The sequence below is a fragment of the Shewanella oneidensis MR-1 genome (assembly GCF_000146165.2).
Classification (GTDB): Bacteria; Pseudomonadota; Gammaproteobacteria; order Enterobacterales; family Shewanellaceae; genus Shewanella; species Shewanella oneidensis.
Genome location: NC_004347.2, coordinates 1 through 57,671, shown reverse-complemented (window position 1 = coordinate 57,671; position 57,671 = coordinate 1). Strand labels below are relative to the sequence as shown.

At 46.6% G+C, this 57,671-nt stretch carries 49 protein-coding genes, 1 tRNA gene and 3 rRNA genes (1 of these 53 running past the window's edge); 26 read left to right on the top strand and 27 right to left on the bottom strand.

Features of this window, described 5'->3' with window-relative positions; all coding sequences use genetic code 11:
• Positions 1 to 263 carry the 5' portion of a rhodanese-like domain-containing protein gene (locus SO_RS00265; protein WP_011070465.1) on the bottom strand. The gene continues 172 nt to the left of window position 1, outside the view, so the window shows 263 of its 435 coding nt (coding positions 1–263); it begins with the start codon at positions 261 to 263; the stop codon falls past the left edge of the window.
• A gap of 264 nt (positions 264 to 527) precedes the next feature.
• Here SO_RS00265 and gpmM point away from each other — a divergent pair, with 264 nt between their 5' ends.
• From gpmM to SO_RS00245, 4 genes are read left to right on the top strand one after another with little or no spacing between them, the layout of a single operon-like run.
• Positions 528 to 2,072, top strand: coding sequence for a 2,3-bisphosphoglycerate-independent phosphoglycerate mutase (gene gpmM, locus SO_RS00260; RefSeq protein WP_011070464.1), 1,545 nt, complete (start codon positions 528 to 530; stop codon positions 2,070 to 2,072).
• A 10-nt stretch (positions 2,073 to 2,082) separates the two neighbouring features.
• Entirely contained in the window at positions 2,083 to 3,216 is a 1,134-nt protein-coding gene (locus tag SO_RS00255) for a murein hydrolase activator EnvC family protein (RefSeq protein ID WP_011070463.1), read from the top strand.
• Positions 3,217 to 3,264: 48 nt separating this feature from the next.
• Positions 3,265 to 4,473: a S41 family peptidase gene (locus SO_RS00250; RefSeq protein WP_011070462.1), complete on the top strand. Its 1,209-nt coding sequence runs from the start codon at positions 3,265 to 3,267 to the stop codon at positions 4,471 to 4,473.
• A gap of 9 nt (positions 4,474 to 4,482) precedes the next feature.
• Entirely contained in the window at positions 4,483 to 5,238 is a 756-nt protein-coding gene (locus tag SO_RS00245) for a divergent polysaccharide deacetylase family protein (RefSeq protein ID WP_011070461.1), read from the top strand.
• On the opposite strand, the gene SO_RS00240 is transcribed toward SO_RS00245, so the two are convergent.
• The 6 genes from SO_RS00240 to SO_RS00215 all read right to left on the bottom strand — a co-directional run bounded on the left by SO_RS00240 (position 5,213) and on the right by SO_RS00215 (position 11,565).
• The gene (locus SO_RS00240; protein WP_011070460.1) at positions 5,213 to 5,668 is read right to left on the bottom strand and encodes an Rrf2 family transcriptional regulator; all 456 of its coding nucleotides are present in this window, start codon (positions 5,666 to 5,668) and stop codon (positions 5,213 to 5,215) included. The two genes, SO_RS00245 and SO_RS00240, sit on opposite strands and share 26 nt — an antisense overlap.
• Before the next feature lie 24 nt (positions 5,669 to 5,692).
• Entirely contained in the window at positions 5,693 to 5,944 is a 252-nt protein-coding gene (locus SO_RS00235) for a YkgJ family cysteine cluster protein (RefSeq protein WP_011070459.1), read from the bottom strand.
• A 440-nt stretch (positions 5,945 to 6,384) separates the two neighbouring features.
• Positions 6,385 to 6,461, bottom strand: a tRNA-Asp gene (locus tag SO_RS00230).
• A gap of 36 nt (positions 6,462 to 6,497) precedes the next feature.
• Positions 6,498 to 6,613: ribosomal RNA gene (gene rrf / locus SO_RS00225) — 5S ribosomal RNA — on the bottom strand.
• A gap of 205 nt (positions 6,614 to 6,818) precedes the next feature.
• A 23S ribosomal RNA gene (locus tag SO_RS00220) occupies positions 6,819 to 9,711 on the bottom strand.
• Positions 9,712 to 10,022: 311 nt separating this feature from the next.
• Positions 10,023 to 11,565: ribosomal RNA gene (locus tag SO_RS00215) — 16S ribosomal RNA — on the bottom strand.
• Together the 16S, 23S and 5S rRNA genes with 1 tRNA gene alongside form the textbook arrangement of a ribosomal RNA operon.
• A gap of 585 nt (positions 11,566 to 12,150) precedes the next feature.
• Here SO_RS00215 and SO_RS00210 point away from each other — a divergent pair.
• Positions 12,151 to 12,699 (top strand): gamma carbonic anhydrase family protein, encoded by a 549-nt coding sequence (locus SO_RS00210; RefSeq protein WP_011070458.1) that lies wholly within the window; start codon positions 12,151 to 12,153, stop codon positions 12,697 to 12,699.
• Positions 12,700 to 12,790: 91 nt separating this feature from the next.
• On the opposite strand, the gene SO_RS00205 is transcribed toward SO_RS00210, so the two are convergent.
• Both SO_RS00205 and aroE read right to left on the bottom strand, forming a co-directional pair.
• On the bottom strand, positions 12,791 to 13,066 hold the full coding sequence (locus SO_RS00205; RefSeq protein WP_011070457.1) for a DUF1488 family protein: 276 nt from the start codon (positions 13,064 to 13,066) through the stop codon (positions 12,791 to 12,793).
• 25 nt (positions 13,067 to 13,091) lie between these two features.
• On the bottom strand, positions 13,092 to 13,955 hold the full coding sequence (gene aroE / locus SO_RS00200; RefSeq protein ID WP_011070456.1) for a shikimate dehydrogenase: 864 nt from the start codon (positions 13,953 to 13,955) through the stop codon (positions 13,092 to 13,094).
• Positions 13,956 to 14,144: 189 nt separating this feature from the next.
• Here aroE and SO_RS00195 point away from each other — a divergent pair, with 189 nt between their 5' ends.
• Positions 14,145 to 14,582 (top strand): group II truncated hemoglobin, encoded by a 438-nt coding sequence (locus tag SO_RS00195; protein WP_011070455.1) that lies wholly within the window; start codon positions 14,145 to 14,147, stop codon positions 14,580 to 14,582.
• A gap of 29 nt (positions 14,583 to 14,611) precedes the next feature.
• Here the strand turns inward: SO_RS00195 and hemF are convergent, their stop codons facing one another.
• The 6 genes from hemF to SO_RS00165 form a co-directional block, all read right to left on the bottom strand.
• The gene (gene hemF, locus SO_RS00190) at positions 14,612 to 15,520 is read right to left on the bottom strand and encodes an oxygen-dependent coproporphyrinogen oxidase (protein ID WP_011070454.1); all 909 of its coding nucleotides are present in this window, start codon (positions 15,518 to 15,520) and stop codon (positions 14,612 to 14,614) included.
• Between the two features lie 28 nt (positions 15,521 to 15,548).
• Positions 15,549 to 16,115, bottom strand: coding sequence for an L-threonylcarbamoyladenylate synthase type 1 TsaC (gene tsaC, locus SO_RS00185; protein ID WP_011070453.1), 567 nt, complete (start codon positions 16,113 to 16,115; stop codon positions 15,549 to 15,551).
• Between the two features lie 138 nt (positions 16,116 to 16,253).
• Positions 16,254 to 16,817, bottom strand: a complete 564-nt coding sequence (locus tag SO_RS00180; RefSeq protein WP_011070452.1) for a DNA topoisomerase family protein — start codon at positions 16,815 to 16,817, stop codon at positions 16,254 to 16,256.
• A 115-nt stretch (positions 16,818 to 16,932) separates the two neighbouring features.
• Positions 16,933 to 17,409, bottom strand: a complete 477-nt coding sequence (locus tag SO_RS00175; protein WP_011070451.1) for a DUF494 family protein — start codon at positions 17,407 to 17,409, stop codon at positions 16,933 to 16,935.
• Between the two features lie 2 nt (positions 17,410 to 17,411).
• The gene (gene dprA / locus SO_RS00170) at positions 17,412 to 18,374 is read right to left on the bottom strand and encodes a DNA-processing protein DprA (protein WP_455567180.1); all 963 of its coding nucleotides are present in this window, start codon (positions 18,372 to 18,374) and stop codon (positions 17,412 to 17,414) included.
• 137 nt (positions 18,375 to 18,511) lie between these two features.
• Positions 18,512 to 19,648 carry a LysM peptidoglycan-binding domain-containing protein gene (locus tag SO_RS00165; RefSeq protein ID WP_011070449.1) on the bottom strand — a complete coding sequence of 379 codons (1,137 nt, stop codon included), beginning with the start codon at positions 19,646 to 19,648 and terminating at the stop codon, positions 18,512 to 18,514.
• 125 nt (positions 19,649 to 19,773) lie between these two features.
• On the opposite strand from SO_RS00165, the gene def reads away from it, so the two are divergent.
• The 5 genes from def to SO_RS00140 are packed head-to-tail and all read left to right on the top strand — an operon-like array spanning position 19,774 to position 25,420.
• A complete protein-coding gene (def, locus tag SO_RS00160) occupies positions 19,774 to 20,280 on the top strand; it encodes a peptide deformylase (protein ID WP_011070448.1) in 507 nt (168 codons plus the stop codon).
• A gap of 15 nt (positions 20,281 to 20,295) precedes the next feature.
• Positions 20,296 to 21,252, top strand: a complete 957-nt coding sequence (gene fmt, locus SO_RS00155) for a methionyl-tRNA formyltransferase (protein ID WP_011070447.1) — start codon at positions 20,296 to 20,298, stop codon at positions 21,250 to 21,252.
• Positions 21,253 to 21,254: 2 nt separating this feature from the next.
• Complete coding sequence (gene rsmB, locus SO_RS00150; RefSeq protein ID WP_011070446.1) at positions 21,255 to 22,541, top strand: 16S rRNA (cytosine(967)-C(5))-methyltransferase RsmB; 1,287 nt, start codon at positions 21,255 to 21,257, stop codon at positions 22,539 to 22,541.
• A 15-nt stretch (positions 22,542 to 22,556) separates the two neighbouring features.
• Positions 22,557 to 23,966, top strand: coding sequence for a Trk system potassium transporter TrkA (trkA, locus tag SO_RS00145; protein WP_011070445.1), 1,410 nt, complete (start codon positions 22,557 to 22,559; stop codon positions 23,964 to 23,966).
• An 11-nt stretch (positions 23,967 to 23,977) separates the two neighbouring features.
• Positions 23,978 to 25,420: a TrkH family potassium uptake protein gene (locus tag SO_RS00140; RefSeq protein WP_011070444.1), complete on the top strand. Its 1,443-nt coding sequence runs from the start codon at positions 23,978 to 23,980 to the stop codon at positions 25,418 to 25,420.
• A 41-nt stretch (positions 25,421 to 25,461) separates the two neighbouring features.
• On the opposite strand, the gene hemG (SO_RS00135) is transcribed toward SO_RS00140, so the two are convergent.
• On the bottom strand, positions 25,462 to 26,016 hold the full coding sequence (hemG, locus tag SO_RS00135; RefSeq protein WP_011070443.1) for a menaquinone-dependent protoporphyrinogen IX dehydrogenase: 555 nt from the start codon (positions 26,014 to 26,016) through the stop codon (positions 25,462 to 25,464).
• A gap of 200 nt (positions 26,017 to 26,216) precedes the next feature.
• Between hemG (SO_RS00135) and SO_RS00130 the strand changes: the two genes are divergently transcribed.
• Positions 26,217 to 26,525 (top strand): ArsR/SmtB family transcription factor, encoded by a 309-nt coding sequence (locus SO_RS00130; RefSeq protein WP_011070442.1) that lies wholly within the window; start codon positions 26,217 to 26,219, stop codon positions 26,523 to 26,525.
• A 64-nt stretch (positions 26,526 to 26,589) separates the two neighbouring features.
• On the opposite strand, the gene hemG (SO_RS00125) is transcribed toward SO_RS00130, so the two are convergent.
• From hemG (SO_RS00125) to pepQ, 4 genes are all read right to left on the bottom strand, one after another.
• The gene (gene hemG / locus SO_RS00125; RefSeq protein WP_011070441.1) at positions 26,590 to 27,114 is read right to left on the bottom strand and encodes a menaquinone-dependent protoporphyrinogen IX dehydrogenase; all 525 of its coding nucleotides are present in this window, start codon (positions 27,112 to 27,114) and stop codon (positions 26,590 to 26,592) included.
• 1 nt (position 27,115) lies between these two features.
• On the bottom strand, positions 27,116 to 28,576 hold the full coding sequence (locus SO_RS00120) for a TrkH family potassium uptake protein (RefSeq protein WP_011070440.1): 1,461 nt from the start codon (positions 28,574 to 28,576) through the stop codon (positions 27,116 to 27,118).
• A 77-nt stretch (positions 28,577 to 28,653) separates the two neighbouring features.
• Positions 28,654 to 29,268: a YigZ family protein gene (locus tag SO_RS00115; protein WP_011070439.1), complete on the bottom strand. Its 615-nt coding sequence runs from the start codon at positions 29,266 to 29,268 to the stop codon at positions 28,654 to 28,656.
• Between the two features lie 15 nt (positions 29,269 to 29,283).
• Positions 29,284 to 30,603: a Xaa-Pro dipeptidase gene (gene pepQ, locus SO_RS00110; protein WP_011070438.1), complete on the bottom strand. Its 1,320-nt coding sequence runs from the start codon at positions 30,601 to 30,603 to the stop codon at positions 29,284 to 29,286.
• A gap of 425 nt (positions 30,604 to 31,028) precedes the next feature.
• Here pepQ and fadB point away from each other — a divergent pair, with 425 nt between their 5' ends.
• From fadB to SO_RS00085, 5 genes are all read left to right on the top strand, one after another.
• Positions 31,029 to 33,179: a fatty acid oxidation complex subunit alpha FadB gene (gene fadB, locus SO_RS00105; protein WP_011070437.1), complete on the top strand. Its 2,151-nt coding sequence runs from the start codon at positions 31,029 to 31,031 to the stop codon at positions 33,177 to 33,179.
• Positions 33,180 to 33,201: 22 nt separating this feature from the next.
• On the top strand, positions 33,202 to 34,365 hold the full coding sequence (fadA, locus tag SO_RS00100; protein WP_011070436.1) for an acetyl-CoA C-acyltransferase FadA: 1,164 nt from the start codon (positions 33,202 to 33,204) through the stop codon (positions 34,363 to 34,365).
• Between the two features lie 246 nt (positions 34,366 to 34,611).
• On the top strand, positions 34,612 to 34,857 hold the full coding sequence (gene tusA / locus SO_RS00095) for a sulfurtransferase TusA (protein WP_011070435.1): 246 nt from the start codon (positions 34,612 to 34,614) through the stop codon (positions 34,855 to 34,857).
• Between the two features lie 47 nt (positions 34,858 to 34,904).
• On the top strand, positions 34,905 to 35,342 hold the full coding sequence (locus SO_RS00090; RefSeq protein WP_011070434.1) for an MOSC domain-containing protein: 438 nt from the start codon (positions 34,905 to 34,907) through the stop codon (positions 35,340 to 35,342).
• Between the two features lie 200 nt (positions 35,343 to 35,542).
• A complete protein-coding gene (locus SO_RS00085) occupies positions 35,543 to 38,731 on the top strand; it encodes an amidohydrolase family protein (RefSeq protein WP_011070433.1) in 3,189 nt (1,062 codons plus the stop codon).
• Between the two features lie 86 nt (positions 38,732 to 38,817).
• Here SO_RS00085 and SO_RS00080 read toward each other — a convergent pair whose 3' ends face one another.
• Positions 38,818 to 39,393 (bottom strand): DNA-3-methyladenine glycosylase I, encoded by a 576-nt coding sequence (locus SO_RS00080; RefSeq protein ID WP_011070432.1) that lies wholly within the window; start codon positions 39,391 to 39,393, stop codon positions 38,818 to 38,820.
• 117 nt (positions 39,394 to 39,510) lie between these two features.
• On the opposite strand from SO_RS00080, the gene glyQ reads away from it, so the two are divergent.
• Together glyQ and glyS are read left to right on the top strand one after the other, a co-directional pair.
• Complete coding sequence (gene glyQ, locus SO_RS00075) at positions 39,511 to 40,416, top strand: glycine--tRNA ligase subunit alpha (protein WP_011070431.1); 906 nt, start codon at positions 39,511 to 39,513, stop codon at positions 40,414 to 40,416.
• Between the two features lie 9 nt (positions 40,417 to 40,425).
• A complete protein-coding gene (gene glyS / locus SO_RS00070; RefSeq protein WP_011070430.1) occupies positions 40,426 to 42,492 on the top strand; it encodes a glycine--tRNA ligase subunit beta in 2,067 nt (688 codons plus the stop codon).
• A gap of 68 nt (positions 42,493 to 42,560) precedes the next feature.
• On the opposite strand, the gene SO_RS00065 is transcribed toward glyS, so the two are convergent.
• Positions 42,561 to 43,604, bottom strand: a complete 1,044-nt coding sequence (locus tag SO_RS00065) for an HDOD domain-containing protein (protein WP_011070429.1) — start codon at positions 43,602 to 43,604, stop codon at positions 42,561 to 42,563.
• A 276-nt stretch (positions 43,605 to 43,880) separates the two neighbouring features.
• Here SO_RS00065 and SO_RS00060 point away from each other — a divergent pair, with 276 nt between their 5' ends.
• Complete coding sequence (locus SO_RS00060; RefSeq protein ID WP_011070428.1) at positions 43,881 to 44,543, top strand: glutathione S-transferase family protein; 663 nt, start codon at positions 43,881 to 43,883, stop codon at positions 44,541 to 44,543.
• 73 nt (positions 44,544 to 44,616) lie between these two features.
• On the opposite strand, the gene gyrB is transcribed toward SO_RS00060, so the two are convergent.
• From gyrB to dnaA, 4 genes are all read right to left on the bottom strand, one after another.
• Positions 44,617 to 47,034, bottom strand: a complete 2,418-nt coding sequence (gyrB, locus tag SO_RS00055; RefSeq protein ID WP_011070427.1) for a DNA topoisomerase (ATP-hydrolyzing) subunit B — start codon at positions 47,032 to 47,034, stop codon at positions 44,617 to 44,619.
• A gap of 16 nt (positions 47,035 to 47,050) precedes the next feature.
• Positions 47,051 to 48,133 carry a DNA replication/repair protein RecF gene (gene recF, locus SO_RS00050; protein ID WP_011070426.1) on the bottom strand — a complete coding sequence of 361 codons (1,083 nt, stop codon included), beginning with the start codon at positions 48,131 to 48,133 and terminating at the stop codon, positions 47,051 to 47,053.
• Positions 48,134 to 48,295: 162 nt separating this feature from the next.
• Entirely contained in the window at positions 48,296 to 49,396 is a 1,101-nt protein-coding gene (dnaN, locus tag SO_RS00045) for a DNA polymerase III subunit beta (RefSeq protein WP_011070425.1), read from the bottom strand.
• Between the two features lie 20 nt (positions 49,397 to 49,416).
• The gene (gene dnaA / locus SO_RS00040; protein WP_011070424.1) at positions 49,417 to 50,799 is read right to left on the bottom strand and encodes a chromosomal replication initiator protein DnaA; all 1,383 of its coding nucleotides are present in this window, start codon (positions 50,797 to 50,799) and stop codon (positions 49,417 to 49,419) included.
• Positions 50,800 to 51,253: 454 nt separating this feature from the next.
• Between dnaA and rpmH the strand changes: the two genes are divergently transcribed.
• The 5 genes from rpmH to mnmE all read left to right on the top strand — a co-directional run bounded on the left by rpmH (position 51,254) and on the right by mnmE (position 55,083).
• On the top strand, positions 51,254 to 51,391 hold the full coding sequence (gene rpmH / locus SO_RS00035; RefSeq protein WP_011070423.1) for a 50S ribosomal protein L34: 138 nt from the start codon (positions 51,254 to 51,256) through the stop codon (positions 51,389 to 51,391).
• 16 nt (positions 51,392 to 51,407) lie between these two features.
• Complete coding sequence (gene rnpA, locus SO_RS00030) at positions 51,408 to 51,764, top strand: ribonuclease P protein component (RefSeq protein ID WP_011070422.1); 357 nt, start codon at positions 51,408 to 51,410, stop codon at positions 51,762 to 51,764.
• On the top strand, positions 51,731 to 51,985 hold the full coding sequence (gene yidD, locus SO_RS00025) for a membrane protein insertion efficiency factor YidD (RefSeq protein WP_011070421.1): 255 nt from the start codon (positions 51,731 to 51,733) through the stop codon (positions 51,983 to 51,985). The genes rnpA and yidD overlap by 34 nt, the downstream gene beginning before the upstream one ends.
• 3 nt (positions 51,986 to 51,988) lie before the next feature.
• Complete coding sequence (gene yidC / locus SO_RS00020) at positions 51,989 to 53,614, top strand: membrane protein insertase YidC (protein WP_011070420.1); 1,626 nt, start codon at positions 51,989 to 51,991, stop codon at positions 53,612 to 53,614.
• Positions 53,615 to 53,721: 107 nt separating this feature from the next.
• The gene (gene mnmE / locus SO_RS00015) at positions 53,722 to 55,083 is read left to right on the top strand and encodes a tRNA uridine-5-carboxymethylaminomethyl(34) synthesis GTPase MnmE (protein ID WP_011070419.1); all 1,362 of its coding nucleotides are present in this window, start codon (positions 53,722 to 53,724) and stop codon (positions 55,081 to 55,083) included.
• Positions 55,084 to 55,167: 84 nt separating this feature from the next.
• On the opposite strand, the gene SO_RS00010 is transcribed toward mnmE, so the two are convergent.
• Positions 55,168 to 56,718 carry a POT family MFS transporter gene (locus SO_RS00010; protein ID WP_011070418.1) on the bottom strand — a complete coding sequence of 517 codons (1,551 nt, stop codon included), beginning with the start codon at positions 56,716 to 56,718 and terminating at the stop codon, positions 55,168 to 55,170.
• 179 nt (positions 56,719 to 56,897) lie between these two features.
• Between SO_RS00010 and mioC the strand changes: the two genes are divergently transcribed.
• Positions 56,898 to 57,338, top strand: a complete 441-nt coding sequence (gene mioC / locus SO_RS00005; protein WP_011070417.1) for an FMN-binding protein MioC — start codon at positions 56,898 to 56,900, stop codon at positions 57,336 to 57,338.
• Positions 57,339 to 57,671: the final 333 nt, after the last annotated feature.

The window sequence follows — 57,671 nt, the reverse complement described above, 5'->3', positions numbered from 1 at the left end:
GCTGAAACCTGATTATTTTTAATATCCGCGAGCGTAACGTTAACTGCACCAACAATATGGCCCTTACGGAAATCATCATTAGAACGCACATCCACGACTTTGGCGTCTTGTCTGTTCACCATAATAGTGAGTTCTTGATGAGTGACATTTTTGATTTTAGAGAAGCTCGATTTGATCACACTGACCACAAGCATTACAAACAAACCCACCCAAGCCAGACTTAGCAGAGTGTGAGCCTTAAAAAATTCGATATATTCTTGCATGGTTACAGCCCGTATAAATGGGGAAAATTCGATAAGGGCTCAGAGTATACCCATTGCCATGGCAGATTGCAGCAGTTTAGTCACAGTTCTAGAACACAGCCCAGCCCTTGCGCCATCAGGATTATCCCAAGGCTCACAGAATCCGCTGAAATAGCCATTCGATGACCTTAATCTAGGTAAAGCGCTTTTTCGTACCCCGCTTACGTAGTAATATTTAACCAATTTCAGATTTCTTTAGCTTCCTTAAACTTTAAAGGTATCACCATGACGACAACTAAACGTCCAATCGCGTTGTTGATCCTCGATGGCTGGGGTTACCGTGAAAATACGCATATGAATGCGGTTTACCACGCGAATACGCCAGTACTCGACCGTCTCAACGCCCAATATGCCCATGGTTTAATTTCTGGCTCCGGCTTAGATGTAGGCTTGCCCGATGGACAGATGGGGAACTCTGAAGTAGGCCATATCAACTTAGGTTCTGGCCGAATCGTTTACCAAGAGTTGACCCGCATCAGTAAAGCCATTGCGGATCATGAGTTTGAACAAAATCCCGCCCTATGCGATGCCGTAGACGCAGCAGTTAAAACCGGCGGTGCGGTGCACATTATGGGCTTGCTCTCACCCGGTGGCGTACACAGCCATGAAGAGCATATCGAAGCCATGTGCCGGATGGCGGTTGCTCGCGGTGCCACTAAAGTGTATTTACATGCCTTTTTAGACGGTCGTGACACGCCACCGCGTAGCGCCAAAAGTAGCCTAAGTCATTTTGATGATCTGTTTACTACATTAGGCCATGGCCGAATCGCCTCGATCATCGGCCGTTACTTTGCCATGGATCGCGATAACCGCTGGGACCGCGTCTCACAAGCCTACGATTTAATCACCCAAGGCAAGTCAAAATTCCAATACGACAACGCTGTTACTGCATTAGAAGCCGCCTACAGCCGCGATGAGAACGATGAGTTTGTGTCTTCATCGGCAATTACCGATGCCAACGGCCAAGTTGCGACCTTGCAAGATGGTGATGCACTGATATTTATGAACTTCCGTGCCGACCGTGCCCGCCAAATCACCCGCAGCTTTATCAATCCAGAGTTTGACGGCTTTGCACGTGCGGTAACGCCAAAGGTTAACTTTGTCACCCTGACGGAATACGCCGCCGATATCAAAGCGCCGATTGCCTACCCGTCTGACAACCTAGTTAATACCTTAGGTGAAGTGCTACAAAATCGCGGCCGTACTCAGTTACGTATCTCCGAAACTGAAAAATACGCCCATGTAACCTTCTTCTTCAACGGCGGTAAGGAAGAGCCATTTAACGGGGAGGATCGCATTCTGATCAACTCCCCTAAAGTGGCGACCTACGATCTGCAACCTGAGATGAGCTCAACCGAGCTGACCGACAAGTTAGTTGCGGCGATTGAGTCAACTAAATACGATGTGATTATCTGTAACTACCCGAATGGTGATATGGTTGGCCACACAGGCAACTTTGACGCCGCGGTTAAAGCCTGTGAAGCCGTTGATGCCTGTATCGGCCGAGTGGTTGAAGCGCTGGCAAAAGTGGGCGGTGAATGTATTATTACCGCAGACCATGGCAACGCCGAGCAAATGACCGACGAAACCACGGGTCAAGCCCATACAGCGCACACCAGTGAACTTGTGCCCTTTGTGTTTGTTGGCCGCGATGCCACCATTGATAAAGGCGGTAAACTGAGCGATGTCGCCCCAACAATTCTGCACCTAATGGGTGAATCCATTCCAGCAGAGATGACGGGCAAGCCCTTAATCCACGTTAAAGAGTAGTTGTTACCTAGTGAGCACTCGACTCCCCGTTAAAGCCAGCATTATTGCTGGCTTTATGATGTTATCTTTCTCGGTCTACGCTTCTAATTTGGAGAAGCGCCAGTCCGAGTTGAAATCCATCCAAGCGCAAATCAACCAACAACAAAGCGCGCTTAAAAACACCAGTAAACAGCGGGAAAAGTTACTCGCATTGCTACGTAGCGATGAAGAAGCGATTGCAGCCGCCGCCAAAAAGGTCAATAGCACCAAAACCAGTTTGGCGCAGATTGATAATACGCTTGCCGAACTCAAACAACGCCAAGAAGAGTTAGAAAGTCTTAAGGTTAGCCAGCAAAATACGCTTTCAAAACAACTTTCGAGCGCCTATCTAGCCGGTAACCACGATTACACTAAGATGATGCTGAACCAGCAGAGTCCCGCCACCATTGAGCGGATGTTGGCCTATTACCAATATCTCAACAAAGCGCGGATGAAATCGATTAACGAGTTAAAACAAACAATCACTGAGCTTGATGAGATTAAAGTAACCCAAACCAGCAAGCAAAAACAATTGACTACCTTGATGGCCGAGCAACAAGTGCAATCTAAGCGCTTGAATCAAGAACAAGATCAACGTCAGTTAACCCTCAATGAATTACAGCGAACCTTAAACACTAAAGGTGCTGAACTCGAACAACTGCAAATCGAGGAAGCCAGCTTAAAACGGGTTGTTGAACAAGCACTAAAGGCGATGCGTGACAATCCTTCGATGGAAGGCTTTGATAAACAAGGCGGCAAACTTAAATGGCCGACCAAAGGCCGCGTTAGTGCCAGCTTTGGTAGCCCCAGATCCGGCCAAGTGGTGTGGAAAGGCACCATGTTATCCGCGCCCGAAGGGCAAAATATCCGCGCGGTTTCCGGTGGTAAAGTGATCTATGCCGACTGGCTAAAAGGCTTTGGTATGGTGATGGTGATCGACCATGGCAAAGGCTACATGAGCCTCTATGGCCATGCGCAGACCCTGTTAAAAAGCCCCGGAGAAATGGTAAAAACCGGTGAAGCGATAGCTTTAGTCGGACGTTCGGGTGGACAGACTGAGCCTGGCCTATACTTTGAAATAAGATATAAGGGGCAAGCCGTCGATCCAGCCAAGTACTGTCGCTAATAAGTACTGTCGCTAAAATGGCCGTCCCCATCATCACAGGGGACGGCTATGAAACATCTACTCCGCAATATCGCCAGTCTTGGACTCGGCCTAAGCTTAGGCCTGTCTATTAGCCTATCCAGTCAAGAGAATACCAAGTCGTATCGAAGTGACTTTGATTACCCGCTATTGCAGGATGTGCTCGAAACGGTCGAAACCTATTACGTTAAAACTGTGACTAAGGATGAGCTTGTTCAAGCGGCAATTAAAGGCATCTTTGAGCATTTAGATCCCTATTCAAGCTTTCTAAATCACCAAGAATTACTCGATCTAAAAGATTCAAATCGGGGTGAGTACTTCGGCTTTGGCTTTGAAGTCGCCAGCGAAAAAGACCATATCAGCATCATTGCCCCCTTTGCGAACTCCCCAGCCGAACAGGCTGGGATTCAAGCCGGTGACATCATTATCAAGCTGAATAACACCCCCACGACAGAAACTAACCTTGCGGATATTCTTAACCAAATCAAGCAACACAGTTTGAGTCATCAAAGTATTCGCCTCACGCTAAAACACCGTAATGACGAAGCAGAATTTGAGGTGATGTTAAAACCTAGCACAATCACAATTCAGTCGGTCGCGAGCAAATTATTGGATGGGAACATTGGCTACGTAAGGCTCAGCAGCTTTCAAGAAGACTCTACCGAAGATATGGTACGCACCCTGAGCCAATGGCAAGGCACTCAGTTAACGGGCTTGATATTGGACCTACGCAATAATCCCGGCGGCCTGCTCGATCAGGCAATTAATATTGCCGACCTCTTTTTGGCAAAAGGGCGAATCGTCTCCACCTCTGGCCGTTTTTTTGATGCCAATTCAGACTATTACGCCTCACCGCAAACCATGCTCGCCAACGTACCCATGCTAGTGCTAATCAATAAAGGCTCCGCATCAGCATCAGAAGTACTGGCCGCCGCATTGCAAGAAAATGGCCGGGCAAAACTCCTAGGCGAAACCAGCTTTGGTAAAGGAACAGTGCAAAGCCTTATTCCTATTCTTAACAACGGCAATGCGGTCAAACTGACCATAGCCCAGTACAACACGCCTAAAGGGGAGAATATCCACGACATAGGGATTAAGCCCGACATCAAAGTAGTCTCCGAAACTGGCTCCAATCAAAAGAATATGCCTATAATCGACGCTATCTCTGCACGAACCGATGTCAGCCAAGACACGATTGTCACTTCAGCTATCACTTGGATGCAACATCATGACGAATAAGAAGAAACGGTGCGTCTACTTTACATTTTGGCTCTTTGGACTATCAGTGTTGCCCCGAGCAATGCGGCTCAAATTGCCCTGATCATCGATGACATTGGCTATCGTCATACCGACGAAGCCGTACTTTCGTTGCCGAGTTCTGTCACGCTGTCGGTATTACCGCACACGCCACTGAGCAGCAAACTGGCCAAAGCCGCACACGCAAATGGTCACGAAATTATGCTGCATTTACCCATGCAGGCGCTAAATGGCAAAGCCTTAGGCGTTGGTGGATTAACCAATAATATGAACGAAGCACAAATTCGTAGCAGCGTACTTGCCGCCATGGCCAGTGTACCCTTCGCTAAAGGTGCCAACAATCATATGGGCAGCTTACTCACGCAGCTTGATGACCCCATGCTCTGGGTGATGGAAACGCTCAAACAGAAGCAGTTCTATTTTGTCGACAGCATGACGACTAAATTTACCAAGGCGGGAGATAGGGCAGATCAACTCGGTGTGCCACTACTTCGACGTCAGCTATTTCTCGACAATGATGTCAGCACTCAAGCACTAGAAAGACAATTTAACTTGATGATAAGTCAGGCTCACGCACAAGGCAGTTTAGTGGCCATCGCGCATCCTTACCCCGAAACCATTCACTTCTTAAAAGCCAACTTAGCACGCCTGAAGGCGGAAGGGATTGAGCTAGTACCGACATCACGCTTGTTGCCCATCAAACTAGCCCATGAAAAAGGGGCTAATCTAACTGTAAGACAGAAATAGACATATCCGGCAACAATGCCAGCAACTCATTACGATTGCTTACAATATCTAGTAAGCTGTACTGATCAAGCACATTTAAATATGCCTCAACCGCTTGGGCTAATACACCTTTCAACTGACAAGCAGGAGTGAATCGACAGTAAGGTTTGCTGCAATCGATCGGCGCCAGCGAATTTTCTAAGGAGCGAATGAGTTGCCCTAAATTAATCTCGCCCGCCGGTTTGCCTAAACGAAATCCGCCCATTTTACCGCGTATGGTTTCTAAGTAACCTAACTTGCCTAGGTGGTGTACTATTTTCGAAACATGATTTGGTGACAAATCAAAGACTTCAGTAATTTCTGAAATCCTAAAAAGCGTAGTTCTATCGGGCTGAACCGCCAGATACATTAGCGTGCGAACACCAAAATCGGTATAGCGTGTTAACTGCATAATTCACCTGTCAGCAATAAACTATTAAGATGTTTGAGATTCTAGGTTTGTGATCAACCAGAGCGCCTCTTCATTCGAATGCCCACATACATCCAAAGACGCTTCAAAATCACAACAAACCGCGGGGCGTTCAGGCGAGCCGAAAATCAAACATAAATTATCATCACTGAGCTGCACACAACGCTCACCTGCGGCCTTACCATTTGGCATTCCAGGGATCACACTGCTGATTGACGGCGCAATACAACAAGCACCGCAGCCTAGACGACAATTCATTTTATTACTCGTAATAATGGATAAACATTATATCGTTTAATTTATGTGAAGGCAGAAACACAGTTCAATACTGCCAAGTGGCGCACAACCCCAATTCCATAAATGAAAAATAAGCCAGTCTATCCATAAAACCCGTAGTCTAGCATAAACAAACCGCTAAGCTCTTTTAATCAAAGCCAAAAAATAGCATAAACACCCACGAAGAATGAGGCGGACGTGGGAATATAGAGCATCAAGTTATCCGTAATGGCAAATCAAAAAAGCCTCAGCATTACCGCAGAGGCTTTCATCTTAAATAGTGGCAGGAGTCTATCGCACAGCGATGCGCTTATGAACGCGTAGCGTTACGAAGCTGATTCGGACGAGAGCCTTGCAAAAGATGCAGCGACGCAAATACGAAAAAAGCCTCTACATTGCTGTAGAGGCTTTCATCTTTATGTTGGCGGAGCGGACGGGACTCGAACCCGCGACCCCCGGCGTGACAGGCCGGTATTCTAACCAACTGAACTACCGCTCCTTTAACTTAACGTTTGCACATTAAGCTAAATTAGGCGCTTGGCGATGACCTACTCTCACATGGGGAGACCCCACACTACCATCGGCGCGATTGCGTTTCACTTCTGAGTTCGGGATGGGATCAGGTGGGACCACAATGCTATTGTCACCAAGCAAATTCGGTATAAACAAGACTCGAGAGCGCACTGCGTGCTGCTAGGTCCTAGAACCTACTCTTGTCTTATTTATTAATTTAGAAAGCTGTATTGAGTATCACTTCTTAAGTGTTTGTATTCGTCTAAGTACTGTACGACCTCCAGGGAAGGAGGAAGTACTGGAAAATGTCTGGAACATTTTCAGTAAAACCCATCTGGGTTGTATGGTTAAGCCTCTCGAGTCATTAGTATCAGTTAGCTCAACGCCTCACAACGCTTACACACCTGACCTATCAACGTCCTAGTCTCGAACGGCTCTTTAGTGGACTTAAAGTCCAAGGGATGACTCATCTTGGGGCTCGCTTCCCGCTTAGATGCTTTCAGCGGTTATCGATTCCGAACATAGCTACCGGGCAATGCCATTGGCATGACAACCCGAACACCAGCGGTTCGTTCACTCCGGTCCTCTCGTACTAGGAGCAACTCCCCTCAATCATCCAACGCCCACGGCAGATAGGGACCGAACTGTCTCACGACGTTCTGAACCCAGCTCGCGTACCACTTTAAATGGCGAACAGCCATACCCTTGGGACCGACTTCAGCCCCAGGATGTGATGAGCCGACATCGAGGTGCCAAACACCGCCGTCGATATGAACTCTTGGGCGGTATCAGCCTGTTATCCCCGGAGTACCTTTTATCCGTTGAGCGATGGCCCTTCCATTCAGAACCACCGGATCACTATGACCTACTTTCGTACCTGCTCGACGTGTCTGTCTCGCAGTTAAGCTGGCTTATGCCATTGCACTAACCGTACGATGTCCGACCGTACTTAGCCAACCTTCGTGCTCCTCCGTTACTCTTTGGGAGGAGACCGCCCCAGTCAAACTACCCACCAGGCACTGTCCTTACCCCAGATAATGGGGCCAAGTTAGAACATCAACACTACAAGGGTGGTATTTCAAGGACGACTCCATCAGAACTAGCGTTCCAACTTCAAAGTCTCCCACCTATCCTACACATGTAGGGTCAATGTTCAGTGCCAAGCTATAGTAAAGGTTCACGGGGTCTTTCCGTCTAGCCGCGGGTATACGGCATCTTCACCGCAATTTCAACTTCACTGAGTCTCGGCTGGAGACAGCGTGGCCATCATTACGCCATTCGTGCAGGTCGGAACTTACCCGACAAGGAATTTCGCTACCTTAGGACCGTTATAGTTACGGCCGCCGTTTACCGGGGCTTCGATCATGAGCTTCTCTTGCGATAACCCAATCAATTAACCTTCCGGCACCGGGCAGGCGTCACACCGTATACTTCCTCTTGCGAGTTTGCACAGTGCTGTGTTTTTGATAAACAGTTGCAGCCACCTGGTATCTGCGACTCCCGTCAGCTTAGAGAGCAAGTCTCATCACCAACAGGAGCGTACCTTCTCCCGAAGTTACGGTACCATTTTGCCTAGTTCCTTCAGCCGAGTTCTCTCAAGCGCCTTGGTATTCTCTACCCGACCACCTGTGTCGGTTTGGGGTACGATTCCTACTAACCTGAAGCTTAGAAGATTTTCCTGGAAGCATGGCATCAACTACTTCATCCCCTTGGGGACTCGTCATCAGCTCTCAGTGTATAGTGACCCGGATTTGCCTAAGTCACCCACCTACCACCTTAAACGCGGACTACCAACGCCGCGCTAGCCTAGCCTTCTCCGTCTCTCCATCGCAGTTAGCAAAAGTACAGAAATATTAATCTGTTTCCCATCGATTACGCCTTTCGGCCTCACCTTAGGGGTCGACTCACCCTGCCCCGATTAACGTTGGACAGGAACCCTTGGTCTTTCGGCGAGGGGGTTTTTCACCCCCTTTATCGTTACTCATGTCAGCATTCGCACTTCTGATACCTCCAGTGTGGGTTACCCCTTCACCTTCTACGGCTTACAGAACGCTCCTCTACCGCGCAACCCTAATGGATTGCACCCGTAGCTTCGGTGGTATGTTTAGCCCCGTTACATCTTCCGCGCAGGCCGACTCGACTAGTGAGCTATTACGCTTTCTTTAAATGATGGCTGCTTCTAAGCCAACATCCTAGCTGTCTAAGCCTTCCCACATCGTTTCCCACTTAACATACACTTTGGGACCTTAGCTGACGGTCTGGGTTGTTTCCCTTTTGACGACGGACGTTAGCACCCGCCGTCTGTCTCCCGAGTAGTACTCATTGGTATTCGGAGTTTGCAAAGGGTTGGTAAGTCGGGATGACCCCCTAGCCTTAACAGTGCTCTACCCCCAATGGTATTCGCTCGAGGCGCTACCTAAATAGCTTTCGAGGAGAACCAGATATCTCCCGGTTTGATTGGCCTTTCACCCCCAGCCACAAGTCATCCGCTAATTTTTCAACATTAGTCGGTTCGGTCCTCCAGTTGATGTTACTCAACCTTCAACCTGCCCATGGCTAGATCACCGGGTTTCGGGTCTACGCCTTGCAACTAAACGCGCAGTTAACACTCGGTTTCCCTACGGCTCCGCTATTCGCTTAACCTCGCTACAAAACGTAAGTCGCTGACCCATTATACAAAAGGTACGCAGTCACGGTCTCAAGGACCGCTCCCACTGCTTGTACGTATACGGTTTCAGGTTCTATTTCACTCCCCTCACAGGGGTTCTTTTCGCCTTTCCCTCACGGTACTGGTTCACTATCGGTCAGTCAGGAGTATTTAGCCTTGGAGGATGGTCCCCCCATATTCAAACAGGATATCACGTGTCCCGCCTTACTCGTTTTCATCAAAGGTTAGTTTTCGTGTACGGGGCTATCACCCTGTGCCGCTGGACTTTCCAGACCATTCCACTAACACCCCTCTGACTTAAGGGCTAATCCCCGTTCGCTCGCCGCTACTAGGGGAATCTCGGTTGATTTCTTTTCCTAAGGGTACTTAGATGTTTCAGTTCCCCTCGTTTGCCTCATAACGCTATGTATTCACGTTATGATGACCGCTTATGCGGCCGGGTTCCCCCATTCGGACATCGTTAGCTCAAATGCTTGTTACTAGCTCGCCAACGCTTTTCGCAAGTTACTACGTCCTTCATCGCCTCTGACTGCCAAGGCATCCACCGTATACGCTTAGTCGCTTAACCATACAACCCAAATGAGTTTCACATCACTTGCGTCGTTGCGACCAGCTGGTTTTACTTGTCTCATCTTCGACCAAGAAGATGGACTCGCCTTAGACTTGAATATTCAAGACACTTAAAAAGTGTGTTAAGAACTCAATTTTTTTCGTATTAACACAACGACAGACATCATTGTGTTAATTACTATCAGCTTTCCAAATTGTTAAAGAACAATGCTTACCGGCTCGCGGTGCATGTCGCTCTCCCTTCCCTTACAGGAAGTTCAACAAGCCATCTGTGTGAACACTCAACAAACATCAAGTTAGTCGTATAGGTAAGGAGGTGATCCAGCCCCAGGTTCCCCTAGGGCTACCTTGTTACGACTTCACCCCAGTCATGAACCACAAAGTGGTGAGCGCCCCCCCGAAGGTTAAGCTACCCACTTCTTTTGCAGCCCACTCCCATGGTGTGACGGGCGGTGTGTACAAGGCCCGGGAACGTATTCACCGTGGCATTCTGATCCACGATTACTAGCGATTCCGACTTCATGGAGTCGAGTTGCAGACTCCAATCCGGACTACGACGAGCTTTGTGAGATTAGCTCCACCTCGCGGCTTTGCAACCCTCTGTACTCGCCATTGTAGCACGTGTGTAGCCCTACTCGTAAGGGCCATGATGACTTGACGTCGTCCCCACCTTCCTCCGGTTTATCACCGGCAGTCTCCCTAGAGTTCCCACCATTACGTGCTGGCAAATAAGGATAGGGGTTGCGCTCGTTGCGGGACTTAACCCAACATTTCACAACACGAGCTGACGACAGCCATGCAGCACCTGTCTCACGGTTCCCGAAGGCACAACCGCATCTCTGCAGTCTTCCGTGGATGTCAAGAGTAGGTAAGGTTCTTCGCGTTGCATCGAATTAAACCACATGCTCCACCGCTTGTGCGGGCCCCCGTCAATTCATTTGAGTTTTAACCTTGCGGCCGTACTCCCCAGGCGGTCTACTTAATGCGTTAGCTTGAGAGCCCAGTGTTCAAGACACCAAACTCCGAGTAGACATCGTTTACGGCGTGGACTACCAGGGTATCTAATCCTGTTTGCTCCCCACGCTTTCGTGCATGAGCGTCAGTCTTTGTCCAGGGGGCCGCCTTCGCCACCGGTATTCCTCCAGATCTCTACGCATTTCACCGCTACACCTGGAATTCTACCCCCCTCTACAAGACTCTAGTTGGTCAGTTCGAAATGCGATTCCTAGGTTGAGCCCAGGGCTTTCACATCTCGCTTAACAAACCGCCTGCGCACGCTTTACGCCCAGTAATTCCGATTAACGCTCGGACCCTCCGTATTACCGCGGCTGCTGGCACGGAGTTAGCCGGTCCTTCTTCTGTAGGTAACGTCACAGATAAGTCGTATTAGGACTTACCCTTTCCTCCCTACTGAAAGTGCTTTACAACCCGAAGGCCTTCTTCACACACGCGGCATGGCTGCATCAGGGTTTCCCCCATTGTGCAATATTCCCCACTGCTGCCTCCCGTAGGAGTCTGGGCCGTGTCTCAGTCCCAGTGTGGCTGATCATCCTCTCAGAACAGCTAGGGATCGTCGCCTTGGTGAGCCATTACCTCACCAACTAGCTAATCCCACCTAGGTTCATCCAATCGCGAGAGGCCCGAAAGTCCCCCTCTTTCCCCCGTAGGGCGTATGCGGTATTAGCAGTCGTTTCCAACTGTTATCCCCCTCGACTGGGCAGATCCCTAGGCATTACTCACCCGTCCGCCGCTCGCCACCTCATGAGTAAACTCACTTGTGCTGCCGCTCGACTTGCATGTGTTAGGCCTGCCGCCAGCGTTCAATCTGAGCCATGATCAAACTCTTCAATTAAAGTTTTGTTGTTTCCGAAGAAACGGCTCAATGAATTCTGTCATTTGTTTCCGCCATCTCTTCATAAAGAGAAGAAAGCGAAACCAAAATTATGTACATATTGCTATGAACACTCATCACCGAAGTGATTTGGAATCATTGATTTAATTCTTTGATTACTCGCCAAACGGCAGAGTAATTTCGATTAACTCAACACCTGTGAGTGTCCACACAGATTTCTTGTTTAGATTGTTAAAGAGCACCTCAGTCTCATCAGAGAACCTGAGCACCACACTGGTGCGATTAACGCTTCCAGTTGGCTAGGGCTGTGTATTCTACGCATTTCCCTTGTCGCGTCAAGGCGTTTTTACAAACTTCTTGGCGCTTTCGAATCAACTGCACATTTTGCATTCGATTCAACCTGAAACCGCGTTAGCTTTCGCTGCCTGCCGTGTCAGTGGATGCGCATTATAGGCAGCTGAACTTTTTGTGCAAGCCTTAATTTTAAGATAATTGACTTTTTTGCGATGTTCGTTGGATATTTAACCTGACCTGTCAGTTTTTAGCCTTTATAATGCTAAAAACCACTCAATTTAGGGACTTTTTATGGCAGGGCCACTCAGAACTTACCAAGGAATTCATCCACAACTCGGCGATAATGTGTATGTGGACGCAGCTTCAGTGCTCGTTGGTGATATTGCGTTAGATACAGACGCTAGCATTTGGCCCATGGTTGCAGCTCGTGGGGATGTTAATCATATTCGAATTGGTAAACGCTCGAATGTGCAGGATGGCAGTATATTGCATGTGACCCGTAAGTCAGCCTCTCGCCCTGAAGGTCACCCTCTGATTATTGGTGATGATGTGACTATTGGACATAAGGCAATGCTGCATGGCTGCAAGGTTGGTAATCGTGTTTTAGTGGGGATGGGGGCGATTATTCTTGACGGTGCGATTTTAGAAGATGATGTGATCTTAGGTGCAGGGTCGTTAGTGCCGCCGGGTAAAGTATTAGAAAGTGGCTATTTATATGTGGGAAGCCCCGCGAAACAGGCGAGACCTTTAACAGAAGCTGAATTGAAGTTTTTACCCGAATCAGCGGATAACTATGTACGTTTAAAAAATGAATACTTAGCAGAGCCTCAGCCGAACTAATTTGTATATAGCGACAAGTGAAAGGCAGGGTATCGACACCTGCCATTCACTTAATCTTTGCATGCCACTTTTTCTTAGCGAGCCCCTTGGCTTAGCCAAGATGTACGGCACCCAATTCATCAAACTCTTCGGCTTCAATTAAGTTTTCTGCCATTTCTTCGGCATCAAATCTCACCGCATCAAATAACGCTAGCATTGCAGCAGCTTCGTCGACGCTCGGCTGGCTGGTGAAATCATTCAGATCACGTAATTTAGCTGCGCTGATATAGCACTTAATATTCATTCCCTGTTGCTGAGCAATAAAGCAAATACGCTTTTTCGTGTCATCCCAATGCTGCAAATCGGGAAATAAAATGCTTTGGTTCATCTTACCTTCCTATGATAAATACCTATTAGATGTCCAACTGTAGTTTTTCCCTGAGCAGTTTAAGCACGACAGCGGTGTCAGGCTCGACAGTGCGCCAGAGCGCAAAGCTCTTAGCTGCTTGGCCGACAAGCATTCCAAGCCCATCAATCACCTTAGCAGCCCCCTGCTGTAATGCCCATTGGTTAAATGCCGTAGGCATTGCGCCATACATCATATCGTAGCAAACGGTAGTGCTACCGATAATTGATTGGGGCAAGGGTGGTAATTCACCTGCAAGACTGGCCGAGGTTGAGTTGATCACTAATTCAAACTCCCCCGTAAGCTCAGACATAGATAAAGCTTGAAGTTTATCTTTGTAAATCCCCTCTTCTAATTGGCTAAAAATATCCACTAAATCCTTAGCCTTAGTTTGGGTGCGATTTGTGATAACCAACTGGCCAACTCCGGCGTTGAGCAGAGGCAAGATACATCCACGCGCCGCGCCGCCTGCACCAACTAATAAGACTCGCTTATGCTGCAAACTGCCCAGGTGACTTATAAGGTCGGCAACTAACCCTAAACCATCGGTGTTATCGCCACGGATCGAACCATCAGCCAACAGGCTTAAGGTATTAACAGCACCTGCTAGTGCAGCCTCAGCACTTAAACTATCACATAGAGCAAAAGCTTGTTCTTTAAAGGGAACTGTCACATTGGCACCTTTACCTCCGCTACTGAAAAAGCTTTTTAAGCTAGCTTCAAAACCATCAATAGGCGCCAGAATCGCTTCATAGGTCAAAGATTCCTGTGTTAAGGCCGCAAACTGGCCATGAATAAAGGGGGATTTACTGTGGCCGATTGGATGACCAAATACGGCATAGCGATCAACTATTGGGGATGTAACTGTCATATGCGCGATTCTATTTACTGTGGATAGGTTGGAGTCTAGCGCGCTTTTTGGCGAGATCACAATGACATTACAAGATAACAATGCCATGGCCGAGTGCAATGCTGGCACCGTAGTTTAAGCCCTGTTTCAACGGAACATTCAAGCTATAATGCGCGCATCAATATTTCTACTGGCAATATAGTTAGACCTATGAACTGGCTTAAAAAGATCTTTAGTAAACACACCAAGGTACAAGATGACAGAGACCCGAACCAATCTAATGCCTATGATTTAATTGGTGGCGACAAAGTGATCCGTGCAATAGCCAATAGCTTCTATCAGAAAATGGCAAGCTCAGAAGAAACGCGCGCGCTGTTTGCCATTCACAGAGCGCCAATTGCCGAATCGGAGCAAAAGCTCTATGAATTTTTAACTGGCTGGCTCGGCGGCCCACAGTTGTACCAGCAAAAATACGGTCATCCGGCTTTGCGTGCCCGCCATATGCACTTTGCTGTTGATGAGGCAATGCGCGATCAATGGTTATTCTGTATGAAGTTTGCCATTGAAAAACATATAAAAAAGCCAGAGCATCGCGCCGCTATCTATGAGGCGATATCCACTCTGGCCGATCATATGCGCAATCAATAACGCTCTAGGTTCCGCTATTGATTAACCGACTACACCCAGTCGCGAGGTTTGAGGTAGTTATCGTACAGATCTGCCTCAGGGCTACCCGCCGCAGGCGTATAGGCATACTGCCAACGCACTAATGGCGGCATTGACATTAAGATTGATTCAGTGCGACCACCCGTTTGCAGGCCAAACAAGGTGCCTCGGTCATACACAAGATTGAACTCAACATAACGACCACGGCGATACAATTGAAAATCACGTTCACGCTCGCCATAATCAGTATCCTTACGGCGCTCAACAATCGGCGCATAAGCCGTTAAGAAGCCATTCCCGACCGCCTGCATAAAGTCGAAACTTTTATCGAAGCCTGCTTGATTCAAATCATCGAAGAACAGTCCGCCCACGCCACGGGTTTCGTTACGGTGTGGCAAAAAGAAATACTCATCACACCATTTCTTATATTTAGGGTAAACATCGTCACCAAAAGGCTGGCACAGATTTTTAGCACTTTGATGCCACTCGCGCACATCTTCTTCAAAAGGATAATAAGGCGTTAAGTCGAAACCACCGCCAAACCACCATACAGGCTCAGCGCCGTCTTTATGGGCAATAAAAAAGCGCACGTTGGCATGGGTGGTCGGAATATAAGGATTTTTTGGGTGAATCACTAACGAAACGCCCATCGCCTCAAAACTGCGCCCCGCCAACTCAGGGCGATGCGCCGTCGCCGATGCGGGCATCGCCGCCCCCGTCACATGGGAAAAGTTAACCCCAGCTTGCTCGAATACGGCACCTTGGGTTAAGACACGACTCGTGCCACCACCACCCTCGGCGCGAGTCCATGAATCAGCAGCAAAGCTTGCTTGCCCATCCAACTGCTCAAGACCCGCACAAATTCGATGTTGCAGATCGAGTAAGAATGCTTTTACTACTGTCGCATCAGGCAAGCTCATCGCTATTATCCTTATTTTTATTAATTAGTTACTGTCCATTGCGTAAAATCTTGCCGCTGCGGGCATCAATAATGGTGGAGGGTTGACGTTGCTCACCTAATTGACCCAGCACCAAGGCATCAATTTTGCCTTCAAAGACATTGAGAATCTCATCGCCGCTGAGCGCGGGATCTTCGCCGGCTAAATTGGCACTGGTCGAGACCAGTGGTTTACCTAAGGCTTGGCATAAAGCTCGCACCCCTTCATGGGCGGACACACGTACGGCTATCGAATCAAACTCACCACATAAATAACGCGAGACATGAGGTTTAATCGGCATGACAAAGGTAAAAGGCCCAGGCCATTTGGAGAAAGCCAATTCGAGCTGCTCATCGGTCAGCTGTGATTCATCGACATAGGCTAATAACTGCGAAAACTCACTCGCCACTAAGATAAGTCCTTTCTGCCAAGGACGTTGTTTCACGGCGAGTAACTTTTGAATGGCGGTATCATTATCAGGGTCACAACCTAAGCCATAAACGGCTTCGGTGGGATAAGCGATAACCCCACCGTTTAACACTACGTCTTTAATGTCAGATGGGTGCAGTTGCAACATCTTAATATCACCTAATGAATTTAATCGATTTCTACAAACACAATTTGGCATTTTGGGATTTTGGCCACCCCATCCGTGGTCGAACGGGGATTATACCCAAGGGTGTTTAAGTGGCCAAATTTTTAGAGGTCGATCACACTAAAGCGCTCGTTTGTATTTACAGCTTTTTTGCGGACACTCTAAACGCATCCCCGCGGCTCCTTTACGCTCGACTAAAATCCCAAAACCGCAACTTGGGCAGGTTTCGCCAACGGGAGGATAATTCACAATGAATTTGCATTTTGGATATGCACTACAGGCATAAAAACCCTTGCCAAAACGACTAGTACGATGCTCAAGCTTACCCGTTTTGCATTCTGGACAGGCCACCTGAGGTTTGTCACTTTCCTGATCCGGCCTTTCGATGTGGGTACAACTGGGATATTGCGTACAGCCAATAAAGATACCAAAACGCCCCGATTTTACCGCCAACTCGTGACCGCACTCAGGGCATTTAGAACCTTCAATCACTTGGGTTTCAATCGATTCATGCTGCACTAAAGGACGGGTATATGCGCAGTTTGGATAATTATTACAACCAATAAAACTGCCGTGCTTACTGTGTTTTACCGATAACTCGCTACCACACTCTGGGCACAACTCGTATTCTTTTTCCAGTGCGTGCTCATGGGCACTAAATAGTTGTTCATCGATCTTAGACATCATCATTTACCACCAGTCATTGCAGCTAATCCGCAGATAACTCACCACACAGATCCTTATGGCATCAAAAAAGGAGGGCTAGCCTCCTTTCTCATTATTCATAACATTACAACGCTTAAGAATGAAGCCGACCTTCTTCAGGTTGCTCAAAAATTAAATCTTCCATTTGCTCATAGGCAGACTCATGGCCGGGCGCATTAAAGAGCACCATCAAAATAACCCACTTAAGATCTTCAAGGATCAAAGCGGGTTCATCTAGCTCCATGACTCTATCAATCACCATCTCACGGGTTTCGACATTCAGCACTTTAACTTGTTCTAAAAATAGCAGGAATCCACGGCACTCCACATCCAGCTTTTCCATTTCGTCTTTGGTGTAAATCCGAAATGAATGCTGATCATGATTGCACAGGTAAGGCTTATCCCCTTCCTGCAGCTCTGCCAGACGCTCCAACCAAGTTAAGGCTTTCAAAATCTCCGACTGATGAAAACCAGCCCGAGTGAGTTCCTTGGTTAACTCGTCTTCATCAACTAATAGTTCAACTTCACTGTGAACATAGTTTTCAAATAGATACATGAGGATATCAAACATGGCTAGCTCCTCTTTACTCTGACGTAACCACCGGGTACTGCAACAACCCAACCTTGCAACTCAAGTTCAAGCATTTGTTCTAACACCAGATCTATCGTTTTCCCACTATGTTCGACTACAGCATCAATTGCTGTCGTTTCATAACCAACACTAGCTAACAGCGATGAAAATGGCAAATCACAAATCTCACCCTGCTGTATATGGTGGCAGGAGTTGACTTCTTCAAGATGAAATGCAGTCAAACTTGCCAGCTCTTCCACTATATCGGCCGCACTTTCCACAAGTTTTGCCCCGTCACGTAATAAATCATGGCAACCTTGATGAAAGCCACCAAGAATGGAGCCCGGCACAGCAAAAACTTCACGCCCCAGCTCCATGGCCAATCTTGCGGTAATGAGCGAACCACTTTTGCGACAAGCTTCAACGACTAACGTCCCTAAAGAAAGACCGCTAATAATGCGATTTCGTTTCGGGAAATTGCCCGCAAAAGGCCCCACATCCGGCCAAAACTCGCTTATTATACAGCCTTGACGCTGAATATCCTCATAAAGCTGCTTATGTCGGCGCGGATAAATGATATCAATACCCGTCCCCAATACAGCAAGCGTCCTTCCAGCATGATCAACACAGGCTTTATGTGCTGCACCGTCTATCCCCATCGCCATGCCACTGCAAATGCTAAATCCGAGGGCAGTCATCTCTCTCGCCAGCTGATAAGCCACCTGCAATCCGCCGGGAGACGCATTACGGCTGCCAACAATGGCAAGTGACGGTATCGCCAACGCCTCAACGCAGCCTTTAACAAACAACACACAGGGGGGATCGGTTAATTGTTTTAGTAGCGGTGGATAGAGGGGATCAGAAAAACAAACTAGATGATGGTGTGCCGCCTGTTGTTGCCATTCCAAAGCGGCGTCTACTTTTTGATAATCAATAACTAAGCTGTGGAGCAGATTATCAGACAAAGGGAGCGAGTGTTTCTCATGCTCGAGTCTTTGCCTGAGGTCGTCCACATCCATGTGTGTTAATAATTGTTGTGTCCGAGCGGGTCCGAGCCCAGATACCGCACTAACAATTAACCAGTCGACCAAATGTTCTGAAATTATTGACCTCTAAAGGCTAGTATGTCGGGTGCGATTAATTTGTCATCGACACGCACAGAACGCTCCGTCGATACAATCAAACCAAGACTCGCTTTATCAAACACTTTGAATACTAACAATTTACCATTATAAACATCGGGCATTTTGAGCGAGCGATCGGACGAAAGCGACGCCACTACATCATCATAGGCAGTACGTTCCATTACCGGAACCGGTTGGCCATCGTTATTGATCACGATTTCTTCACCATCACGATAAATAGAGAAAACCTCTCCCGGTTTTACACCATCCTGTGTACCTTTATCGAGATAAACGACATTGAGTTTACCCGCTTCACGCATTTTTGACTCAATCGCTAATACGCTAGCAGACGTCTTAAGCTCTGCAGGTTTTGGCGTAAAATAGGCCGACATTAACGCCTCATCTTCCAGCGGCAGCACCCTAAAACCCGCTTTGGTTTCACGGAAATTGCTGAGAAGCTTCACCTTTGATACTTTGCCAGACTCGATCACCTGTCCAGTCGATGCCAAAATCGCCTCTTGTCCGAGAGCCTCGCCTGTTTCTTTATTAAAGAATTCACGACCGCGCTCATACACACCTAACTTTTGATGCAAAGGTAATTCACTATTGATATAAATCACATCGCCAATCACATGGTGACGTGAAGGACTCTCCCCCGCAAGCACCATAGGTTGCTGAATAAACCAGTCGGCATCAACGACACGGTTTTGAACGAGATAGTTTTGAATTAGTGCTAGATCAACTGCTGGTATCGCATTGCTTTTAGCGATAACACGTCCTTCTGGTGATTTTCGAATATGGGGTTTAGCTTCACTGGTACTGACACTGGCGCCATTACGCACTAATCTGGGTTGGCCATCAATAAACACTAAGGTGAGCTGATCGCCGGGGTAAATTAAATGAGGGTTGGCAATCTGGGGATTCACATCCCATAAACGTGGCCACTTCCACGGATCATTTAGAAAGGTTGTCGAAATATCCCACAGGGTATCGCCTTTCTTTACCACATATGACTCTGGATGCCCGGCTTTCAACGTGAGAGTATCAGCAAAAACCAATGTGCTATTAAAGGTCATTAACGCAAGTAAAATTAACCGTTTCATGGTGCGGTCCATGTTGTTTAGCTCTTAAATCGAGCTTTTACTGTTATTGATAGGCACTAAAGATTAAAATTAGCCCATTAGCCTAAGTCAGTATAACCAACTGATTGAGATTTGACAGACTTCTTAAGAGTTTAAGTATGGCACTATTAAAAGTTTTACGCTTCCCCGATGAAAGATTACGAACTCAAGCAACCCCTATCACAGAGTTTAATGCTGAGTTGCAAACTCAAATCGATGATATGTTTGAGACCATGTACCAAGAAAAAGGGATTGGTTTGGCGGCAACCCAAGTTGACTATCATAAACAACTGATCGTCATGGATTTACAAGACGAGGTCGAGCGTCCAAAAGTCTTTATCAATCCCGAGATTATTGCCAGTAGTGGCGATTTTTGTAACGAAGAAGGCTGCCTGTCTGTTCCCGGTATTTATGCCAAAGTCGACCGCGCCGAGTTTGTTACTGTTAAAGCGCTGGATAGACACGGTAATGAATTCACCGTTGAAGCCGATGACCTCTTTGCTATTTGTATTCAGCATGAAATGGATCACCTGAAAGGTAAATTGTTTGTCGATTACCTGTCGCCATTGAAGCGTCAACGGATCAAACAGAAACTTGAAAAAGCCGCCAAACAAGACGCCAAATAAGTACTAGGATCAGATTTGAAACCACTCAACATCATCTTCGCCGGAACACCAGATTTTGCCGCTCGCCATTTACAGGCGCTGATCAACTCACACCACAATGTGATAGCGGTTTACACTCAGCCGGATAGACCCGCTGGTCGCGGTAAAAAACTCACCGCCAGCCCAGTCAAAGAACTCGCGCTTAGCCACAGCATCCCTGTCTATCAACCGGGGTCACTGCGTAAAGAACCCGCGCAGCAAGAGCTTGCATCACTTAATGCCGATATTATGGTGGTGGTCGCCTACGGTTTGATTCTGCCCAAAGTGGTGCTCGATACGCCGCGCTTAGGCTGTATCAATGTTCACGGTTCTATTCTGCCACGCTGGCGTGGTGCCGCGCCTATTCAACGCGCGCTATGGGCGGGCGATAAAGAAACGGGCGTGACGATTATGCAGATGGATGTCGGCCTAGATACTGGCGATATGCTGTTAAAAACCTATTTACCGATTGAAGATGATGATACTTCAGCTAGCCTATATGAGAAGTTAGCTCTGCAAGGGCCAGACGCGCTACTGCAAGCGCTTGAAGGTTTAGCCAACGGCACCTTAGCGGCTGAAAAACAAGATGAAACCTTAGCCAACTACGCCGAAAAACTCAGTAAAGAAGAAGCAAGGCTAGACTGGACAAAATCCGCCACTCAATTGTGGCAAGAAGTTCGCGCCTTCAATCCATGGCCAGTGAGCTATTTTGAACATCAAGGCAATACGATTAAAGTGTGGCAGACCCAAGTCAGCACAACCAGCAGCACTGCAGCACCAGGCACGATTATCAACGCGAGCAAAAAAGGCATTGATGTCTCTACTGGCGATGGCGTGTTGACCCTGCTCAGCATGCAATTACCCGGAAAGAAACCGCTCAGCGTAGCCGACATACTCAATGCCCGCGGTGAATGGTTTACCCCTAACACTCGCCTAAACAACGAGGCGCAATAATCATGAACTTGCGTGCACTGGCAGCTAAAGCCATCTTCGATGTATTAGAAAAAGGCGTATCGCTTTCTGTTGCCCTGCCAGAACAGCAAAAACACCTTGCCAGCGGCAAAGATAAGGCCCTGCTGGCTGAGCTCTGCTATGGCGTGATGCGCACTTTACCGCAGATAGAAAAACGCACCGCTGAGTGTTTAGCCAAACCGCTCAAAGGCAAACAAAGGATTATCCACCAGCTGTTGATTGTGGGCTGCTATCAGCTATATTTTACCCGTATTCCGAGCCACGCGGCCATATCCGAAACCGCTGAAGCCTGCCGTCAGCTAAAGTTTGAAGGCATGGTCAAAGTGGTCAATGGCGTGCTGCGAAATATTCAACGTCAATTAACGCCGCTGAGTAATGAGTCTGAAACCTTAAGCTACAACACGCCGGGTTGGTTAATTAAACGCTTAAAAACCGCTTACCCAGGCAACTGGCAAGAGATTATCCAGCAAAGTCATGAACGTCCCCCCATGTGGCTGCGTAACAACCGCCTCTCCCAAAGCCGCGACGAATACCTTGCGGCCTTGGATAAGCTTGAGATAGATGCCAGCGCGGGATTGAGTGATGATGCAATCCTGCTTGCCGCCCCCAAAGACGTTGCAACATTACCGCTCTTCCTTGAAGGGGCTGCCTCGGTACAAGATGGTGCAGCCCAATGGGCAGCAACCCTACTTGCCCCCCAAGCCAATGAACTGATCCTTGATGCCTGCGCAGCGCCCGGTGGTAAAAGTTGCCATTTGCTGGAACTTGAACCTAGCATTAAGCTCATCGCCGTCGATTTTGATGCGAAACGTCTCGAACGCGTACAACAGAACCTTGACCGTTTGTCATTAAAAGCGGAAGTTATTCATGGAGATGCGGCCAATATCGACTCATGGTGGCAGGGCGAACAATTTGATCGTATCTTACTCGACGCACCTTGCTCGGCGACGGGAGTAATCCGCCGTCATCCCGATATCAAATGGTTACGTAAAAACCATGACATAGAAGAGCTGGCTGAACTACAAAGACAAATTTTGGATCACTGCTGGAAGTGGCTCAAACCCGGTGGCACACTTCTGTATGCGACTTGCTCCATTTTGCCGCAGGAAAATCGAGACCAAATTAGTGCATTTTTAGCCAGAACCGCAGATGCTAAACTAGATACACTCGTCCAGCAGGCCTCAAGCCAAGATATAGGTTGGCAAATCACGCCGGGACAACACAACATGGATGGGTTTTATTACGCCCGTTTATTGAAAGCGACCCATTAGGAAGTAAGCAAGGCCATGAAAATTATCATATTAGGTGCAGGTCAAGTTGGGGGAACCTTGGCCGAAAATTTGGTGGGTGAAAACAACGATATCACCATAGTCGACAGTGACAAATCCAGGTTGCGCGCCCTGCAGGATAAATATGACCTTCGCGTTGTAGCTGGCCATGGTGCCCACCCCAATGTGCTCAAAGAGGCGGGTGCCGAGGATGCCGATATGCTGATTGCGGTAACCAACAGCGATGAATGCAACATGGTCGCCTGCCAAATGGCCTATAGCCTATTTGGTACCCCTACCAAAATCGCCCGTATCCGCTCAGAACCCTATTTGGCCATGCGCGATAAATTGTTTATCAACAGTGAAACCAAAAATAGTGACGGTCGCCCACGCGGTGGTTTTGTTATTGACGAGCTGATAGCGCCTGAACAGTTAGTAACCGCTTACATTGAACGTTTGGTCGAATACCCCGGCGCTCTACAAGTGCTTGAATTTGCCGAAGGACGTTTGAGCCTAGTTGCGGTACGCGCCTATTACGGTGGCCCACTGGTCGGTAATGCCTTGGCCGCACTACGTGAACATATGCCGAATATTGATACCCGGGTAGCCGCAATTTTCCGCCAAGGTCGCCCAATCATGCCCCGCGGCACAACCATTATCGAAGCTGATGATGAAGTGTTTTTCGTCGCCGACAGCCGCCATATCCGTGCGGTAATGAGTGAAATGCAAAAGCTCGATAACTCCTACCGCAATATCATGATTGCTGGCGGTGGCAACATCGGACTCGGGCTGGCTAAACGCCTCGAGCGCACTCATTCTGTCAAACTGATTGAACATAAGTTTGAACGCGCAGAAGCACTCTCTGAACAGCTTGAAAACACCACGGTGTTTTGTGGTGATGCATCCGATCAGGAGTTGCTACTCGAAGAACATATCGACCAAACCGACGTATTTATTGCCGTGACCAACGACGATGAAGCCAATATCATGTCAGCCCTATTAGCCAAGCGCATGGGGGCAAAGAAGGTAATGGTGCTGATCCAGCGCGAAGCCTATGTGGATATTGTGCAAGAAGCCAATATCGATATCGCCATTTCACCGCAACAGGCCACCATTTCCGCATTGCTAACCCATATTCGCCAAGGTGATATTTGTAACGTGTATTCATTACGTCGCGGCGCAGCTGAAGCCATTGAAGCGATTGCCCACGGTGATTCGAGCACCTCTAAGGTAGTAGGCAAAGCCATTGGCGATATTAAGCTGCCACCGGGAACCACGATTGGTGCGATTGTACGTAACGAAGAAGTGTTGATGGCTCATGATAAAACAGTAATCGAACAGGGGGACCACGTAGTCCTATTCCTTGTGAACAAGAAGTTTATCGGTGAAGTCGAAAAACTTTTCCAACCTAGCGCCTTCTTCTTCTAAGTCATTACCCTATGCTGAACTTTCGAGCGCTGTTATTTATTTTAGGGCTGTTTCTGTCAATGCTGACAGCCTTTATGTTTGCCCCGATGCTAGTCGCTGTAGTTAATGGCGAGGAAACCGTCGGCTCATTTATGTTATCGGCTTTAGCAACTGGGATTTGTGCTAGCCTCTGTTTGCATAACGGCCAAAGCAAAGGCATAAACCTCAATATTCGCGATATGTTTCTGCTCACCAGTCTCACCTGGTTAATCGTAAGCCTGTTCGCTGCCATGCCTTTTACCCTATACCACGGTATTGGTTATACCGATGCATTTTTCGAGACCATGTCAGGAATTACCACCACAGGCTCTACCGTGCTTGTGGGGCTTGATACCATGGATCACAGCATCTTAATCTGGCGTTCGTTATTGCAGTGGCTTGGTGGGATTGGTTTTATCGTAATGGCGGTAGCGATTCTGCCCTTCTTAAACGTTGGTGGCATGCGCCTGTTTCGTACTGAGTCATCGGACTGGAGTGATAAGGCGGTTCCTCGCACACAAAGCATGGCCAAGCATCTATTTTTTATCTATATATTGCTAACGATCATTTGCAGTGTGGCCTACCATCTTGCAGGCATGACGTGGTTCCAAGCCATCAACCACGCAATGACAACTCTCTCGACCGGTGGTTACTCGACTTCTGATAGCTCAATGGCGGCGTTTTCCAATTCGGCCCACTGGGTTGGTGTTGTCTTTATGGCAGCAGGTGGTTTGCCACTGCTGATGTTTGTGCAGATGATCCAACAGCGCGATGTAAAAGTGTGGAACGATGCGCAAGTCAAAGGCTTCTTGTTTTTCCTCACGTTTGTTTCTTGCTCTATTGGTTTCTGGTTGTGGCAAACCCGTGATATAGCCCTAATTGATGCGCTGCGCTTATCCAGCTTTAACGTTGTATCTGTGGTCACTACAACCGGTTATGGTTTAACAGACTATGGCGCTTGGGGCGCCTTTGCCAACATTGCCTTTCTGTTCTTAATGTTTGTGGGTAGCTGCTCGGGGTCGACTTCGGGCGGAATAAAAATCTTCCGCTTTCAAATTGCGGGCGCGATTATGCGCGAACAATTAAAACAGCAATGTCATCCCAACGGGATTTTTAGGGAGCGCTATAACAACCGACTCATAACTGAAGATATTGTGCGCTCGCTGATCACCTTTGTGCTGCTATATATGTTCGTAATTGTTGGGTTATCTGTGATTCTGGTACTAACGGGTCTAGACCCAGTAACTAGCTTTACTGGTGCAATTACCGCCGTGTCCAACGTGGGGCCAGGGCTTGGGCCGATTATTGGTCCTGTAGGTAACTTCTCCACCCTGCCCGATCTTGCTAAGTGGGCGCTCTCTTTAGGTATGTTGCTTGGCCGCTTAGAAATTTTAACCGTAGCAGTACTGTTCCATCCCAGTTTTTGGAAGTACTAACAAGTTAGCAAGCAAAAATGCGCTCATTGAGCGCATTTTTATTAGGCAGGTTCAGCAACCTCGACCAAGGTCAGCAGATGGTCGGCATAGACTTTCACATCTTCCCAATCGGTATAATCAATAACTGCTTTTGGATCCGTTGGGCCTTTAGTGATTTTCATAATTAACTGGATCATTAATCTGTCGTACCAAGGCCAAGATGGATAATCGACTTTACCAGCAATAATCTTCAAATCTGCGGGAGTCCAAGGAGATAGAGTGATAAACTTTTGCAGGTATTTATTGTTTTCAGGAATACGTTTCTCCGGATTACGTGCGACCACGTTGACGCAGAAAAAACTGTTTGGCAAAAAACTCAAAGCCTGCACATGTTGCTCAATAAATTGAAATACACTCTTATCATAAGTGCCATAGAGTACACAGGCACCCAAAGCCACCAGCTGATAATCGGACCAGTTGATTCGTGTTGCAGCCGCACTATTGATATCGACTAAGTCAACCTTTGCGCCACGCAGGGTTAATTGCTCCGCTATTGCATTGGCAATCTTGGCCGTATGGCCTCCTCGGGTAAAATAAAGCACCAGGATGCGTGTCATGGGGTATTCTCGTTCAGTAAAAGTATGTCACCATTGTGGCAATCATCTGTTGAATAAACCCCTGATAGGATCACAAATCAGCGTTGTCTCATATTCTTAAATGCAAAAATTGAGATCTGAATTGCCGAGCAGTATGATTGCGTATAGAAACATCTTCAATTAGAATTATCTAATCAAAAAGCGATAAAGTGAGTGACCTTATGCAAAATGATATAGATGTAAATGCAATGGTAACTAATGCGGAAAGTGCGGCTAAATGGCTAAAAGCCATAGCGAATCCTTATCGCTTAATGATTCTTTGTCTATTGCTTGATAAAGAGCTGAGCGTGACCGAGCTGAATTCGACTGTGCCTTTAAGTCAGTCGGCACTATCACAACACTTAGCAGTATTACGTGCCGAAGACTTAGTCGATACCCGTAAGAGTTCGCAGATTGTGTATTACAAGCTTAAGAATGAACAAGTTTCCCAAGTGATTTCGATTCTACACAGCCGTTACTGCGCGGTATAACTGGCTCACAATGCCATAAGCAATGCGATATTAAGCCCTAGCTTGGACTAGGGCTTTGTCGTTTTTATAGCTTACTAAAATGAGTGCCAAAAGCTTCGACTTTAGCCCAATCGGTAAACTCAAACGTGCCCTTAAGATCCGTTGGCCCCTTAGTCATCCACATGATAAAACAGATCATTGTGCGGTCGAATAAGCCATATTTAGGGTAATCAATCTTACCAGCAAATACCGCCAAGTGTTGTGGTTGCCAAAGGGATAATTTGAGGAATTTCTGCATATAAGGATTGGTTTCTGGGGTGTTCTTTAACGGCTTCCGCGCCACCACATTTACCGTAAAAAAACCATTAACTTTCGCGCTTAACACCGCATGGTTGCGATTCACAAATTGGTAAAGCTCAGGTCTATGTTTACCATAGCGGATACTCGCACCAATCAATACCTTATCAACATCTGCAAGGTTTATAGCTTCAGCCTGTTCTAAGCTAAAGAGGGAGACCTTTTCACCCGCCCGCTCAGCAAATGCTTTAATCTTACGACAAATTTCTAGCGTTTGACCGTCGATGGTTGAGTAGATTATTAATGTTTGCATATTAATCTTTCCAGAAAGTTGGCGTGAACAAAATCAACAAGGTAAAGATTTCAAGGCGACCAAATAGCATAGCTACCACCAGCACCCATTTGGCGCCATCACCAATACTGGCATAATTACTCGCAACCTCACCTAAACCTGGGCCGAGGTTATTTAAGCAAGCGGCCGTAGCACTAAAGGAAGTGATGTCATCGAGCCCCATTGCCATTAGCGCCAACATACACAGCACGAAAACTAAAGCATAGGCCGAAAAAAAGCCCCACACGGCATCGACAATACGGTCAGGCAGCGCCTTTGAGCCTATTCGAATCGAAAACATCGCCTTGGGATGAACAAGACGTTTTAGCTCGCGAGACCCCTGCAACAACAAGAGAATGACCCGAATAACCTTAATCCCCCCCGCGGTCGAGCCACCACAACCACCAATGAAGCTCGAAAACATTAATAACATTGGCAAAAATAATGGCCACATATTGAAACTGTCTGTGCCAAACCCTGTGGTGGTTGCTATCGAAACCGCTTGGAATAAGGCATGATTTAAGGTTTCTTCCGGCGTGTCATAAATATCAGAATAGAAATACAAGGTAAAAAAACAAATCGCGGTTAAGAGCAATTGAATTGCGACTAACACTTTAAATTCGGTATCTCTAAAATAGACCTTCAAGTTAATACCTCTCCACGAAAATGCCGCAAAATGCACGCTAAAATTCACTGCAGAGACAATTAAAAAGAACACACAAATCAGGTTAATTACAGGGCTGTTAAAGTAGCCCATACTGGCATCATGGGTTGAAAAACCGCCGATGGCGATGGTCGAAAACGAGTGACAAATGGCATCGAACATGCTCATCCCCGCCAACCAATAGGCACCAGCACAGCTGATAGTCAGCAATAGATAGATGTACCATAACGCCTTGGCCGTCTCGGCAATCCTAGGCGTCATCTTACTGTCTTTTACTGGCCCAGGGATTTCAGCGCGATAGAGCTGCATCCCGCCAATGCCCAGTACAGGTAAAATCGCGACAGCCAGTACGATGATCCCCATACCGCCAAGCCATTGCAGCAAATGTCGATAAAATAAAATCGCTTTAGGTAAGGAGTCCAGCCCCACAATGACTGTAGCCCCAGTGGTGGTTAGCGCGGAAAAAGATTCAAAAAAACTGTCCGTCCAACTGAGATCCGGTTGACTAGAGAAGATAAAAGGTAAAGCCCCGATAGAACCCAGCACAGTCCAAAACAGCACGACGATGAGAAATCCCTCACGGGTACGTAATTCCTCCTTACAGCGGCGATGAGGATACCAGAGCCAAAAACCGATAAATAAGCTGACAAAAAAGGCCTGAATAAACGCAGTTCCGCCGCCATCGTTATACCAAATGGCGATTAAGGCTGGTGGCAGCATAGTGATGGAGAACAGGCCGATTAACAGGCCTATGATTCTTATTATGGTTTTGTATTGCATTACGCGTGTTCAATTATTCCATTGGCTGCAAAGGTATTTTCAGCATTTTGTATATTTTGGCACAATTTACGCAAGCATCACAGTTTAAAGTCTGCCCGCAAGCTCCCTTGGCTTAAGGTAGCCAAGGATTCTGTCAATAACCGCTGTTGTTGTTTACCAATAGCAAAATGGATATCTACAGCCTCAGCAAACTGTTTATCGGTAATCACTGCATCCAACTGCTGCAATAAATGCTCAACATTCCGTAATTGAGTGTAATCACAACGCAGCGTTGCCGGATAACGTAATTGCTTCAATTGAGTCGGTAATTGCGCCAAGCCTTGGCGTAATCCAGAGGTATAGGCACGCACTAAGCCCCCAACGCCCAGTTTAGTGCCACCGTAGTAACGCACCACGACAGCACCGATCTCGCCAATACTTGCGCCTTGCAATACCGCTAACATGGGACGACCCGCGCTGCCAGCAGGCTCACCATCATCACTTGAACCAATTAACATGCTGTCGTTGGGCGCTCCCGCGATAAAGGCATAACAATAATGGCTGGCGCCGGGATAATCTCGCTTGATGTCAGTAAGTACTAACTTTAATTGTTCTAAACTATTGCAGTGAAATAGAAAAGAGATAAAGCGGCTGTACTTTATCTCTTCTTCTATCTGTAGATCTTCACTCGGTATCAGATAACTTTCGAGCACTCGCTCTCCCTAAACTCACGCTAAGCCCAGTTCGCGGGTCATATTCTCATTTCTATCCTGATGCACAACCACATTATCCTCAATACGAATACCGCCGAAAGGTCGCAGCTCATCAACGCTGTTCCAATTGATCTGCTTGCCACGGCTATTTTGTTTTAACTCATTGAGTAAGGAGTCGATAATGTACAAACCTGGCTCCATAGTTAGCACTTGGTTTGGCGCTAAAATGCGCGTGCAACGCAAAAATGGATGCGCCTCAGGGGCAGGAATATGGGTGCCACGCTCATCAAAGGCGAAGCCGCCAACATCATGCACTTGCAAGCCTAACATATGGCCCAATCCGTGGGGGAAGAAGGCGCTGGTAATGCCTTGCTCGACTAACCCTTGAGCATCGCCTGTTGCCAAGTCAAAATCCAATAGCATTTGCGCCACTTTGCCATGGGTCGCTAAATGTAAATCGGGATAACGCACTCCTGGGCGCATCATATCAATCAGCTCAAGCTGCGCTTTGTTCATAGCAGTGATCAACTCATCGAAACGATTCTTCTCGAACGCATAGGTACGAGTGATATCTGATGCATAGCCAAAATAACTGGCACCTGCATCAATTAAGAATGACAAACGGCGCGCAGGATTTTGATGCTCAAGCGCGGTGTAATGCAAAATCGCCGCATTTTGGTTTAGGGCAATAATATTGCCATAGGGCACTTCGTTCTCACCCTGTCCCACAGCGGATAAATACTGCTGCTGAATTTCAAACTCGCTCGCGCCATTATAAAAGGCATTTTTAGCCGCCTGATGACCTTGTACTGCAATTTGGTTGGCACGGCGCATACATTCAAGTTCATATTCGGTTTTTGTGGTGCGATGAAAATGCAGATAACTCATCACCGAATCAGGATTACGACTAGTAAACCCAAGCACCTCAGCCACATCTAAATGCTCACCCAAATAAGCCCAGTTGGCGATATCGGTAGGCAATAATTCGGCGACTTTATCGGCCTTAGTGAGCAACTTGATGTCAAAATGCTCGGTCCAGAACATATCCGGTACGTCGGCAACCTTATGCCAAAAATCCACCGGGCGATAAAAGATCAGTTGTGGCTTATCGCGACCATTCACCACCAACCAGCAGTTGGGATTATCCAACACAGGTAACCACGCCTTAAAATGAGGGTTGGCTTTAAAAGGATAATTAATGTCATCCAAAAACATTCTGTGTGGCTGACCCGAGTGGATCACTAAACCTGATAATGCTTCACGCGATACAATTTCAGCGACTCGACGATTTAACTCGTCGATGTGGGCATGATAGTAATGAGCCAAGTGATCCATGTGCCATATCCTGTTATGAATGATTGTTAATAATAAATATCTTAAACCTATCACTTTCGCCTGCAATACCTGTCGTTCAGCAAGGAATAGCTAATTCTCGTTCTAAGCTTATGCTTTTAATTTCAAAAATAAATTTATTCAATTTACCGCCAATTATTACCGCCCAAGTACACATTCCCACCAAGGACACTTTAGCGTAATCTTGGGCCTCTACACTTTGTGCAGTGTATCACAAAGGTGAAAATTCACTCTAGCCGACAAGAAATTAAACAGTCGTTTAAATTGGGTGTTGTAATTTATCGAATTTCGAAGCACACTGGCACACAACTGGTCAAATGATGGCCGAAGCTGCTGTGAGATAGAGAGTCGTACTAACACCAAAAAATAATGGTGGGTATCACTTTTAAGCCAAAAGGAAGCAAGCAATGATCTACCAAAGTCCTACAATTCAGGTTGAGTTACTCGAGGATAATATTGCCAAGCTGTGCTTTAACGCACCCGGTTCGGTGAACAAATTCGATAGAGAAACACTCGCCTCACTCGATGCCGCATTAGACAGCATCAAACAACAATCAAACATTCAGGCATTAGTGCTCACATCAGGTAAAGATACCTTTATCGTCGGCGCTGACATTACTGAATTTTTAGGCTTATTCGCACAAGATGATGCAGTACTGCTCTCTTGGGTTGAACAGGCCAACGCCGTATTCAATAAACTCGAAGATTTACCTTTCCCAACTGCTTCAGCCATTAAAGGTTTTGCCTTAGGCGGCGGTTGTGAAACCATTTTAGCGACAGATTTCCGTATTGCTGACACCACGGCAAAAATCGGCTTACCTGAAACCAAACTGGGTATTATCCCAGGCTTTGGCGGTACTGTACGTCTACCACGCGTGATTGGTGCTGACAACGCTCTCGAGTGGATCACCACAGGCAATGAGCAGCGCGCTGAAGATGCATTAAAAGTCGGTGCCGTTGACGCCGTTGTTGCACCAGAAGCCTTAGAAGTTGCGGCGATTCAAATGCTCAAAGATGCTGTCGCAGAAAAGCTTGATTGGCAAGCGCGTCGCCAACGCAAATTATCGCCACTGACACTGCCTAAACTCGAAGCCATGATGTCTTTCACTACGGCTAAAGGCATGGTTTTCTCTGTCGCAGGCAAACATTACCCAGCACCAATGGCAGCGGTAAACGTAGTTGAGCAAGCAGCAACCAAAGGCCGCAGCGACGCATTACAAATTGAGCATCAGGCTTTCATCAAGTTAGCTAAGACTGATGTGGCCAAGGCGCTTATCGGTATCTTCCTTAATGATCAATTCGTTAAAGGCAAAGCCAAGAAAGCTGGCAAGCTGGCCAAAGCAGTAAATAGCGCCGCCGTATTAGGTGCAGGCATCATGGGCGGCGGCATCGCTTACCAAAGCGCCAGCAAAGGCACGCCGATCGTGATGAAAGATATTGCCCAGCCAGCATTAGATTTAGGTCTCAATGAAGCGGCAAAACTGCTATCAGCGCAAGTTGCCCGTGGCCGCTCTACCCCTGAAAAAATGGCAAAGGTACTGAACAACATCACCCCAGCTCTAGAATATGCACCAGTGAAACATGCCGACGTGGTTGTTGAAGCCGTGGTTGAGCATCCAAAAGTGAAAGCACAGGTACTGGCAGAGGTTGAACAATACGTCAGTGAAGATGCGATTATCGCTTCTAACACTTCAACGATTTCAATCAGCTTACTCGCTAAGAGCATGAAGAAGCCAGAGCGTTTCTGCGGTATGCACTTCTTCAACCCTGTGCACAAAATGCCATTGGTTGAAGTTATCCGTGGCGAGCACAGCTCAGAAGAAACCATCGCATCAGTTGTCGCTTACGCCAGCAAAATGGGTAAAACCCCAATCGTTGTTAACGATTGCCCAGGCTTCTTCGTTAACCGCGTCCTCTTCCCTTACTTTGCCGGCTTTAATGGTCTACTCGCCGAAGGTGGCGACTTTGCTGCTATCGATAAAGTGATGGAAAAACAATTCGGCTGGCCAATGGGCCCCGCTTATCTGCTAGACGTTGTCGGCCTAGATACAGGTCACCACGCGCAAGCAGTAATGGCCGAAGGCTTCCCTGATCGTATGGGCAAATCTGGCAATGACGCGATTGACGTGATGTTTGAGAACAAACGTCTCGGCCAAAAGAACGGTAAGGGTTTCTACGCTTACTCAGTGGATAGCCGCGGCAAGCCAAAGAAAGATGTCGACCCAACCAGCTATGAGCTGCTGAAGGCCGCTTTTGGTGAGCAAAAAGCATTCGATGCGGATGAAATCATCGCCCGCACTATGATCCCAATGATTATCGAAACCGTTCGCTGTTTAGAAGAAGGCATTGTGGCATCACCTGCCGAAGCGGATATGGGCTTAGTCTACGGTTTAGGCTTCCCGCCATTCCGTGGTGGTGTGTTCCGTTACTTAGACACCATGGGCGTTGCCAACTTTGTGGCTTTAGCAGACAAATACGCGCATTTAGGTGGTTTGTATCAAGTCACCGACGCCATGCGTGCCCTTGCAGCCAACAACGGTAGCTACTACCAAGCCTAATTAGCGGGAAAGGAATTTAATTATGAAACAAGCTGTTATCGTAGATTGCATTCGTACTCCTATGGGCCGCTCTAAGGCTGGGGTGTTCCGTAATGTGCGTGCAGAAACACTGTCTGCCGAATTAATGAAAGGTCTATTACTGCGTAACCCGCAATTAGATCCCAACACCATTGAAGACGTGATTTGGGGCTGTGTGCAACAGACCTTAGAGCAAGGCTTCAACATTGCCCGTAACGCATCGTTACTGGCAGGTATCCCGAAAACGGCTGGCGCCGTAACGGTAAACCGCTTATGTGGTTCTTCAATGGAAGCCATCCACCAAGCAGCACGTGCCATTATGACAGGTATGGGCGACACCTTTATCATTGGCGGTGTTGAACATATGGGCCACGTTCCGATGAACCATGGTGTGGATTTCCACCCTGGTTTAGCCAATAACGTTGCTAAAGCTTCAGGTATGATGGGCTTAACCGCTGAAATGCTCGGCAAGCTCCACGGCATTACCCGTGAGCAACAGGATGCCTTTGCAGTGCGTTCACACCAACGCGCTTATGCTGCGACGATTGAAGGCCGTTTTGCCAAGGAAATCTATGGCATTGAAGGCCATGATGCTACTGGTGCCTTAATTAAAGTGCTGCAAGACGAAGTGATCCGCCCAGAAACCACAATGGAATCTCTAGCAGTACTGCGCCCAGTATTTGATCCCGTAAACGGGACTGTCACTGCGGGTACATCTTCTGCACTGTCTGATGGCGCTTCGGCAATGTTAATTATGGAAGAGTCTAAGGCTCGCGCCTTAGGCTTACCTATCCGCGCACGCATTCGCTCAATGGCCGTTGCTGGTTGTGATGCGGCAATCATGGGTTATGGCCCAGTCCCCGCAACTCAAAAGGCACTGGCTCGCGCAGGCATCACAGTCAATGACTTAGATGTTATTGAACTAAACGAAGCTTTTGCTGCCCAGTCTTTACCTTGTGTGAAAGATTTAGGCCTGCTGGATGTGGTTGATGAAAAGATTAACCTTAATGGTGGCGCGATTGCACTTGGCCACCCACTGGGTTGTTCTGGCGCGCGTATCTCTACGACGCTTATTAACTTGATGGAACACAAAGATGCAACCTTAGGTTTGGCAACCATGTGTATCGGTTTAGGCCAAGGTATTGCAACCGTTTTCGAACGAGTCTAATCACACCTAAATATCAATATCACTCTAAAAAGCCGGACTCAGTTCCGGCTTTTTTATTTTATGTAGCTTTAAAAATTATCGTCGTAAAATAATTTGTTCCACGTGAAACATGTTCTCATTATTCGATAAATAAAACGGAATAAAACCAATTACCCGTTCCATCACAAAATCAGGCCGCCAACTTGGTTTATCAACATCACTGGAGTAACATTAGCCAATTCTGTTTAACCGTTCAGTCGAGGTCATATGAACGACGTTTTCTCAACCGCACAACATAAATTGGATGCCCTTGGCTTACGTTGCCCTGAGCCGGTGATGATGGTGCGTAAAACGGTAAGACAAATGGCGCAGGGTGAAACCTTGCTCATTATTGCAGACGATCCAGCGACCACGCGTGACATCCCTAGCTTTTGTGAGTTTATGGATCACACCTTAATTGCCAGTGAAACCATGCAAACGCCCTATCAGTATTTGATTAAGAAAGGACTCTAAGTCTAGCCCTTAAGGTATCGACTTTTATCAGCAAAAGGACGCCTGATATGCCAAAGCTCGTTGCAATTGCCTATAAAACCGTAAAACATGGCCCAATGAAAGAAGTGTTGTGTGCGAATGTCACTCAGCACAGCGGTGTTGAAAAAGATGTGTTTGGTCGCCCCGGTAAACGACAAGTGACCGTTCTTTCACTGCAGCAGTGGCAAACAGCCTGTCAAAGCATAAATACGGATTTAGTCTGGACAATTCGCCGCGCTAATCTATTAGTAGATGGATTAAGTTTTGGTCCAGCTGATGTTGGCAAGCAGTTACGCATCGGTGATTTGAGCTTAGAGATTACTGGTGAAACCGATCCATGCAAAAAGATGGAAATGGCGCACCCGGGATTAGAATTAGCCCTCACTCCAGATTGGCGCGGCGGCGTAACCTGCCGCGTCCTCAATGACGCAATGATCCATCTCGGTGACCCAGTAACTCGCGACTAATCAACTTCTCCTCGGAGAGTAATCCTATTGCTCTCCCATTGCCCCCTACGCCAATCATCCAGTTGCCTCCCTCGGTCATTAATTGAAACAGTATTTCCGTTTTCCTTACAGGGTATTTGTGAGATAACCTACACAGCATTTACAAACATTTATCTTATTTGATAACAACTGCCCCTAAAATAACGATAACAGGATATTGCATGTTTAGACCTACACTGACTCCGCTTTATATAGCACTGATGCTGAGCCTAAATCCCCCCATAGCTCACGCGGATGAAGTCCAAAAACCAAGCTGGGATGTAAACGCCCCCACTAATGCGCCGCTAAAAAAAGTCAAAATCGATGTTAATGAAGGCACTTGGATGAACCTCAGCGTAAGCCCTGATGGCCAACATTTAGTGTTTGATTTGCTCGGGGATATTTATCAAATCCCAGTCACGGGAGGCGAAGCTAAGCCATTAGCTCAAGGGATCTCCTGGCAAATGCAGCCTGTATATAGCCCTAATGGTAAACACATCGCCTTTACCTCAGATGCTGACGGTGGTGACAATATCTGGATTATGAATGCCGATGGAAGCAATCCACGCACGGTCACAAGCGAAACCTTTCGCTTACTCAACAGCCCAGCTTGGAGCCCTGATTCCCAATATTTAATTGGTCGCAAACATTTTACCGCCAGTCGCAGTTTAGGCGCCGGCGAAGTCTGGCTCTACCATGTAGCTGGTGGCGAAGGCGTTAAACTCACTGAACGGCCAAATGATGAGAAAGACTTAGGCGAACCCGCCTATTCACCCGATGGTCGTTATATCTATTTCAGTCAAGACGACACCCCAGGAAAAACCTTCCATTACTCCAAAGATTCGGTAAACGGTATCTATAAAATCAAGCGTTATGATACCAAGACTGGAAATATCGAAATTCTGATTGAAGGGACAGGTGGTGCTATTCGCCCGACACCGAGTCCTGATGGCACCAAGCTGGCCTATATCAAACGTGATGACTTCCAATCATCCTTATATTTGCTTGATTTAAAATCCGGCGAAACAACTAAGTTGTTTGGCGATTTAGACCGTGATATGCAAGAGACATGGGCAATCCACGGAGTCTATCCAAGCATGGCTTGGACTCAAGACAACAAAGATATCTTCTTCTGGGCTAAGGGCAAAATTAACCGCCTCAACGTTGCCAATAAAACGGTCACTAATGTTCCCTTTTCCGTAAAAACTCAATTAGACGTTCAGCCTTCAGTTCGCTTTAAACAGGATATTGATAAAGATGTATTCGATGTAAAAATGCTGCGAATGGCACAAGTCTCCCCCGATGGTAGTAAAGTTGCCTTCGAAGCATTGGGTAAAATCTGGTTAAAGTCGCTTCCCGATGGCAAGATGTCACGCTTAACTGAGTTAGGTAACGATATTGGGGAACTTTATCCCCAATGGTCGCGTGATGGCAAAAACATAGTCTTCACCACTTGGAATGACCAAGATCAAGGCGCGGTACAAGTGATCAGCGCTAAAGGTGGCAAGGCGAAACAACTTACCACTGAGCCAGGAAAATACGTCGAGCCTACCTTCGCCCCCAATGGAGAGTTGGTAGTGTATCGTAAAACCCAAGGCGGAAACCTCACGCCTCGCACTTGGTCGCAGGAACCTGGCATATACAAGGTTGATTTAAAAACCAAACAAAATACAAAAATCACCGCAGAGGGTTACCAAGCTCAATTTGGTGCTTCAGCGGAACGCATCTTTTTTATGAATAGTGGCGATGATGATACGCCACAGCTAGCTTCAATCAACTTAGACGGTTTTGATAAGCGCGTTCACTACAGCAGTAAGCATGCAACCGAATTTAGAGTTTCCCCCGACGGTGAACAACTTGCCTTTGCTGAACGCTTTAAAGTGTGGGTGACGCCCTTTGCCAAACATGGTGAAACGGTTGAAATCGGACCTAACGCCAGCAATCTTCCCGTTACTCAGTTAAGTGTGCGAGCCGGTGAAAGCATCAGTTGGAATAGCAAAAGTAATCAACTCTATTGGACTCTTGGCCCAGAACTGTACCAAACCGAAGTTGATTCCCAGTATCTAAAAAAGGACGAGCAAGCTAAGCCAAGCATTATCAATTTAGGCTTTACCGAAAAGGCCGATGTTCCACGTGGAACAGTCGCTTTTGTCGGCGGTAAAGTGATCACCATGGAAAATGACCAAGTCATCGATAAGGGTGTGGTGATCGTTAAAGACAATCATATTGTTGCCGTTGGCGACGCTAATACGCCGATTCCAAAGGATGCACAAGTCATCGATATAAGCAGCAAATCCATTATGCCAGGCTTGTTTGATGCTCATGCCCATGGTGCTCAAGCTGATGATGAAATCGTGCCGCAACAAAACTGGGCGCTCTATTCTGGTTTATCCTTAGGCGTGACTACGATTCACGATCCATCGAACGATACGACTGAGATTTTTGCAGCCTCGGAACAGCAGAAGGCGGGCAACATCGTTGGCCCACGGATTTTCTCTACGGGAACGATTCTCTACGGCGCTAACGCGCCAGGATACACCTCGCACATCGACTCTGTTGATGATGCAAAATTCCATTTAGAGCGACTCAAAAAAGTCGGTGCCTTTAGTGTGAAGAGCTACAACCAACCCCGTCGAAATCAAAGACAACAGGTTATCGCTGCAGCTCGCGAACTCGAAATGATGGTCGTGCCCGAGGGCGGCAGCTTGCTACAACATAACCTGACCATGGTTGCCGATGGCCATACAACCGTAGAACATTCCTTACCCGTGGCAAGTATTTATAACGATATTAAACAGTTCTGGGGTCAAACTAAGGTCGGTTATACGCCAACCTTAGTCGTCGCCTACGGTGGTATTTCGGGTGAAAATTACTGGTACGATAAAACCGATGTGTGGGCACATCCACGTTTGTCTATGTATGTACCAAGCGATATTTTGCAAGCACGCTCAATGCGTCGCCCCCATGTACCAGAAAGCCACTACAACCATTTTAACGTCGCTAAAGTCGCGAATGAGTTTAATAAATTAGGCATTCACCCAAATATTGGCGCCCATGGTCAGCGTGAAGGTTTAGCCGCACATTGGGAAATGTGGATGTTCGCCCAAGGCGGCATGAGTAATATGGACGTACTGAAAACGGCGACGATTAACCCAGCCACCACCTTCGGTTTAGATCATCAACTTGGCTCGATTAAGACTGGTAAACTCGCCGACTTAATCGTTATCGATGGCGATCCACTAGCGGATATTCGCGTTACAGATAGAGTCACTTATACCATGGTTAATGGTAAGTTGTTCGACGCTGAGTCGATGAACCAACTCAATGGTAACAAGCAACAGCGTAAGCCTTTCTTCTTCGAGAAAATCTAATCTCAATAAGAAGAAATAACAAAAGGCATGTTCCACGTGGAACATGCCTTTATATTTTGGATTTAAGCTCGAATAAGATGAGTAACTTATTTACCGCCACAGCAAGCATCATAAGCAACGCAATCAACAAGGTGATCATTCACCATACCCACTGCCTGCATAAAGGCATAACAAATCGTCGGGCCAACAAAGTTAAAGCCAAGTTTTTTTAACGCCTTTGACATGGCCTCTGATTCCGGCGTTTGCGCAGGGATCTGTGACATAGACGTAAATTGATTCACTCGCGGTTTACCGCCAACAAAACTCCACAGAAACGCAGAAAAATCCTCACCATCGGCCGTATATGCTAAATACCCTTTTGCATTACGAATAATTGAATGGATCTTGAGTCGATTGCGCACAATACCAGGATTGGCCATCAACTCCTCAACTTTAGCATCATCGAAAGTAGCAATCACTGCAGGCTCAAAATCGGCAAAAGCTTGCTCATAATTTTGTTGTTTCTTTAAGATCGTAATCCAAGATAACCCCGCTTGCTGGCCATCTAAGCAGAGCTTGGCAAATAACTCCTTGGGATCATAAACTGGGCGCCCCCATACATTATCGTGATAATCGCGATACAAGGGATCATCACTAACCCAATTACAGCGGATTTCTTCCATGGTCATCTACCTTAACGTTTTAACGAAGAAGGTAAAAAATAACCTACATAAGCAGAGATCTACAAGGTATAATCGAAACCATTTTCTATTCAAGCTGACGGCAGTAGACAAGTAGACATGACGACGAAACACGACGTAAAAACATTTCAGGGTTTCATTCTAACCCTACAGGAATATTGGGCGCAGCAAGGCTGTGCAATCGTTCAACCTTTAGATATGGAAGTCGGTGCGGGCACATTCCACCCACAAACCTTCCTACGCTCTTTAGGGCCTGAACCAATGAGCAGTGCCTATGTGCAGCCTTCGCGCCGCCCGACCGACGGCCGTTACGGTGAAAACCCAAACCGTCTGCAGCACTACTACCAATTCCAAGTCGTGTTAAAACCGTCACCGGATAATATCCAAGAACTCTATTTAGGTTCTCTGCAAGCACTGGGTATTGATACCCAAATCCATGATATCCGCTTTGTGGAAGACAACTGGGAATCACCAACGCTAGGCGCTTGGGGTTTAGGTTGGGAAGTCTGGCTAAACGGCATGGAAGTAACTCAGTTTACCTACTTCCAGCAGGTCGGCGGCTTAGAGTGTAGCCCTGTCACAGGTGAAATCACCTACGGTTTAGAGCGTCTCGCCATGTATATCCAAGGTGTGGATAGCGTGTACGACCTCGTGTGGACCGATGGCCCAATGGGCCGCATCACCTATGGCGATGTGTTCCACCAAAACGAAGTTGAGCAATCGACCTATAACTTTGAGCACGCCGATGTCGACTTTATGTTTGCTCTGTTCGATCAATGCGAAAAAATGTGTCAGCACTTATTGTCGCTTGAAAAACCATTACCTCTACCCGCCTATGAGCAAGTCATGAAAGCCTCACACGCCTTCAACCTGCTCGATGCTCGCCACGCCATTTCAGTGACAGAACGTCAGCGTTATATCCTGCGCGTTCGTACAATGGCTAAAGCCGTTGCAGAATCCTATTATCAGGCACGCGAAGCGCTTGGCTTCCCAATGTGTAAGTAGAGGTAACACATGAATTTTGAAAACTTACTCATCGAGTTAGGCACTGAAGAGCTGCCGCCAAAGGCGCTACGTAAACTGGCTGAGTCTTTCTTAGCGAACTTTACTGAAGAATTAACCAAAGCCGATTTAGCTTTTAAATCCGCGGTTTGGTATGCAGCGCCCCGTCGTCTGGCGCTTAATATTACTGAACTCGCTATTGCCCAAGCAGATAAAATCGTTGAAAAACGCGGCCCGGCGGTCAGCTCAGCCTTTGATGCCGGAGGTAAACCTACAAAAGCTGCCGAAGGTTGGGCACGTGGCAACGGTATTACTGTCGATCAGGCAGAACGTTTAGTGACCGACAAAGGTGAATGGCTGGTTTATAACGCTAAAGTTGAAGGCGTTGAAACTAAGAGCTTAGTCGCTGCTATGGCACAACGTGCGCTGGATAAGTTACCTATTCCAAAGCCAATGCGCTGGGGAAGTAGTAAAACGCAATTTATCCGCCCAGTTCACACCGCCACTATGTTATTAGGCAGCGAATTAATCGAAGGCGAATTGCTCGGGATTAAATCAGCTCGCAATATCCGTGGTCACCGCTTTATGGGTACCGGTTTTGAGCTTGACCATGCGGACAACTACCTGACACTGCTAAAAGAAAAAGGTAAAGTCATTGCCGATTATGAAAGCCGCAAAGCATTAATCAAAGCCGATGCCGAAAAAGCGGCCGCCAAGATTGGTGGCACCGCCGATATCGAAGATGCTCTACTGGAAGAAGTGACCTCTTTGGTTGAATGGCCAGTAGTATTAACTGCAAGCTTTGAAGAAAAATTCTTAAGCGTACCTTCTGAAGCCTTGGTTTACACCATGAAGGGCGATCAAAAGTACTTCCCGGTATTCGATGATGCGGGCAAGTTACTGCCAAACTTCATCTTTGTCGCGAATATCGAATCAAAAGATCCCGCGCAAATTATCTCTGGTAACGAGAAAGTGGTTCGTCCACGCTTGGCTGATGCTGAGTTCTTCTTTAATACCGATAAGAAGCACACGCTAGAATCACGCTTACCAAGCCTTGAGACCGTCTTGTTCCAGCAACAGCTCGGCACCTTAAAAGACAAAGTGACTCGTATCTCTGCCCTAGCCGCCTTTATTGCCGAGCAAACAGGTGCAAATGCCGTTGATGCAGCTCGTGCAGGTTTATTGTCTAAAACAGACTTAATGACCAATATGGTGATGGAGTTTACCGATACGCAAGGCACTATGGGCATGCATTACGCCCGCCTAGACGGTGAAACTGAAGCCGTAGCGTTAGCCATGGAGGAACAATATAAGCCAAAGTTTTCTGGCGATACGGTTCCAACAGCTGCCGTTTCTTGCGCCGTGGCATTAGCGGATAAGCTTGATACCTTAGTCGGTATCTTCGGTATTGGTCAGGCACCTAAGGGCGCTGCCGACCCATTCGCACTACGTCGCGCCGCTATCGGTGTACTGCGTATTATCGTTGAGAATAAACTGCCACTGGACTTAGTAACGCTAATAGCTAAGGCTCAGGAACTGCATGGTGCTAACTTAAGTAACGCAAACGCAAGCGAAGAAGTACTCGAGTTCCTCATGGCTCGTTTCCGTGCTTGGTACCAAGATAAAGGTATCAACGTTGACGTGATCCTTGCCGTATTAGCCCGCCGTCCAACTCGCCCAGCCGACTTTGATAGCCGCATTAACGCAGTATCACACTTCAGAGGTTTAGAAGCCTCTAGCGCTCTGGCAGCAGCGAATAAGCGAGTGTCTAATATTCTGGCAAAGGTTGAAGGTGAATTACCTTCTAGTGTGAATGTCGCGTTATTAAGTGAAGCTGCCGAGCAAGCATTAGCAGCTAAGCTTGCCGAGCTGCAGCCTCAGCTTGCACCTTTATTTGCTAACGCAGATTACCAACAAGCCTTAACCTTACTGGCGAGTTTACGTGAAAGCGTCGATCAGTTCTTTGAGGATGTAATGGTGATGGCGGATGATGCAGCGCTGCGTAACAACCGTTTGGCCCTGCTCAACAACCTACGTGAGCAGTTCCTGCATGTGGCGGATATTTCTCTGCTTCAGTAAGTGATTTAAGTAAAAATCACTGTTAAGAAAAACGCGCTTTTAAGCGCGTTTTTTATGGCTGAAAATCATTAAAACTGTTGGAGTTTTTCGTGCAACTCATCAAACTGAGCTTGCTCGAGTCCAACCAAGGCTAACAAGTTGCTCAGCATATCGGCAGGTAATTTACTCGCTTGCTGCAGCATAGAGATTTCACTGATCACATTCGCGCGCCATACTACTGCTGCAATTCCCTCATTTGGCCGCGTATGCACATGGGCTAATTTATCCAGCTCAGTTTCAAAAGTGCTGGGTAATTGCCAATGTTTTGCTAACAACGCACTTAGGGTGAGTGATTTAGCTGTCATGACTTGCCTAAATAACCAAGAGTTTGGCTGCTCGCCGGGCTCTGCTTGCACAAAAGCATCGAGCAACATTTTAAAGATGGCCAACTTACCCACATCATGCAGTAATCCGAGCAAGAATGCCGTGTCCCTATCTTCTTCGCTAAGTTCACTCGCTAAAAAGGCCACTTGCATCGAGTGACGCCAAATCTCAGCGCCAAAACGGCGGAAATAAATGGGTTTAATATCCAGCATTTCACGCACCAAACTACTGGTAACAAAGCGCCGTAATTGCTCCCGACCAAGCTGAACTAAGGCCTGCTGAAGACTGGTCACTTCCCGCTCCCCACGCTTAAACGCGGGAGAATTGCACAGCTTGAGCACTTCAACACTGAGCAAAGGATCTTGTTCAATTAAAGCCAACAAATCCTTGGTATCAAACTGTGGATCCGCTAACTTTCGATCTAATTCCAATACCTTAGAAGGTAGTTTAAGTACTTTTTCGGCAATCAATTGGGGGGATGCTAAGGCCTGTTCAATTTCCGCCATAACACGGCGTTCAAGGTTATTAGCAACACCACCAGAATCTTTTGTTCTAGCAGGAAATAACAGGCTATAAAACAATGCCTCTAAGTCAACACTCACCGAAGAATCACATCGCTCATCAGCAGGCTTTTGTGGCACTACCGTATTTATAGGTTTGCTGAGATCGGTCTGACTGAAGCTTTTCGGGCGCTCAAGTGTTGCCTCTTCACGGATATTAAAAATTTTGTTGAATATGGACTTAATCAAAATATTCCAACCTATAAAAGCAGTGTTTACTGAGCCGACATTACATTATCCGTCCATTGTAATTGATATGCTAGAGCAGCCACTATCAGTATTATGTGCAGCTTGAGTATATGTTCCGAAACTTAAGACTAGGTTACCCAATCGAATTGTTTCACGTGAAACCTTATTCCAATTTAGCTCGATTGCCTGAGCAATTTGAATGACTGAATATGAGCATGCGGGGAAAAACAAACATCATGTATAGTGATTAGCACGACTCAAAATTGGAAGGTGCTTATGAAACTCTACATCGGCAATAAAAACTACTCTAGCTGGTCGCTCCGAGCTTGGTTAATGGTTAAAAAATCAGGTATTAAGTTCGATGAAATCCTTTTACAACTCGATACCGATAGCTTCTACCAGCAACTACAATCCATTTCACCAACACTAAAAGTACCAACACTGGTCGATGGTGACATTACCGTTTGGGATTCACTGTCGATTTGTGAATATATCAATGATTCTTATCTTTCAGGCACTGCATGGCCACAAGATCCAAAACAAAAAGCCAAGGCTCGCTCCCTCGCCTGTGAAATGCATTCAGGCTTTAATGCCCTTAGAAATGCCCTACCTATGAATATCCGCGCCCGTCGATATGTTGAGCTTAGCCCCGCTGTTCAGCAAGATATTGCTCGCGTAGATAGCATTTGGTCGCAGCAAATGGCCGAATTTGCCCCATGCCAAACTCAGGGCACTTGGTTATTTGGCCAGTGGTCAATCGCCGATATGATGTTTGCGCCAGTGGTGATGCGCTTCTTTACCTACGAGATTGAAGTCTCGCAAGCGAGCCGAGCTTATATGGAATACATAATGAGCCAGCCACAAATGCAGGCTTGGATAACCGCCGCAAAAGCGGAGACTGAAATTGTCGAAGCCGATGAGGCGGGTGTCGATAGGTAGTTTTCAAGCAAACAAAAAGGGAAAGCTAAGCTTTCCCTTTGTTATCAATCTCTTTTATCTATCGATAACGATATTAAACGTCTAAGTTAGCCACGTTCAGCGCGTTAGCTTCAATAAACTCACGACGGGGTTCTACTTGATCGCCCATCAAGCAAGTAAACAATTGGTCTGCGCCGACGGCGTCATCAATGGTCACTTGCAGCATACGCCGTGATTCAGGATCCATTGTGGTTTCCCACAATTGCTCAGGGTTCATCTCACCCAATCCCTTATAACGCTGAATATAAAGGCCGCGTTTCGCTTCAGAAATGGTCCAATCTAACGCTTCAATGAAGCTGCCGACTTCTTTCACTCGATCGCCACGCTGCACATAACCACCGACTTCAATCAAGCCTTCAAGGGCTGCACCTAACTTAGCAATACGTTGATAATCCATTGATTGGAAGAAGTCATAGCTAAATAAGTAATGCGTGTCGATACCGTGTTTACGGATGGTGATCTTTGGCAGATACACTTTACGCTCAGGGTCCAACACTGGCTCACCAGAATACAGTACGCCGCTGTTTTCTAATTCCACCAGCTCGTGGATAAAGGCGTCGATCCATTCTTTCATCTTAGCTTCATCGGCCAACATATCATTGCTGATCATTGGGTGGTAAAGCATCCGATTAGTGATATGCGTTGGATAACGTTGCTCTAGGCGCGCAACGATAGCTTCTACTTCGCGGTATTGCGTCACTAAACGCTCTAATGGCTCACCCGACATACCAGGCGCGCCTTGAGATGGATAAATGCTGGTTCCATCTAACGCTTGAGTTGTCAGATACTGAGTCAGTGCTGACTCATCTTTAAGATACTGTTCTTGCTTACCTTTTTTAACTTTAAATAAAGGTGGCTGAGCAATATACACATAACCACGCTCGATAAGCTCAGGCATTTGACGGAAGAAGAAAGTCAACAGCAAGGTACGAATATGTGAGCCGTCGACGTCGGCATCCGTCATGATGATGATGTTGTGATAACGGGTCTTATCAGGATTGTATTCATCACGACCAATACCACAGCCGAGTGCGGTGATCAGCGTAGCCACTTCCTGAGAAGACAGCATTTTATCAAAACGCGCTTTCTCAACGTTTAAGATTTTACCTTTAAGTGGCAGAATCGCTTGGTTCTTACGGTTACGTCCCTGCTTAGCGCTACCGCCAGCAGAGTCCCCTTCCACTATGTAAATTTCTGAAAGACCAGGGTCTTTTTCTTGGCAATCGGCCAGCTTTCCTGGCAAACCACCTAAATCGAGTGCGCCTTTACGACGGGTCATTTCACGGGCTTTACGCGCCGCTTCACGGGCACGGGCAGCATCGACAATCTTACCAACGATTAACTTAGCATCGGCAGGGTTTTCCAATAGGTAGTCGTTTAGTTTCTCACCCATGGTCTGCTCAACCGCAGCTTTCACTTCGCTAGACACCAGCTTATCTTTGGTTTGCGAGCTGAACTTAGGATCAGGCACTTTAACTGAAATGACCGCAGTTAAGCCTTCGCGGGCATCATCGCCAGTCGCGTTGGTTTTGCCTTTCTTGTTATAACCTTCGTTTTCCATGTAGTTGTTGAGGTTACGTGTCAACGCACTACGGAAACCCGCTAAGTGAGTACCACCATCACGCTGTGGAATGTTGTTGGTAAAACAGAAAATATTTTCTTGGTAGCCGTCGTTCCACTGCATCGCCACTTCAACGGTGATACCGTCGTCACGCTCTTGCATAAAATGGAATACATCTTTGTTTACTGGGGTTTTGTTGCGGTTCAGATAATCGACGAACGCGCTGATACCACCTTCGTATTTGAAGAATTCATTTTTATTATCACGCTCGTCAACTAAGCGAATACCCACGCCAGAGTTGAGGAACGACAGTTCACGCACGCGTTTAGCCAGAATTTCAAAGTGAAACTCAACATTACTGAAAGTTTGTTCACTTGGCCAAAAACGAATTTCGGTTCCAGTTTTAGTTGCATCACCAATCTCTTTGATTGGCGCATCAGGAACGCCATGGGTGTAAAACTGCTCGTGGACTTTGCCATCACGGCGAATGGTTAATTGCAGTTTTTTAGAAAGTGCGTTTACCACCGACACCCCCACGCCGTGCAGACCACCTGACACTTTATAGGAGTTATCGTCGAACTTACCGCCAGCGTGCAGTACCGTCATGATAACTTCTGCTGCAGATACGCCTTCTTCTTCATGGATAGAGACCGGAATACCACGGCCATCATCCTTAACAGAAACCGAACCATCCACATGGATAGTAATTGTGATATCAGTACAATGGCCCGCTAAGGCTTCATCGATAGAGTTATCGACTACTTCGAACACCATATGATGTAGACCCGTACCGTCGTCGGTGTCACCAATATACATCCCAGGTCTCTTACGTACTGCATCAAGGCCCTTAAGGACCTTAATACTCGAAGAATCGTAACTATTCTCTGACATATTATTCTCTCAATGGTTATTCAATTACCGTTACACGTCCGTGTTCCACATGGAACATCCTACTGGGAGGCGTGTGTAACGAATCGACTATTGCTGCTGGCTCAATGGCGGTCACAAACACTTGTGCACCCGTGTCCACTAGCTGCTTAAGCAATAGCTGCCTATGCTGTGCATCCAACTCGGATGGAAGATCATCCACAAGATAAATACTGTGTTTATCTATTTGTTGTTTGAGCAACTTTCCCTGTGCAATACGCAGTGCACAGACTAACAATTTCAATTGACCACGGGACAGGGCATCCTGCGCCGGCAAAGTGCCTACACGAAGTCTTAAGTCAGCTTTATGGGGACCGCTGACGGTATGACCTGTGGCCAAATCTCTGGGATATTGGGATTCGAGAAGTTGTGCAAAATCCGTTTTGCTATCCCAGCCGCGGGTAAATGAAACCTTAACATCCACCTGCGGTAAAAACTCCCCGATTATACCCTTAAGTAGCTCATTTAACGAGTCTACATAACGGTTTCGTATTTCAGTCACCTGCTCGGTATAACGGATAAACTCCCGATCCCAATATTGGATTTGATCATAGGGAGAACCATTCCTAAGCATTTGATTTCTTTGTTTAAGAACACGTCTTACATTCATCCATGCCGCATAAAACTGCGGATCGGTATGAAAGGCCCCCCAATCGATAAACTGTCTGCGGGATTTTGGGCCTTCGAACAGTAACGAAAAGCTTTCCGGCGTAATGACTTGTATGGGTAAGGTTTCAGCTAAAGTCGATAGCCGTTTGACCTTTTCACCATCAATTTTGACTTCGGTTTCGCCACTGCGAAAACGCCGCAGGCCTATTTTACTGTCGCCTCGGGGCAGATTTAAGGTTGCAAACAGCGTTAATTTGTCTTGGTCGTTATTGATCACTCGCTGGGATAAGTGACTGCGAAACGAACGCCCCATGCCAAGAAAATAAATGGCTTCAAGTATGCTGGTTTTGCCACTGCCATTTTGACCATAAATCAGGTTGATCCCTTCGCTTGGGCTCAACTGCGCCAACTGGATATTGCGAAAAGAATCAATGTTAAGACGGATAAGGCTCATGCGTTACTCATCAAACCGCATCAACGGCTTAGGCCAACACTCAGGACGATCATCATACCGCAATTCATTTCTATCCGAGTAAAATAAGAGGACATATGACACAGTTTGAAGACATATACGCCGCTAAAAAGCGGCGTATGGTACTGCTTAGAAATGGGATGACTATAAACGCATTGGCATAACCACATACATGGAATCTTCTTCCAAGTGGTTTTCCAGCAAGGCGCTCGAGTTACCATCGATTAGAGTGATACGCACATCATCGGACTTAAGGTTGTTCAATACATCCAATAAGTAGCTGACGTTGAAACCAATTTCGAGTGGCAGATTGTTGTAATCCACATCGATGATTTCTTCCGCTTCTTCCTGCTCAGGGTTATTGGCGGTGATTTTGAGTAATCCCGCTTCTAACTGAATGCGTACACCGCGAAACTTCTCATTGGATAAAATAGAAGCGCGCGTTAAAGCTTGTTTGAAGTGGTTACGGCTAGCAATAACGATTTTATCACCGCCTTTCGGTAATACGCGGCGATAATCAGGGAAGCGGCCATCGACTAATTTACTGGTAAAGACTGTGGTGCTGGTGGTCGCGCGAATCGCATTGTCACCAATGGAAATAGCGATATCTAAATCATCAGTTTCCAACAAACGCGCCATTTCCATCACACCTTTACGAGGTACAATCACTTGCTTCTCAGGTAATTGTGCTTCGATAACTCGATGACTTAAGGCCAAACGGTGACCGTCGGTTGCAATAGCGCGTAGCATATTACCTTCGGTTTCAATCAATAATCCATTAAGGTAGTAACGTACGTCTTGGTTAGCCATCGAAAACTGGGTCGCATCAATCAGCGACTTGAGCACACCTTGCTTAAGGGTAAATTCGATTTCGGCTTGGAAGGCTTCTACATTCGGATACTCTTCCGCGGGCAGTGTTGCCAGCGAAAAACGACTACGGCCAGAGCGCAACAACCATTTGTTATCTTGTTGCTCGACCTTTAACTCGCTTTGCTCGGGTAAGGATTTTACGATGTCTAACAGCTTCTTTGCAGGAACTGTTGTGCGACCTTCTTCAATATCACCATGAATAACCGCCTGACCTACTAACTCAACTTCGAGGTCTGTACCTGTTAATTTGAGTGAGTGACCACTAACTTCTACAAGGAGATTTGCCAAAATAGGCAAGTTATGGCGTCTTTCTACCGCACCACAAACCAATTGAAGCGGCTTTAATAGGGCGTCCCTATCAATTGAAAATTTCATAGTGTCCAAATTCCTTGATTTTAAGAAGATAAGGTTCTAATCAAGTTAGCATAATCTTCTTTAATGTCGTGACTCTCTTCCCGTAGCTGAGCAATCTTACGACAGGCATGTAACACTGTGGTGTGATCTCTACCACCAAAGGCATCACCAATTTCCGGCAAGCTCTGGTTAGTTAATTCTTTAGATAACGCCATCGCCACTTGTCTTGGGCGCGCAACACTGCGCGAACGACGCTTAGACAACATATCAGCCATCTTGATTTTGTAGTATTCAGCTACGGTTTTCTGAATGTTATCTATAGTGACTAATTTTTCCTGCAGTGCCAAGAGGTCACGCAGGGCTTCGCGCACAAAATCAATCGTAATTGGGCGGCCGGTAAAGTTTGCGTTAGCAATCACCCGGTTTAAGGCCCCTTCTAATTCACGGACGTTAGAACGTAAACGTTTAGCAATAAAGAAGGCCACTTCATCGGGTAAATTAATACCGCTCTCTTGGGCTTTACGCATCAAAATCGCGACACGGGTTTCGAGCTCTGGCGGCTCAATCGCTACCGTTAAGCCCCAACCAAAGCGGGATTTTAATCTGTCTTCAACACCGTCGATTTCTTTTGGATAACGATCCGACGTTAGGATGATTTGATGATTACCTTCAAGCAGCGCATTAAAGGTATGGAAAAATTCTTCCTGCGATCGGTCTTTGTTAGCAAAGAATTGAATATCATCGATAAACAACGCATCAACACTACGATAGTAACGTTTAAATTCTTCGATCGCATTGTTTTGCAGCGCTTTAACCATATCCTGCACAAAACGCTCGGAATGCATATAAACCACTTTTGCATTGGGGTTGTTTTTAATGATCCCATTACCAACCGCGTGCAACAGGTGTGTTTTACCGAGACCGGTTCCACCATATAAGAATAACGGGTTATAGGCGCCACCCGGATTTTCAGCGACTTGCAATGCAGCGGCTTTACCCAGTTGGTTTGACTTACCCTCAACAAAATTATCGAATTGATAAGTTGGATTGATATTGCTGCGATGATTGGTATTAGCAACAGGCTCTGTAGTATTAAATGCCGTACCTACAGAGGCTTTGGTTTGGGGACTGGGCACACGCACAGCCGCAACGGGCGCTGGCTCAGGCTTTTTAGCTGATGGACGACTACCGATATCGAAGCGTAACTTAGGCGCATCATTACCCATTTGCTCAGTAAAAAACTGATTAATGATATTGATGTATTTATCCCTAACCCAATCGAGCACGAAGCGGTTAGGCGCATATAGCACCAAAGTATCTCCATCCATTTCAGCTTGTAACGGTCTGATCCACATACTGAACTGCTGAGCAGAAAGCTCATCTTGCAGTCGTCCGATACATTGTTGCCAAAGTGAAACCGCCACTAAGTTATCCCCAAAAGATCATCAAAAGAGGTGTATTCTATAGCGAGATCTCAAGGATCGCTATCCTTAAAAAATAATTATCCCCAACAAGATCATTCTATGTAGACATCCTCGATCATCAAAGATCATCAAAGATCAAATTCGATCCTTTTATTCAACAAATAGGGAAAATCCCGCTTTATTAAGCGATCCAGATTGATCTATAATGGCGCCCCTTTGATCTGTTAATAGATCCCCTTCACTACTATATGTAGTGTCCATACACAGAGTTATCCACATCTTGTGGTGTATACGGGGAATTGATCTAAGGATACGCTGGCAGAAATAACCCACTTGCTGACTTTCGTTGTTGACGGGGACAAGTAAAGTGATTACAATTCGGCCTCTTTTTTACCCTTACCTCTAGCAGTAGAGATAAGGATATGTTCACTAATAACAAAGACGGATTGCCATCATGAGTAAACGTACTTTTCAACCTAGCAACCTGAAGCGCAAGCGTTCTCACGGCTTCCGCGCTCGTATGGCTACTGCAGGCGGCCGTAAGGTGCTTGCACGTCGTCGTGCGAAAGGTCGCGCTCGTTTATCTGCTTAATTAAGTGGATAACTAGTTGACTAGCTATACCTTTACGCGGGAGTTACGATTGCTAACTCCCGCGCAATTTAAATCTGTATTCTCCAATCCCATCAAAGCATCTTCTGCTGAAATAACCTTGCTTGCCATTCCTAATTCGGAGCAACATCCGCGTCTGGGACTGACTGTTGCTAAACGCTATGTAAAACGCGCCAATCAGCGTAATCGCATTAAGCGAGTGATCAGAGATAGTTTTCGCCTCAATCAACACAACATCCCTCACCTTGATATTGTTGTGCTGGTTAGAAATGGGGTGATGGAAATGGAAAATGCTGAGCTCAACAAGTTGATAGAAAAGCTATGGCGCAAACTCAGTCGCCGCTACAATGGCTAGCAACCACGTTAATTCGTGGCTATCAAATCTTCATCAGCCCAATCTTGGGACCTCGGTGCCGTTTCAATCCCACTTGCTCTCATTACGCCATTGAGGCAATAAAAGTGCACGGAACCGCGAAAGGTTGTTGGTTTGCATTGAAACGCATATTAAAATGTCACCCTTTGCATCCCGGCGGTAGTGATCCCGTCCCCCCTAAAAATGACAGGTGTAATAAATAGGCTATGGAATCTCAACGCAATATATTGCTAATAGGACTACTGTTTGTCAGCTTTTTGCTGTGGCAACAGTGGCAAGCAGACAAAGCTCCAAAACCCGTTGCAACCGAATCGTCTGTAGTGGCGAATGCAACCACTAACCACAGTGCTGATGTTCCAGAAGCGGATACAGGCGTGCCAGCAGCAGTCGCGGCTACGCAAAATCTAATCACGGTTAAAACCGATCAGCTAGATGTACAAATCAACCCTGTGGGTGGTGACATTGTTTATGCTGCACTGGTTTCACACAAGTTGGAACAGGGTAAAGACCAGCCATTTGTTTTGCTTGAGCAAACCAAAGATTTCACCTATATCGCGCAGAGCGGCCTAATTGGTCGTGATGGTATAGATAGCAGTGCTAAGGGTCGCGCCATATTTGCCGCAAGCAAAACCGAATTTACCCTAGCCGATGGCCAAGACAGTTTAGAAGTACCACTGACCTATGTAGCTGAGAATGGTGTGACTTACACGAAAGTGTTTGTATTCCATCGCGGCAAGTTTAATGTCAATATCGATTACAAAATCAACAACACTTCAGCGGCACCATTACAAGTTCAGATGTACGGTCAGATTAAACAGACCATCAAGCCATCTGAAAGCAGCATGATGATGCCAACTTACCGTGGCGCCGCATTCTCTACTGCCAGCGTGCGTTACGAAAAGTACAACTTCGAAGATATGGGCAAAAATAACCTCAATCAACCGACTATCGGTGGTTGGGCTGCGATGTTGCAACATTACTTCGTATCAGCTTGGATCCCACCAGCAACAGATAGCAACACCATTTTCTCAAGTGTGAGCGCTGGCGGTTTAGCCAATATTGGTTTCCGTGGTGCGGTATACGATGTTGCACCTGGTGCAACTCAAGAAATTAGCTCTCAATTCTATGTCGGCCCTAAGGATCAAAAAGCGCTGTCAGCGTTATCTGATACCTTAAACCTAGTAGTCGATTACGGTTTCCTCTGGTGGTTAGCAGTACCAATCCACTGGTTATTGATGTTCTATCAATCATTTGTAGGTAACTGGGGTGTGGCAATTATCCTGATCACCTTAACCGTTCGTGGTTTACTGTTCCCGCTCACCAAAGCGCAGTACACCTCAATGGCGAAGATGCGTAACCTACAGCCAAAACTGCAGGATTTGAAAGAACGCTTCGGTGATGACCGTCAAAAGATGGGTCAAGCCATGATGGAACTGTACAAGAAGGAAAAAGTTAACCCTATGGGTGGCTGTTTACCTATCCTGTTACAGATGCCAATCTTCATCGCTTTATACTGGGTATTGTTAGAAAGCTTCGAGCTGCGTCATGCGCCATTTATGTTATGGATCCACGACTTATCGGTCCAAGATCCTTACTACATTCTGCCACTGCTGATGGGTGTTTCTATGTTCATCATGCAGAAGATGCAACCAATCGCACCAACGATGGACCCAATGCAAGTGAAGATGATGCAGTGGATGCCAGTGATCTTTACCGTATTCTTCCTGTGGTTCCCATCAGGTCTGGTGCTTTACTGGTTAGTGGGTAACATTGTAGCCATCATCCAGCAGAAGATTATTTATGCAGGTCTAGAGAAAAAAGGCTTAAACTAAGCCCAAGCGCTAGATAAGAGCTAATGGCTCTGTGCATATTCAAAAAGGCGGCTTCATTGGCCGCCTTTTCCTTTAGATGATTTGATAGATATTTAATGGGTATTTCCGTGACAACTGACACTATCGTGGCACAGGCCACCGCGCCCGGACGAGGCGGAGTGGGTATCATACGTATCTCAGGTGATAAGGCGACGAACGTTGCCATGGCCGTATTAGGTCATTTGCCTAAACCCCGTTATGCCGATTATTGCTACTTTAAAAGTGCCTCTGGCCAAGTCATAGACCAAGGCATAGCCTTGTTCTTTAAAGGCCCAAACTCCTTCACCGGTGAAGATGTTTTAGAGCTACAGGGCCACGGCGGTCAAATCGTTCTCGACATGTTGATCAAACGCGTGCTCGAAGTTGAAGGCATTCGCATCGCCAAACCCGGCGAGTTTAGTGAACAAGCCTTTATGAACGACAAGCTCGACTTAACCCAAGCCGAAGCCATTGCCGACCTTATTGATGCTACCAGTGAACAAGCGGCTAAAAGCGCGCTGCAATCGCTCCAAGGTGAGTTTTCAAAGGAAGTGCATGAGCTGGTGGACCAAGTCACCCATCTGCGTTTATACGTCGAAGCCGCCATTGATTTCCCCGATGAAGAAGTCGACTTTTTAAGTGATGGCAAAATAGCCAATGCGCTGTATAAAATCATCGACAAACTCATTGCTGTTCAGGCCAGTGCCAAGCAAGGTTCTATCATTCGTGAAGGGATGAAAGTGGTGATTGCTGGTCGTCCAAATGCCGGAAAATCGAGCCTACTCAACGCCCTTGCAGGTAAAGAGTCGGCCATTGTGACCGAAATTGCCGGTACCACACGCGATGTGTTGCGCGAACATATCCATTTAGATGGTATGCCGCTGCATATTATCGACACCGCAGGTTTACGCGATACAACCGATACCGTTGAACAAATTGGTATCGAGCGCGCATGGAATGAAATCAACAGCGCCGATCGGGTGTTATTTATGGTCGATGGCACAACAACCACGGCTGTCGATCCCCACGATATTTGGCCCGATTTTATCAATCGCCTCCCCACCAATTTAGGGGTAACTGTGATCCGTAATAAAGCGGATCTCACCGGTGAAAACCTCGAAATGACCGAAGAAAAAGGCTATAGCGTCTATCGGATCTCGGCCAAAACAGGCCTCGGTGTTGACGAGTTAAAACAGCACCTTAAATCGCTAATGGGTTATCAAAGCAACCTCGAAGGTGGCTTTATCGCCCGTCGCCGTCACCTTGAGGCCTTAGAAATAGCCGCAAGCCATCTGCAACTCGGTAAAGAACAATTAGAAGTTTACCTCGCGGGCGAACTATTAGCGGAAGAACTGAGAATGGCGCAATTAGCCCTATCGGAAATTACCGGACGTTTTACCTCAGACGATCTACTCGGCAAAATTTTTAGCTCATTCTGTATCGGTAAGTAAACGAACTGATAAGTATCAGACTAAAAAAGCCCATTTTCATGGGCTTTTTTGTTTTTAGATTAACGCGACCAGTTGAGTTATCACTTATGTCGCTTGCCGATAATGATCCTGCATTTGATATGAACGGGCATACAGTGCAAAGACAATTGCCGCTAGAATGGCAAAACCGGCAAAGAAAAACATTTGGAATGCCGTCACGCTCATCCCCGTTTGCACTATTTGTTCGGTCACAGTAGGACTTTTAACACTCACATTCGCAAGCAATACCCAAAGGTTACCGACCGTGACTGAGAGAGTCCAGAAACTCATAATAGTCCCTTTCATCGCTTTAGGCGCTTGGCTGTAAGCAAACTCAAGTCCTGTTGCCGAAACCAGTACTTCACCAAATGTAAGTAAAGCGTAAGGTAAAATCTGCCAGAAGATAGAAAGTGCAGAACCACCATCCATCATCAATTGAATAGTCCCCACCACAATCCAGCTTAAGCCTGTAATCGCTATCCCAGCCCCCATTTTACGCAGCGCAGTTAATTTGACGCCCATACGCTCAATCGCGGGATATAACACAAAGTTATTAAAGGGGATCAACAACATTACTAACAGCGGGTTTAATGCCTGCATCATCGCTGGTTCAAACCACTGGGGTTTAACCATATCATTGGCCTGCAAAATCCAAGTCGAAGCCTTTTGATCGAATAGAGACCAAAATGGGGTCACCAAAGCAAATAAAACCAAAATTCGAAGAACTGAACGTACACCATCTACCGCAGCATCTGGATGACTTTTTCTAGCGCGTTCAAGTTGTAATGAGGCGCCCGCTCCAACAAACCCCATCACTAGCACCATGGCACAACAAAGGCCTGCGACAATGCCAAGGGTTGGAATATTAACCAGCGCATAGGCCGCAGAAACGCCACCGATGAGTGCAAGCACTAAACCGATATTTCCCTTACCTTCCACCTTAGTAAGCAATGCACTGCGGATCACCGGTAAAAAACCATGGGGATCTTTTGGTTCTGGCGGCATATGTATGTAACGCTTACGACCTAACCAGAAAAATACCGTCGCGACAAACATCAGCACACCGGGGATCCCAAAAGCTACGGCAGCACCAAAGTTCTTAAGTAACAGTGGCATAGATAATGATGCGAAGAAGGAACCAAAGTTGATCGTAAAATAGAACATATCAAAGGCCTTTTGAGCCAAGGACTTATTGCTCTGATCAAATTGATCGCCCATAAAGGATGAGACTAAAGGTTTTATCCCACCAGAACCCAAAGCAATTAAAAATAACCCAGTATAAAAACCTTGCACACTGTGCTCAAAAATAGCCAAGAAAGCATGGCCAACACAATAAATCAAACTTAACCATAAGATAGTATTGTATTTACCAAAAAAACGATCAGCTATCCAACCGCCCAGTAATGGGAAAAAGTACACACCTATGACAAAGGAGTGAAACACATCCTTTGCCACTGCTCCGCGGAGCTCCTCAGGGATAGACAGCAAAAGTGCCGTCATTAAGAAAGGTGTTAGAATATTGCGCATGCCGTAAAAGCTGAAACGCTCACAAGCTTCACTGGCAATAATATAGGGGATTTGACGTGGCCATTTTGGCGCATCAACAGGTGTAGTCATCTGTTATCCTATTATAATTGTTATAAAAAACTTACGGTTATAGGTATAAAACCAAGATTGCAGCCAAAGATACTAACAGACTGCGAATCAATATTGGCTAAATTTATACAACAAAACACGGTAAATAGATGTAAGCCCCAAAAATGATAGAAAATTAACGACCACAGAGAGCAGTAACAATGACCAAGATTGCGATATTAGTCGGTACCACCCTCGGCAGCAGCGAATATATAGCAGATGAAATGCAAGCGCAGCTAACCCCGTTAGGGCATGAGGTACATACTTTCCTGCATCCAACGCTAGATGAGCTAAAACCCTATCCCCTCTGGATCCTTGTTTCATCCACCCACGGCGCAGGTGATCTTCCCGATAATTTACAGCCATTTTGTAAAGAACTTCTACTCAACACGCCAGATCTTACCCAAGTAAAATTCGCATTATGTGCCATTGGTGATTCAAGTTATGACACCTTTTGCCAAGGCCCAGAGAAGCTAATAGAAGCACTTGAATATAGCGGTGCAAAAGCCGTTGTGGATAAGATCCAGATCGATGTACAACAAGATCCTGTGCCAGAAGACCCTGCTTTAGCGTGGTTGGCACAATGGCAAGATCAAATTTAAGATCTTCTTTTGGAAAATACCTTAAACAACCCACAGTTTAGATCCAAATTATCCACAAAAAACTAATTTTATGTATATTTTTGTGGATAAACTATTATTTAGATCTGATCAACCTCTGTGCTATTCACATCATGATCCGCTCAAAGATCCACCCTGTGGATAAAAGGCGGATCTATCCCCACCTTTTATGGTAATAGATCTCGCGTAGATCACAGGATTGATTACACGTTACCTAATGATCTAAAAGGGAAAATAGGCTTACCCACAGCAAAGTGCGATCCTAATAGTAAAAATAATAAGAAGATCTATATAAAGATCTTAAGATCTATTAGT

Excerpts from the sequence above, each read along its gene's own strand:
- fadB (WP_011070437.1), top strand. The coding sequence starts at position 31,029 with ATGATCTACCAAAGTCCTACAATTCAGGTTGAGTTACTCGAGGATAAT.
- SO_RS00010 (WP_011070418.1), bottom strand. The coding sequence starts at position 56,718 with ATGACTACACCTGTTGATGCGCCAAAATGGCCACGTCAAATCCCCTAT.
- pepQ (WP_011070438.1), bottom strand. The coding sequence starts at position 30,603 with ATGGATCACTTGGCTCATTACTATCATGCCCACATCGACGAGTTAAAT.
- aroE (WP_011070456.1), bottom strand. The coding sequence starts at position 13,955 with ATGACAGTTACATCCCCAATAGTTGATCGCTATGCCGTATTTGGTCAT.
- gyrB (WP_011070427.1), bottom strand. The coding sequence starts at position 47,034 with ATGTCAGAGAATAGTTACGATTCTTCGAGTATTAAGGTCCTTAAGGGC.
- SO_RS00140 (WP_011070444.1), top strand. The coding sequence starts at position 23,978 with ATGCTGAACTTTCGAGCGCTGTTATTTATTTTAGGGCTGTTTCTGTCA.
- trkA (WP_011070445.1), top strand. The coding sequence starts at position 22,557 with ATGAAAATTATCATATTAGGTGCAGGTCAAGTTGGGGGAACCTTGGCC.
- yidD (WP_011070421.1), top strand. The coding sequence starts at position 51,731 with ATGGCGCAAACTCAGTCGCCGCTACAATGGCTAGCAACCACGTTAATT.
- hemG (WP_011070441.1), bottom strand. The coding sequence starts at position 27,114 with ATGCAAACATTAATAATCTACTCAACCATCGACGGTCAAACGCTAGAA.
- SO_RS00085 (WP_011070433.1), top strand. The coding sequence starts at position 35,543 with ATGTTTAGACCTACACTGACTCCGCTTTATATAGCACTGATGCTGAGC.
- rsmB (WP_011070446.1), top strand. The coding sequence starts at position 21,255 with ATGAACTTGCGTGCACTGGCAGCTAAAGCCATCTTCGATGTATTAGAA.
- SO_RS00205 (WP_011070457.1), bottom strand. The coding sequence starts at position 13,066 with ATGAACCAAAGCATTTTATTTCCCGATTTGCAGCATTGGGATGACACG.
- SO_RS00165 (WP_011070449.1), bottom strand. The coding sequence starts at position 19,648 with ATGGACCGCACCATGAAACGGTTAATTTTACTTGCGTTAATGACCTTT.
- SO_RS00235 (WP_011070459.1), bottom strand. The coding sequence starts at position 5,944 with ATGAATTGTCGTCTAGGCTGCGGTGCTTGTTGTATTGCGCCGTCAATC.
- recF (WP_011070426.1), bottom strand. The coding sequence starts at position 48,133 with ATGAGCCTTATCCGTCTTAACATTGATTCTTTTCGCAATATCCAGTTG.
- dnaN (WP_011070425.1), bottom strand. The coding sequence starts at position 49,396 with ATGAAATTTTCAATTGATAGGGACGCCCTATTAAAGCCGCTTCAATTG.
- SO_RS00130 (WP_011070442.1), top strand. The coding sequence starts at position 26,217 with ATGCAAAATGATATAGATGTAAATGCAATGGTAACTAATGCGGAAAGT.
- rpmH (WP_011070423.1), top strand. The coding sequence starts at position 51,254 with ATGAGTAAACGTACTTTTCAACCTAGCAACCTGAAGCGCAAGCGTTCT.
- SO_RS00080 (WP_011070432.1), bottom strand. The coding sequence starts at position 39,393 with ATGGAAGAAATCCGCTGTAATTGGGTTAGTGATGATCCCTTGTATCGC.
- def (WP_011070448.1), top strand. The coding sequence starts at position 19,774 with ATGGCACTATTAAAAGTTTTACGCTTCCCCGATGAAAGATTACGAACT.
- glyQ (WP_011070431.1), top strand. The coding sequence starts at position 39,511 with ATGACGACGAAACACGACGTAAAAACATTTCAGGGTTTCATTCTAACC.
- tsaC (WP_011070453.1), bottom strand. The coding sequence starts at position 16,115 with ATGTTGCAACTGCACCCATCTGACATTAAAGACGTAGTGTTAAACGGT.
- gpmM (WP_011070464.1), top strand. The coding sequence starts at position 528 with ATGACGACAACTAAACGTCCAATCGCGTTGTTGATCCTCGATGGCTGG.
- SO_RS00210 (WP_011070458.1), top strand. The coding sequence starts at position 12,151 with ATGGCAGGGCCACTCAGAACTTACCAAGGAATTCATCCACAACTCGGC.
- SO_RS00090 (WP_011070434.1), top strand. The coding sequence starts at position 34,905 with ATGCCAAAGCTCGTTGCAATTGCCTATAAAACCGTAAAACATGGCCCA.
- mioC (WP_011070417.1), top strand. The coding sequence starts at position 56,898 with ATGACCAAGATTGCGATATTAGTCGGTACCACCCTCGGCAGCAGCGAA.
- SO_RS00175 (WP_011070451.1), bottom strand. The coding sequence starts at position 17,409 with ATGTTTGATATCCTCATGTATCTATTTGAAAACTATGTTCACAGTGAA.
- SO_RS00195 (WP_011070455.1), top strand. The coding sequence starts at position 14,145 with ATGAACTGGCTTAAAAAGATCTTTAGTAAACACACCAAGGTACAAGAT.
- SO_RS00180 (WP_011070452.1), bottom strand. The coding sequence starts at position 16,817 with ATGTCTAAGATCGATGAACAACTATTTAGTGCCCATGAGCACGCACTG.
- yidC (WP_011070420.1), top strand. The coding sequence starts at position 51,989 with ATGGAATCTCAACGCAATATATTGCTAATAGGACTACTGTTTGTCAGC.
- fadA (WP_011070436.1), top strand. The coding sequence starts at position 33,202 with ATGAAACAAGCTGTTATCGTAGATTGCATTCGTACTCCTATGGGCCGC.
- SO_RS00060 (WP_011070428.1), top strand. The coding sequence starts at position 43,881 with ATGAAACTCTACATCGGCAATAAAAACTACTCTAGCTGGTCGCTCCGA.
- hemF (WP_011070454.1), bottom strand. The coding sequence starts at position 15,520 with ATGAGCTTGCCTGATGCGACAGTAGTAAAAGCATTCTTACTCGATCTG.
- glyS (WP_011070430.1), top strand. The coding sequence starts at position 40,426 with ATGAATTTTGAAAACTTACTCATCGAGTTAGGCACTGAAGAGCTGCCG.
- hemG (WP_011070443.1), bottom strand. The coding sequence starts at position 26,016 with ATGACACGCATCCTGGTGCTTTATTTTACCCGAGGAGGCCATACGGCC.
- SO_RS00250 (WP_011070462.1), top strand. The coding sequence starts at position 3,265 with ATGAAACATCTACTCCGCAATATCGCCAGTCTTGGACTCGGCCTAAGC.
- SO_RS00240 (WP_011070460.1), bottom strand. The coding sequence starts at position 5,668 with ATGCAGTTAACACGCTATACCGATTTTGGTGTTCGCACGCTAATGTAT.
- tusA (WP_011070435.1), top strand. The coding sequence starts at position 34,612 with ATGAACGACGTTTTCTCAACCGCACAACATAAATTGGATGCCCTTGGC.
- SO_RS00120 (WP_011070440.1), bottom strand. The coding sequence starts at position 28,576 with ATGCAATACAAAACCATAATAAGAATCATAGGCCTGTTAATCGGCCTG.